The sequence below is a fragment of the Pseudomonas sp. TE9122 genome (assembly GCF_056278925.1).
Window position 1 is genome coordinate 3,492,501 of sequence record NZ_JBWBQI010000001.1, and the last position, 57,671, is coordinate 3,550,171.

Sequence of the window (57,671 nt, forward strand, 5' to 3'; positions counted from 1 at the left end):
AGGGTTACAAGGTGATCGCCAAATCCGGGGATGCCGTCGAGGAACCTGGCGATTATCCGTTCGGCCTGAACCCCGCCGGTTATACCAGCCGCAGCATGATCGTCATCTGCAAATAACTACTCGGCTCGTGGCAAAGCGAGCTGACGAGTGATTTGCTCATGACTCGAGCGCAACACCGTACGCTGCACGTCCGGTGTTTCCAGCATTCGCGCGACCACCAACGCACCCACACATTGCGACAGCACCGACCAGGCCAGACTCTCGCTTTCCAGTATCTCGGCCCAGCCCTGCTGAAGGCGGCAGATCCATTCTTCAGCCTGCTCACGCACCTGTACATCGGCACGGGCAATCTCCGCGCCCAATGTCGGCAGCGCGCAACCGGACTCTGGTTGCTCGACGTGGGCCATGCTCAGGTACTGCTTCAGACAACGCTCCAGCCGCTGCCGATCTGCACCGCCCTGGCCACCAAGGCGCTCAAGACTTTCACTCAACTCTCGCTCGACGATGGCAGCGAACAACGCATCCTTGGATGCAAAGTGGCTGTAGAACGCGGCGCCACTCAAACCGATGGCTTTCATCAGGCCATCCACGCCCACAGTGGAAAACCCCGATTTCTTTGCCGACAGCGCGCTGCTTTGCAGCAATCGTTCGCGGGTTTCCGATTTGTGTCCGGCCGAATAACGCATGTCATCTCCTGAAGTAGATCGCCTTGACGCTGCCCAAATCCTAGCATAACGTTCGTTAACTAAACGATCGTTAACCAAAAAGGGTTCACCCATGAATAACAAGAAGGTCGTGTTGGTTGTCGGGGCCGGCGATGCCACGGGCGGGGCGATTGCCAAGCGCTTTGCCAGTGAGGGATTTATAGCCTGTGTGACCCGGCGCAGCGCCGACAAATTGCAGCCTCTGGTTGACGCAATCATCGCTGAGGGCGGTGAGGCCCATGGTTTTGCCTGCGATGCGCGCAAGGAAGAAGACGTCATCGCCTTGATCGAAGACATCGAAACCCGCGTCGGCCCGATCGAGGCCTTTGTCTTCAACATCGGCGCCAACGTGCCCTGCAGCATTCTCGAAGAAACCGCGCGCAAATATTTCAAGATCTGGGAGATGGCCTGCTTCTCCGGCTTTCTCAATGCCCGTGAAGTGGCCAAGCGCATGGTGACTCGGCAGCGCGGTACGATTCTGTTCACTGGTGCCACGGCCGGGCTGCGCGGCGCCTCTGGATTTGCCGCTTTCGCTGGAGCCAAACATGGCATCCGCGCACTCGCGCAAAGCATGGCGAGAGAGTTGGGGCCGATGAACATTCATGTCGCCCACGTCGTGGTTGATGGTGCGATCGATACCGACTTCATCCGCAACAGCTTTCCCGAGAAATACGCGACCAAGGATCAGGACGGCATTCTCGATCCAGAGCACATCGCCGAAAACTATTGGTTTCTGCACAGTCAGCCACGGGATGCCTGGACTTTTGAGCTGGACCTGCGTCCTTGGAACGAACGCTGGTAAGCCCTCCCCCCTCATTACAACAATAAGAGAGCGATTTGATCATGACGAAAACCGTGGAATTCTATTTCGACCTCGGCAGCCCGACCACCTATCTGGCGCACACCCAGCTAGCGAAAATCTGCGCCGATACCCAGAGCGAACTGATCTACATCCCGATGCTGTTGGGTGGCGTGTTCAAAGCCACCGGCAACGCTTCGCCGGCAATGATTCCGGCCAAGGGCCGCTACATGTTTCAAGACCTCGATCGCTTCGCCAAACGCTACGGCGTACAGCTCAGATTCAATCCGCACTTTCCAATCAACACGCTGATACTGATGCGTGCCGTCACTGGCATGCAGATGCGCCAGCCGCAGCGTTTCGCCGAGTTCGTCGATTGCCTGTTCAAGGCGCTTTGGGTAGAAGGCCGTAACCTCAACGATCCGCAAACCGTTGCCGCCGTGCTGACTGAAAACGGCTTCGACCCCCAAGAGATAATGGCGCTGACCAATGATGAATCAGTAAAAGCCGCACTCAAGGAAAACACCGAAGCCGCCATCAAGCGCGGCGTTTTCGGTGCCCCAAGCATGTTCATTGGCGATCAGTTGTTCTTCGGTCAGGATCGACTCGACTTCCTGGAAGAGGCATTGCGCCAGGATTGAAGCCGAGACCCAAGGCACCGCGAGCGGTGCCTTGGGTAAATCGATCAAATGGCCACAGTGCGCTCGTTCAGCCAGCTCAGCGCCGCGCCATCCAGCAACGGGCTCAGACGCTCGCGTACTTCACTGTGATAAGCATTGAGCCACTGCTTTTCTTCCTGAGTCAGCAGGTCAGCAATCAGGCAGCGAGTATCGATCGGGCACAGCGTCAGGGTTTCGAACTTGAGGAAGTCGCCGAATTCGCTGCTGCCGGCCTCGCGGTTCATCGCCAGGTTCTCGATGCGCACGCCCCAGCGGCCCGGGCGATAAGTGCCGGGTTCGATCGACGTGATCATCCCCGGCTGCATCGCCGTCTGCGGTGCCGGTGCCGCTTGATAAGCGATCACTTGCGGACCTTCGTGAACGTTGAGGAAATAGCCCACGCCATGACCCGTGCCGTGGCCGTAGTCGACGTTGTCAGCCCAGATCGGCGCACGAGCGATGGCGTCGAGCAGCGGCGACAGAATGCCTTTCGGGAATCGTGCCCGCGATAGCGCAATCACGCCTTTCAACACGCGAGTGCAATCCTGTTTCTGCTCTTGGGTCGGCGTACCCACCGGGACCATGCGCGTGATGTCTGTGGTACCGCCGAGGTATTGACCACCGGAATCGATGAGCAACAGACCATCACCCTCGATCAGCGCATGCTCCTCTTCGGTAGCGTGATAGTGCGGCATCGCGCCATTGGCGTTGAACGCAGCAATCGTGTTGAAGCTCAGCGAAACGTAATCGGGACGCCGCTCACGGGCAGCGGTAAGTTTCTCGTCGATGGTCAGTTCGGTGATGCGCTCGCGTCCCCACGCTGACTCCAGCCAGGCAAAGAATTCGCACAACGCCGCGCCATCCTGCTCCATGGCTTTACGGATGTGCTGCGCGTCGGCTTCGCTTTTCTGCGACTTGGCCAGCGTGGTCGGGTTGAGGCCTTCGACCAGTTTCACGCCACTGTCCAGGTTATCCAACAACCCCGTGGTCACTCGCGCCGGATCGACCAGCAGGCTCGCGCCACTCGGCACAGCACGCAACGCATCGGCCACTTCGCTGTAGTCACGCAGCGTTACGCCATCCTGTTCGAGCACAGCGCGCAGGTCGGCATCGACCTTGCTCAGCGCCACAAACAGCGTGGCCTGTTGCTGATTGATCAAAGCGAACGAAACAAACACAGGATTGAAGGAGACATCTCCGCCGCGCAGGTTGAACAGCCAGGCGATGTCATCCAGGGTGGCGATGAAGTGCCAGTCGGCACCACGTTCTTGCAAGGTTTCGCGCAGTTTCGCCAGTTTCTCGCCACGACTGATAGTCGCTTGCGGCGGCAGATGCTGATAGATCGGCGCGTTCGGCAGGCTCGGGCGATCACGCCAGACTTCCTCTAACAGGTCGATATCGGTGCGCAGGCGAGCGCCGCGTGCCTCGAGCTTGCTGCTCAGTGTGCGCGCCGAAGCCACTGCCATTACCGCGCCGTCGACCGCAACCACGCCGCCCTCAGGGGTTTGTTCGGCCAGCCAGTCCAGCGGGCTCGGCTGCCCCGGTTGCAGTTTGACCAGTTCGATGCCGCTGCCGTTGAGCTCTTTCGTCGCCTGTTCCCAGTAACGACTGTCGGCCCACACACCGGCGAAATCAGCGGTGACGATCAGCGTACCGACCGAACCGTGGAAACCCGACAGCCATTGCCGGCCCTGCCAGTAACCCGGCAGGTATTCCGAAAGATGCGGGTCGGCGGACGGCACCAGCAGCGCATGGATGCCTTCGCGGCGCATCAGTTCACGGGTATGCGCCAGGCGCTGAGGCACCGATCCTTCGGTCAAGGTGTGGGAACTCATCATGTCTCCTGCTAATCGCGTCATCGTTATTGTTCGTAGCCTTCGCGGCCATGGAAAGCGTCTGCTGTTTAGAGCCCTGTCGCCCAGAATGCCGGAGCACTGGCGCAGGCGGTTGTGATCAGGTCAACGGCCTTGTCGACATCCTCGACTTTGGTAAACCGCCCGAGGCTCAAGCGAATGGTGCGCCCCGCCAGCCGCGCATCGTGCCCGAGCGCGAGCAGCACGTGGGACGGCGCATTGCTTGCGGAATTACACGCCGACGTCGCGGAAAACGCGATCGAATGGCTCAATGCGGCGCTGTTGAACTCGCCCTCGCTGAAGGTCAGGCTCAGGGTGTGCGGAATACGTTGCGAGGCACTGCCATTGAGGCGCACGCCTGGCAACTTCAAAAGCTGTTCGAGCAAGCGTTCGCGCAAAGCGATGATGGACTTTTTCTCTTCATCGAATGCGTCGGCGGCCAAAGCGAATGCAGCGCCCATCCCGGCAATCTGATGAGTCGCCAGGGTTCCGGAGCGTAGGCCACCCTCATGACCACCACCGTGAATCTGCGCCTGCAAACGTTGCTGCGCCTGCGGGCCGACATATAAGGCGCCGATGCCCTTGGGGCCGTAGAGTTTGTGTGCGGAAAACGACATCAGATCCACCGGCCAGCGGCTCAGGTCGATCGCGACTTTGCCGGCGCCTTGCGCAGCATCGACATGAAACAGGGCCTGCCGACCGCGCACCACCTCGCCAATTGCCTCGACATCATTGAGCGTGCCCAACTCGTTGTTGACCAGCATCAGCGAGACCAGAAAGGTGTCGTCACGCATCGCTTCGCTGACCGCTTGCGGCGTGATCAAGCCTTGGGCGTCCGGCACCAGATAGGTCACGGCAATGCCCGAGTCCTGCAATTGCCGCGCGGTGTCGAGAATGGCCTTGTGTTCGATCTGACTGGTAATGATGTGCCCGCCGGAAATGCCACGGGCCTGGGAGACGCCTTTGAGGGCGAGGTTGTTGGACTCGGTGGCACCGGAGGTCCAGACAATCTGCTCAGGCTGCGCGCCGACCAGATCGGCTACTTGCCGACGCGCCTGCTCGACCGTCTGCCGGGCCTGCTGGCCGAAAGCGTGGGAGCTGGACGCCGGGTTACCGAAGTTACCGTAAAAACCCAGACATTCGATCATCACCTGGATGACCCGATCGTCCACCGGGGTGGTGGCGGCGTAATCGAAATACAACGGACGTGTGTTCATAAAGGACTCGCAGAGCGTGTTCCGGTATCAGGAGGCTCGTATCTGCAAACGACAATGCACAGCCTCGTGAGCTGTGCATGGGGTTCGAGAGCGTCATCAATACCTGATCGGATGCCGTTAAAGAAGTGGGGCTTCATTTAAAAGTGCGTAGGAACGCTCCTGAAACCGAGCTTAACAGGCATCGGGCCGGCGTTTGAAGCAATGCGTCAGTGAAAGCTTTCCAGAAGTAACGGATACAACGAGATCACCAACAGCGCTGCCATGCCCCAATTGAACACGCGCAACCAGCGCGGATCTTTCAGCACATTGCGCAACAGCGTGCCGCACGCCGCCCACAGGCCGACACTGGGCAGGTTGATGATGGCGAAGACCGCCGCGATGATCACGACGTTATAGAAATAACCCTGCATCGGCGTGTACGTGCTGATGGCACCGATTGCCATGATCCACGCCTTGGGATTGACCCACTGGAACGCCGCGGCGCCCAGATAACTGATCGGTTTCGCCTCGCCGTCGACACTGTCGCCGACCGGGCCGGAGTGGGCGATTTTCCACGCCAGATACAACAAATACGCCGCGCCGACATACCGCAGCACCGTATACAGAATCGGGTAGGCCTGAAACACCGCGCCAAGGCCAAAGCCCACCGCTACCACCAATAGAAAGAAGCCGCAGCTGATGCCGAGCATGTGCGGAATGGTGCGGTTGAAACCGAAATTCACTCCGGAAGCCAGCAACATGGTGTTGTTCGGCCCCGGTGTGATCGAGGTGACAAGGGCAAACAGGGCAAAGGCCAACAGCAGATCAAGCGAGAGGTTCATCGAGGCAGTCCATCCAGGGTCATTCAGCTGTTGACCCTATCCCACACGGCCCGGCAAACCCACGGACAGTTAGGGAAAACTTCAAGCAGTACAGTTTGCTGTCAGCTTGGACGGCCGTGCAGCTGTATGGCACGTTCGGCGCTCATCTCACCCTGCTGATCGAAGCCGAAAGTCTTCTGCGGCTGGCCGAGCAATTGGGCTTTTTTGGCGTGGTATTCGTCGAACGACAAGCCGCTGCGGTTCAGGGCCTCCAGCGCCAGCTCGCGGGATTCTTCAGCGGTGTAAGGACGCAGCTCTGGCGAAACATGGCCAGCACAACCGGCGAGTACGGAAACAGCGAGCATCAGCGAAACAGTCAGTAAACGGTTCATGGGAGCGTCCTGGCGAGCAATGTGGGGTCGATGGAGAAAGGCTACGCCCGGGCACGCTCGCGCAGAAATCAACGCTCTCAATAGTGGCTATCAGGTTGGCACTAATACTGGCTGACCGGCAGACGGCAGTGCAGCGCGTCGTCGTGGCTGCGGGCAATGCTGCTGTGCACCTGGAACGAGTTGAAGGTCACGGTTTTCGCCCGATGCGTACGGATCAACTGCCAGAAATCCTCTTCGCCGCGTTCGAAACCGCGAAATGCCGCATCGCCCGCTTCGCGACTTTGCCACTGCAAAAAGCTCAACACGCGGCGGCCGTCGTCGCTGGCTTGCACGCTGGCGCTGAGAAATCCGTCGTAACGCAGAGCCAGACCCTCGGTCTGCGTGGCCAGAGCCGAGACCAGCGCCGCTTGCTGACGGGGTTCGATTTCGAATTCGATCAATTGGGTAAAGCTGCGATTGCTCATGGAAAGCCCCCACTCATGTTGAAGCGAGCCTTGCGACCCGAAGAGCTGCAGGGTAAAACCTCTAGTTAAGTCAAGGTCAAGAGCATTTTCAGCATGATCAGCAAAGACCAGGTGCACAAGCCTCTCACCGTGGGTGAGGTTGCGGCGCGCAGTGGCGTCGCGGTCACGGCGCTGCACTTTTATGAAGCCAAAGGTTTGATCAAGAGTGAACGCAATGCCGGCAACCAGCGCCGCTATCCGCGCGCCGTCCTGCGCCGGGTGGCGTTGATCAAAGTCGCGCAACGGCTGGGAATACCGCTGGCGGAAATCGGCGAAGCGCTGAAGATCCTGCCGCAGGATCGCGCGCCATCGGCGGCGGACTGGAAAATGCTGTCTGAACAATGGCAGCGCGAGCTCGACGAACGAATCAGGCAATTGACGCTGATGCGCGATCAGCTCACCGGGTGCATCGGCTGCGGCTGTCTGTCCATGGAAGCGTGTCCGTTACGCAATAAAGGCGACATGCTCGGTGACCGAGGCCCAGGCCCGCACTTTCGCGATGAATGATGATTGCTGCTCGTCGGCGGAAAATCTGTGCAGTAAGGACGGTTCTATAGTGATTGCTCCGGGTAAGTCCGGTGTAACCACATCTGTTGAAAACAAAAACAGGGAGAACGTCATGAGCGTCAAACCCATTCCCGAGGGGTATCACAGCATTACCCCGTATCTCGGCATCCAACAGGCTGCCGAGGCCATCGAGTTCTACAAGAAAGCCTTCAATGCCAGCGAAGTCATGCGCCTGACCATGCCCGACGGCAATATCGGCCACGCCGAACTGCGCATCGGCGACAGCGCGATCATGCTTGGCACCCCTTGTGATCAGGGGCCGTTGAGCAATCCGCAGCAGGCGGTGTCGATCGGCTTGCACCTGTATGTCACCGATGTCGACCAGTCCTTTCAACAAGCGCTGGATGCCGGGGCGCAAAGCGTCTCCGAGGTCAAAGACCAGTTTTATGGTGATCGCAGCGGCACGCTCAGAGATCCGTTCGGCCATCTGTGGTTTCTCGCCACGCACAAAGAGGATCTGAGCGAAGAGCAGATTCGCCAGCGGGCGATGGAGATGTTTAACCAAGGTTGAGGGTTTTTTACCTCGGATCAACCGGCAGAAATACACTGCCGATGTAATTGCGAAACATTTACTTTCATATCCGCTTTCGGGATTTTCTTCGCTCATCCGTCTTATAGGAATGCAGGCCGTTCGCGTAGGCAAAAGCCACGAACGGTCTCCCGGGGGAGTTCCGTGCTGCGAAGCCCGTAGCCCGGCCCCTTCCACCGCAATCAAGACGCGCAATCATGTCGAAGAAATCCCGTTCCAAACTGTGGTTCCTGGTGCATAGCTGGCTGGCGTTGCCGATCTGGTTCTTTGTGCTGATCGTCTGTGTCACCGGCACGCTGGCGGTGGTCAGCCAGGAGATTGTCTGGCTGGCCAACCCGCAAATGCGCGCCAGTCAACCGTCGGACGATGCGCCGCGACTTAGCTACGACCAGATTCTCGCCGCGATCAAACAGGCCGAGCCGCAAACCCTGGTGCAGAGCATCAATCGCCCGGACGAGTCGCACTTTGCCCTCGACGTCGAAGTCAGCTACCCCGACGGGCGCTCGTTGACGGTCTATGTCAATCCGTACACCGGGGTCATCCAGGGCACCGCGCCGGCCTTTGATTTCAAAGCGTTCACCCGCGCCCTGCATGGCTGGTGGCTGGTGCCGTTCACCAATGGCTACAGCTGGGGCTGGTATCTGGTGTCGCTGCTCGGCGTGCCGATGCTGGTGTCGCTGATTACCGGGCTGGTGGTGTACAAGCGCTTCTGGAAAGGTTTCCTGCGCCCGACACTGCGCGTGCGCCACGGCGCGCGGATTTTCTGGGGCGACTTTCATCGCCTGTGCGGCATCTGGTCGATCTGGTTCATCGCGGTGATTTCCATCACCGGCATCTGGTTCCTGATCAAGGCGATCCTGTTCGATAACCAGATTTCCATTTCCAGCGAACCGATCATTCCGGCGATGTCCCGCGAAAGTGTGCCGATCTCGGCCGCCGGCACCCCGCCGCCGCGCATCAGCCTGGACCGCGCCATCGAAATCGCCCAGCAGAAGATTCCGGGGCTGGAAGCCAGCTACGTCAACCTGCCGGGCAATGCCTACTCGCACATGAGCGTCAGCGGCCGTGGCTGGTATCCGCTGATGTATCAGACCGCGACTCTCAACCCGTACAACGGCGAAATGGCCTCCTCACGGTTGCTGTCCGATCGGTCCTCGCTGGAATTCGTCACCGAATCCATGCGCCCGCTGCACACCGGCGACTTCGGCGGCATCTGGATCAAATTGATCTGGTTCTTCTTCGGTCTGTTGCTGAGCATGATGATCCTCAGCGGCCTGCTGATCTGGACCAAGCGCACCGCGTTGGCCACCGCCAATGCGCTGAAACGCGAGGACAAGAAAAACCGCGTCACCGCCCAACCGGCGCTGCGCCGTGAACCTTCGGAGGCGAGCCTGTGAACAAAGCCATCTCGGTCACACCGCCCTCGCGCCTGTCGCGTTTCTGGCACAAGTGGCGTTTCCACATCAATGTCCTGCTGTTGCTGATCCCGCTGGGCTTCATGCCGAAATACTTTGCCGATGCCTCGCTGTTTCGCGGCGACAGTGGCCTGGGCCAACGGGAAATAGGCACGGTTCAGGTCGGCCCGTGGAGCCTGCGCCTAGCCGAACTGCGCGACGAGGCACCGCACCTGAGCGGTCCGGCCGGCTATATGAAGGATTTCACTGCCGCCGTTTGTGATACCTGCGTCGAACAGGTCAAGGCTACTTACCTGCGCATCGGCAAGCCGCGCAGTCTGCGCGCCGCTGGCACGATCTTCTTCGGTACGCCTTATCGCATGGGCACGCAAATGCCGATCCCGGCAAAGACCAAACCTGACGCCGAGCTGTGGATCACCATGGAAGGCTGGGACGGCAGCATGCACCAGGCCGCGATTCCCCTGAGCCAAGCCTCCCCCGCCACGGTTGCGTGGCTGAACAAACAAGGAGCCAAACCATGACTCGCTCACCCCTTCACACCCGTTTGCTCGCCAGCGCCGCGCTGCTGCTGAGCGCCGGTTTCAGCGCCAGCGCCCTGGCGCACAACCCGATGTGCGAATGCAAAGCCATCGATGCCGAACAGATCAAATGCACCGGCGGTTTCTCCGACGGCAGCGGTGCGCCGGGGGTGACCCTCGACGTGATCGGCTACGACGAAACCATTCTGGTGCCGGGCAAATTGGGTGATGACTCGACGCTGACGTTCAAGAAGCCCGGCAGTGAGTTCTATGTGCTGTTCGATGCCGGCCCAGGCCACGTTGTGGAAATCGACCAGGCGGATATCGAAGCCCCATGAGTAGCCCGACGACGCAAGTGGTACGCCCGGCCGGCGCCGGCCATGAAACCCTCAACGTGTTGCTGTTGTGCCTGCTGATCCTCGCGGTCGCCGGCTCGGTGGTGGCGTGGCGCGGGGTTTCCCATGAACCGGAGCCGGTCGCGAGCAACCAGTACGACGCCCGCCGCGATCTCAGCGCCGCTGAGCAAGGCATCTATGCCGACCTGCGCGTGACCCTCGACGAAATCCGTCTACTGCGCGAAGAGCAACAAGCCCTGCCGACGCCACAGGTGCTGGCCGAAGAAGGTTTCGCGCCGTTCGCGCAGGATGCCAGTTCGGTCAGCCGTGGCGGTCACGCATGGCAGATATTCGCCGATCGTGCCTATTTTGGTCGGAGTGCGACGCCTGATGTCGCCGGTTCGTTTCTGATGCGTGTCGGCACTGACGCCAACGCGGCGCCGGACATCTGGCTGAACCGCAGCGCCGACCTCGCGCCTGCGGAGGATCTGTCCGACGCGGCGCTGTCCGCCGCTGGCTGGAAACAGATCGTCGCGCAATTCGATGCCGGGGTTACCCGCGAACATCGCCATTGATTCCTCGCCTTTATCCGAGAGAAGACTGCTTGCCCATGTCCATTTCATCTCCTCGCCGTCCATTGTTACGCCTGTTTCTGCTTGGCCTGTGCGCCTGCCTGTTGAGCCCACTGGCCAGCGCCGAGCAAGGCAAACGCCTGCGCATAGGCATCACTCTGCATCCGTATTACAGCTACGTCGCCAACATCGTCGGCGACAAGGCCGAAGTGGTGCCGCTGATTCCTGCCGGCTTCAATCCGCACGCCTACGAGCCTCGAGCTGAAGACATCAAGCGCATCAGCGGGCTGGACGTGATCGTGCTCAATGGCGTCGGCCATGACGACTTCGCCGACCGGATGATCGCCGCCAGCGAAACGCCCAATGTCAAAACCATCGAAGCCAACGAGAATGTGCCGTTGCTGGCGGCCACCGGTGTCGCTGCGCGCGGCGCTGGCAAAGTGGTCAATCCGCACACGTTCCTGTCGATAAGCGCCTCCATCGCCCAGGTCAACAACATCGCCCGCGAGCTGGGCAAGATCGATCCGGACAACGCCAAGACCTACACCCAGAACGCGCGTGCCTATGGCAAACGCCTGCGGCAGATGCGCGCCGACGCTTTGGCCAAACTGACCCAGGCACCCAACGCCGAACTGCGCGTGGCCACGGTGCACGCGGCTTACGACTATCTGTTGCGTGAATTCGGTCTGGAAGTGACGGCCGTGGTCGAGCCCGCCCACGGCATCGAGCCAAGCCCGAGTCAGCTGAAAAAGACCATCGACCAGTTGCGTGAACTCGACGTCAAAGTGATCTTCTCGGAGATGGATTTCCCATCCAGCTACGTCGACACCATCCAGCGCGAATCCGGGGTGAAGCTGTACCCGCTGTCGCACATTTCCTACGGCGAATACACCGCCGACAAGTACGAAAAGGAAATGACCGGCAACCTCAACACCGTGGTTCGGGCGATTCAGGAGTCAGGGGCATGACGTCGAAAGAAACCCTGATCCCTGACAACACCAATAACCCGGTGGGAGCGAGCCTGCTCGCGAAGGCGCCGGATCAGGCAACATCTTCGTTGAATGACACACCGCATTCGCGAGCAGGCTCGCTCCCACAGGGGATAACCGGGCCGGCGCTGGAGTTTGCGGATATCAGCCTGACCTTGGGGCGCACGACGATTCTCGACAAGGTCACTTTCCAGGTGCAGCCCGGCAGCGTGCATGCGCTGGTCGGCCCCAATGGTGGTGGCAAGAGTTCGCTGATCAAGACCCTGCTCGGGCAGATGCCGCATCAGGGCCGGCTCAGCCTGCACTGGCACGGCGAGCCCGGCACCATTGGTTACGTTCCGCAGGCGCTGGAGTTCGATCGCGGCTTGCCGATGACCGTCGACGATTTCATGGCCGCCATGTGTCAACGCCGTCCGGCCTTTCTCGGTTTGAGCAAACACTACGCCGGTGCCATCGGCGAGGCACTGGAGCGCGTCGGCATGCAGGACAAGCGCAAGCGGCGCATGGGCGCGCTGTCCGGTGGTGAGCGGCAGCGGGTACTGCTCGCGCAGGGCTTGATCCCGGCACCGCAATTGCTGGTGCTCGACGAGCCGATGTCGGCCCTCGATGAGGCCGGGATCCAGGTGTTCGAACGTCTGCTCACTGACTGGCGCGCGGCGGGCATCACCGTGCTGTGGATCGAGCATGATCTGGAAGCGGTGGGTCGGCTGGCCGATCGGGTCACCGGTCTCAACCGCCGCGTGCTGTTCGATGCCACACCGCAACAGGCACTGACTCCGGAGCGTCTGCTGACGCTGTTTTCCACCCATCCACGGAGCGCGGTCTGATGAGTTACGAAGCCTTTCGTTTGATGGTCCAGGGTTGGGCGTCTTCCGGTTATCTGCCGGAAGCGCTGGCCTACGGTTTTGTCGTCAACGCCCTGCTCGCCGGCCTGCTGATCGGCCCCGTGCTCGGTGGGCTCGGCACGCTGGTGGTGGTCAAGCGCTTTGCATTCTTTTCCGAAGCAGTCGGCCATGCCGCGTTAACCGGTGTCGCCATCGGCATTCTGCTCGGCGAACCCTACACCGGCCCGTACGGCAGCCTGTTCGGCTACTGCCTGCTGTTCGGCATCCTGCTCAATTACCTGCGCAACCGCACCGGGCTGGCGCCGGATACGCTGATCGGCGTGTTTCTCTCGGTGTCGCTGGCACTGGGCGCGAGCCTGCTGCTGATTCTCGCCGGCAAGATCAACGTGCACATTCTGGAAAACGTGTTGTTCGGTTCGGTATTGACCGTCAACGGCAATGATCTGGCGGTGCTGGCGATCGTCGGTTCGCTGGTCATGGCCCTCGCCCTGCCGCTGTACAACCGCATCATGCTCGCCAGTTTCAATCCGCAACTGGCGGGCGGTGCGTGGCGTAGCGGTCAAGACCCTGGATTACCTGTTCGTGATTCTGGTGACCCTGATCACCGTCGCCGCCGTGAAGGTGATTGGCGCGATTCTGGTCGGTGCCTTGCTGGTGATTCCGGCGGCAGCGGCGCGCTTGCTTAGCCAGTCGCTCAAAGGATTTTTCTGGTGTTCGGTGCTGATCGCTACCGTCAGTACGCTGTGCGGGATTCTCGCGCCGATCGTCTTTGACCTGCCGATTCCGTCCGGCGCTGCGATCATTCTGGTCGCCGGCATCGCTTTCGCCCTCGCCGCCATCGCGCGCGGCGTCGTCCCCAGCCTGAAAGGGAATCTTGGATAAATGGCTTTTTCACTGCGTAACCTGACTCTGGCCATGGCCCTGTGTGGCGTGGTCTGCACCCCGCTGCTAGCTGCTGAAAGCGCGAAACCCTTGCGTGTTCTGGCCTCGTTACCGATCACCTTTGGATTGGGCGAAGCATTGCTCAAGGGCACCGACGTCAATCTCGAACGCGCAGCGCCGGCCAACCTGCCCGGCAGCCGCCAGAACGCGTATTTCACCGGCCGTGGCGCTCCGGCGCTAAGCAAACTGGCCAACGACGCGGACGCGGTAATCGGTCTGCGTTCGCTGTGGGCCGATGACCCGCTGTACCCGATCGCCCGGCGCAGCAATATTCGTATCGTCGAGGTCGACGCAGCGCGCCCGGTCGACGGCGCCCTGCCCGGCATCGCCGTACAGCCGGGCCTGCAGGTTGATGGCCTGAACAGTCAGCCATGGCTGGCGAGCAACAACATGGGGCGCATGGCCGATGTGATGGCCGCGGACCTGGTGCGCCTGGCACCGAGCGCCAAACCTGCGATCGAAGCCAACCTGGCGGCGTTGAAACAGCGTCTGCTGAAACTCAGCGCAGACACCGAAGGGCGTCTGGCCGAGGCGGACAACCTGAGTGTGATGAGCCTGAGCGATCACTTCGGCTATCTGATTGGCAGCCTCAACCTTGAACTGGCTGGACAGGACGCACGGCCTGATGCCGAGTGGACGCCAGATGAATTGAAGAAGCTGACAGCGACGCTCAAGGACAATGACGTGGCGGTGGTGCTGCACCATCGCCAGCCAGCGGAGCCGGTGAAAGCGGCGATTGCCGAATCCGGCAGCCGCCTGGTGGTGTTGAGTACCGATGCGGCGGATCCGCTGGCGGAGCTGGAGGGGAATGTGGATTTGTTGCTCAAGGGGTTGAGCGGAGCGTAGTTTCAGTAAGTCCGCGTAATCGTTCTTCGCGAGCAGGCTCGCTCCCACAGTTGAAATGCGATCCCCTGTGGGAGCGAGCCTGCTCGCGAAGAGGCCCGCACCCACAACGTCACTCTCCAGACATGAAAAAACCCGCTGACCCTCACTGGTCCAGCGGGTTTTTTATGCCCGGTCGCTTATTGCGCCGCGACTTGCGCATCCATCTTCTGGCGCAGGCTCAATGGGCGCATGTCGGTCCAGACTTCTTCGATATAGGCCAGGCATTCCTTTTTCAGGCCGCTCTTGCCCACGGTGCGCCAGCCTTGCGGCACAGCTTTGTAATCGGGCCAGATCGAGTATTGCTCTTCGTGGTTGACCACGACCTGAAAGAGGATGTCCTCGCGGTCGAATACTGACGTCATGCTGGTTCTCCATCGCTGTAAGGTCGGCTGCACAAAGAATGCAGCCGGGTATGTAGAAAGAACGTTCGCCGCGCGGAAAAATTTACAGCGCGGTGGTGGCAGCGGCCAATGCGCGACCGAAGATCTCGGCCACCCGATCGATTTCCGCTGCGCTGATCACCAGCGGCGGCAGGAAGCGCACGACCGCGCCATGGCGGCCGCCCAGTTCCAGAATCAGGCCACGCTTGAGGCATTCACGCTGGACCAGCGGCGCCAGACGCGCGAATGCCGGCGGATGACCGAGCGCGTCGGGCGCGCCGTTCGGGTCGACCAGTTCGACGCCGAGCATCAGGCCTCGACCACGGATATCGCCCAGTTGCGGGAAGTCGCGTTGCAGGATGTGCAGATGTTCGCTGAGCCGATCACCCATGGCAGCGGCGTGTTCACAGACCTTGTGCTCTACCAGATAACGCATCACCGCTGAACCGGCGGCCATGGCCATCTGATTGCCACGGAACGTGCCGGCATGGGCGCCCGGTTGCCAAGTGTCGAGCCAGTCGCGGTACACCACCACCGCCAAGGGCAGGCTGCCACCGATGGCTTTGGACAACACCACCACATCCGGAACGATGCCCGCATGTTCAAAGGCAAACATCTTGCCGGTGCGGGCGAACCCGCTCTGGATCTCATCAACGATCAGCGCCACCCCGGCCCTTTCGGTAATTCGGCGCAAGCCACGCAACCACTCGATATCGGCCGGAATCACCCCGCCCTCGCCCTGCACCGCTTCGACGATCACCGCCGCCGGCAATTGCACGCCAGCCTCGGGATCGTTGAGCAGGTTTTCCAGGTAGCTCAGATTGGCGTTGACGCCCGCCGCGCCGCCGAGGCCGAACGGGCAACGGTAGTCGTAGGGGAACGGCATGAACTGCACGCCATTGCTGAGCAAGGCACCCAGTGGTTTTTTCGGCCCCAGGCTGCCCATCAGGCTCAACGCACCCTGACTCATGCCGTGATAACCGCCGGAAAATGACAGCACGGTGCTGCGGCCAGTGGCCGTGCGCACCAGTTTCAATGCTGCTTCCACGGCGTCGGTGCCGGTCGGGCCGCAGAACTGGATTTTCGCCTGTGCCGCCAACTCCGTGGGCAGCAGTCCGAACAGGTCCTGGACGAATTGATCCTTGACCGGCGTAGTCAGGTCGAGGGTGTGCAGCGGCAACTCATCGGCCAGCACCTGCTGGATCGCCTCAATCACTACCGGATGGTTATGCCCCAGCGCCAACGTGCCGGCCCCAGCCAGGCAGTCGATGAAGATACGCCCTTCGACATCCTCGACATACAGGCCCTTGGCACGCTTGAGCGCCAGCGGAATACGCCGAGGATAGCTGCGCGCGTTGGACTCCTGACGACTCTGGCGCGCCAGTAACGGTGATTCGTTGAATTCGTATAACGTTTCTGCCGGCGCCGAGGCGACCCGGGCCGACGACGCTTCGATAAGACTGGTGGCGACTGACATCTCTCGACCCCTCAATTCGCTATGGATAGTGACCAGAACAGCACACCGACAGGTGCGCGTTCCGGTCGCGGGGCGCACTTGCAGGTTTTCCTGTTCTGGAAACGCTTCAGCGCGGTACGGATTTACACCCTTGATCGAGTTGTCAGGCCGGTGAGGACAAAGGTTTGTGCAGCGGCACGGTCTGCACGCCGGTGGAGAGGCCGGGTGGCGCTGCCTGTTGGTAACCCAGGTGCCGATAGAACGCCTCGGCGGTGCGGGTGCTGTTGAGGTGCACATGCTGCACACCACGAATGCGCAACCAACCCTCGAGATTGTGCATCAGCGCCCGGCCGACGCCGCGACGAAAGGATTCAGGCTGGACGTAACACAGCAGGATTTCGCCACTGACCCGGGCCATGCCGACACCGACCGGTTTGTCTTCGAACGAAGCGATACAGAGATAGAAGTGTGGGTCGGCGAGCCGGCTACCGATGAAATCGGCGGAGGAGCGGTTGAGCCAGTCGCTGACGAGAAGTGGATGGTTGCGGTGATCGAGAGCACATCCGATACGGATCGAGCGCTCGACAATACGGTTGATGATGCCGGTGTCGGCCAGAGTGGCCGAACGAACGCAGACGGGTGCTTCCATGGCGCAGTTCCCTCAATCCTTTGAGTCAAAGCTGGGTTGACCTTAGCCCCAACCCTGACGGATAGCGAACGCCGAGAAGTTACATTTGATGTGGAAGAACGTGATCATTTGTGGGAGCGAGCCTGCTCGCGAAAGCGTCAGGCCAGTCAACGTCGATGTTGAATGACTTACCGCATTCGCGAGCAGGCTCGCTCCCACAGGGGATCTGAGGTGAGATCAGAGGGCTTGCAACGGCATGGTCAGTTCGACCCGCAAGCCATCCGGGCGGCTGTCGAAATGCAGCGCACAATCACAGCGCTGAACAATCGCCTGGACAATCGCCAGCCCCAAGCCGCAACCGGTGCTCTGCCCGTTGCGCCAGAAGCGCTGGGTCAGATGCTGCAAATCATCCGGCGCAATGCCCGGACCATGGTCACGCACGACAAAACGCACGCGATTGCCGATGTTTTCCAGATGGACCTCGACCGCGCAATCTTCAGGCGTATGGCGCAAGGCGTTGTCGAGCAGGTTGCGCAGTGCAGCAATCGCCAGCACCGCAGGCATTTGCAGCGGCGCGGCGGACAGGTCGTCCGGCACGTGCAGTTTGATCCGCAGCCGCTCGCCGCCGGTGGCGTCCTGGATCGCCAGTCTGGCCACTTGCTCGGCGCTGCATTGCGAGCCGTCATCAAACGACAGACTGCCTTCGACCCGCGCCAGTAACAGCAATTGCTCAAGGGTGCGATGCAAGCGATCGGCGCCCTCCTCGGCGCGCGCGAGCGACTGATCGCGGGCGCTGCCGTCGGTCATGCGCGCCACTTGCAGGTGGGTCTTGATCGCCGTCAGCGGACTGCGCAGTTCATGCGCGGCGTCGCCGGTCAGACGACGTTCACGTTCGATGGTCTTGCCGATGCGTTGAAACAACTGATTCTGAGTTTCCAGCAACGGCTTCAATTCGCTGGGAAACGCCTGCAACTGCAATGGTTCAAGAGAGTCGGCATTGCGCCGCATCAGCGCCTCGCGCAGACGATTGAGCGGCGCCAGGCCCTGACCGATGCCCAGCCACAGCAGGCACAGGCAACCCAGCAAGGCCACACCGACCGGCACCGAAGCAGCGAGCAGAATCGACATGTTCAAGGCTTCGCGCTCGATCTGCCGATCCGCCGTAGTGATGCGCACATCGCCGCGGGCCAGGGTGAAACTGCGCCACGGGGCGCCGTCGATCATCTGATCGTGGAAGCCCATTTTCTCGGCTTCCAGCGCTTGCTCGGGGTTGTTGTGGCTTCGCGCGAGAATCTCGCCGCGCAATGAGCTGACCTGACAAGCCATGCCACCGGGAATATTCAGCTGTTCTGCGCTGAAATGGGTGCCCTCGCCCTTGCTCGGCAGCGTCGGCAATTGCTCGAGCAAACCGGCGACCATGCGCGCCGAGGCCACCAGACGCTGGTCGAGGGAAAACATCATCTGATTGCGCAGGTCGCTGAGCATCCACGCCGCCGCCAGCGCCCAGATCAGCGCGAACGCCGCGCCAAGCGTCAGGCTCAGGCGCAGTCGCAGACTCATCATTTGCCTTGCTCTGCGCCATCGGCAGGCCCGAGGCGATAGCCCAGACCGCGCACGGTTTCAACGATGCCTTTGCCAAGCTTGCTGCGCAGATGATGGATATGCACGTTCAGCGCGTTGCTTTCCAGTTCGTCGTTAAAGCCGTAGACGCTGTCCTTCAGTTGCTCGGTGGACAGCACCCGGCCGCGATTGTGCAGCAGCGCCTGCAACAGCGACTGCTCACGGCGCGACAGGTCCACCGGTTGCCCGGCCAGACGGGTTTCGCGGCTGCTCGGGTCGTAGGTTAGCGCGCCGTGCTCAATCAGATTGACACTGCGCCCGGCCACGCGGCGCAGCAGGGTTTGCAGGCGAGCGAACAGTTCGCGCAGGTCGAAAGGCTTGAGCAGATAGTCGTCGGCGCCGGCCTGCAGACCATCGACACGATCGGTCACCGAGTCACGGGCAGTTAGGATGAGAACCGGAATTTCCAGGCCGCTCTGCCGCAACTGTTGCAGCAACTTGAGGCCATCTTCGTCCGGCAGGCCGAGATCGAGCACCATCACATCGAATTCGGCGACCTTGAGCATCGCCCGCGCCTTGGACGCGGTGTTGACGTGCTCGACGGTCAGACCCTGAGCCGTGAGCCCGGCAACGATGCCGCTGGCAATCAGCTCATCGTCTTCGCAAACCAGTACGTGCATGGTGAATCCCACAGGAAAAAAGCGGATTAGGCAGTTGGCCGATTAAGCTGACATTATGGCGCCCAACGTCACTGCGACAAGGGCATGGCGGTTAATCATCGGTTAATCGCCGCTGCCCATTGTGCACCTCACTTGCACAGGGACAAGGCTTCTCCATGCGTCATTTTTTTGTTTTGTTTGCGTTACTGATCTCGGGCCTGGCCCAGGCTGGAAACAATCCTTTCGATACGAAACCGGACTTCTTGCCGGTCGACCAAGCGTTCGTGTTGACTTCCGAGCATCTGGATTCAGGCGAAACCCAGCTGTTCTGGCAGATCACCGACGGCTACTACCTGTATCAGAAACGCCTGAAATTCGATGGACTGGCCGCCGATCAGCAGCCGGTGTTGCCTGAAGGCGAATCCCACAGCGATGAGTTCTTCGGCGAGCAGCCGGTGTACCGCCAAGGGCTGGAAGTAAAAATCCCGGCGGCGGCCAGCGGTCAGATCAAAGTCAGCTATCAAGGTTGCGCCGATGCCGGTCTGTGTTATCCACCGCAAACCAGGGTGATCGATCTGGGTGGCAAAGCCGCAGCAACAACAGGCGCTGAAGCCCCGGATCAGGCTTTGGCCAGCAGTCTGCAACAACGGGCGCTGGGCTGGAGTCTGCTGGTGTTTTTCGGACTTGGCCTGCTGTTGGCGTTTACCCCGTGTTCGCTGCCGATGCTGCCGATTCTCGCCGGGATGATCGTCGGCAGTGGCGCCACACCACGGCGCGGGTTTGCCTTGGCCAGCAGCTACGTGATCTGCATGGCACTGGTCTATGCGGCGATGGGCGTGATTGCTGCGCTGCTCGGTGCAAACCTGCAGGCGTGGTTGCAGAATCCTTGGTTGCTCGGCGCATTTGCCGCCATTTTCGTGGTGCTGGCATTGCCGATGTTCGGCTTCTTCGAACTGCAACTGCCGGTGGCCCTGCGTGATCGCCTTGAACATGCGTCGCGCAGCCGCAGCGGCGGCAGCCTGATCGGCGCCGGCGTGCTGGGCGCATTGTCCGGTCTGTTGGTCGGGCCGTGCATGACCGCGCCACTGGCCGGCGCGCTGCTGTACATCGCGCAGAGCGGTAACGCGTTGCACGGCGGTCTGATTCTGTTTGCACTGGGCATCGGCATCGGTGTGCCGCTGTTGCTGCTGGTCACTGTGGGCAACCGTTTCCTGCCGAAACCCGGCGCGTGGATGAATCTGCTCAAGGGCATATTCGGCTTCCTCTTTCTTGCCACTGCATTGTTGATGCTGCGCCCGGTACTGGACCCGTCGTTGTGGCTGGGGCTGTGCGGCGCTCTGCTGTTGATCGCCGCTTACAGCGCTTGGAAACAATCCGAAGGTTTTGGCCGCGTCGCACAGATGTTTGGCGCGCTGTCCCTGTTGCTCGGTTTGTGGGGCAGCTTGTTGGTGATCGGTGCGGCGGGTGGCAGCGATGATCCGTATCAGCCATTGCAGGTCTACAGCGCCGGCCCTGTCGCCAGCGCAGCGCCGACGGGCCACGATGCCTTCAGCACAATCAAGGAACCGGCCGTCCTGCAACGCGAACTCGACGCGGCCAAGGCCCAGGGTCAGTGGGTGCTGCTCGATTACTACGCCGACTGGTGCGTGTCGTGCAAGGTCATGGAGAAGAAGGTGTTCGGTGAAGCCAAGGTCATGCAGGCCCTGAGCGATGTGCGCCTGCTGCGCCTGGATGTGACCGCCGATAACGCCGCCAGCCGCGAGCTGCTCAGCCGTTATAAAGTGCCGGGGCCGCCGACGTTCATCTGGATCGGCGCCGACGGTGAAGAACGCCGCAGCCAGCGCATCACCGGCGAGGTCGATGCCGAGACCTTCCTGCAACGCTGGTCCACCACCCGAGACGCCAACTGATGCTGACGTTCACCCTCGGCACTTTCGCCATCGCGCTCAATCACCTGCTGCTGATCAGTGCTCTGGCACTGGCGACGTTTGTCGGCTGGCGAGTGGCCAAGCGCGGCGGCGAGAACCCCGAGTCGGCGCTGTTCAGCCTGTTCTTGCTGGGCATGCTTGCGGCGCGCATTGCGTTTGTCGCGCTGTATTGGTCGCACTATCGCAATGACCCGTGGCAGATCATCGATCTGCGTGACGGCGGTTTCCTCGCCTGGCCCGGGGTCATCGTGCTGTTGCTGGCGGCGTTGTATCGCGGCTGGCGCCGGCCTGCTTTGCGCCGTCCGCTGGGCTTCGGCGTGGTCAGTGGCGTGGCGTTATGGCTGCTTGCCACCCTGTCGCTGAATATCTACGAACAGGGCACCCGGCTGCCGGATATTGCCCTGCGCAACGCCGCCGGGGAAAAGATCAAGCTCAGCGACTATCAGGGTGGCCCGCTGGTGATCAACCTGTGGGCGACCTGGTGCCCGCCATGCCGGCGAGAAATGCCAGTACTGGAGAATGCTCAGCAACAGCGCCCGGATCTGACGTTTCTGTTCGTCAATCAAGCCGAAAGCATGCAAAGCGTGGCCACGTTCCTGGAAACCCAGGGCCTGAGCCTGAACAACGTGCTGTTCGACCGCGGCGGCCGTCTCGGTCAGGCCGTGGGTTCCATGGCGTTACCGACTACGCTGTTCTATAGCCCGGACGGTCGCTTGCTGACCAGCCATCTCGGTGAACTGTCGAACGCCAGCCTGGCCCGCGCTCTGGAAACCTTCGACACTTCACCTTCAAGCCCGAATCAGGCCGTTGCCCCGGCCAACTCTGCAAGGAAACTGCCATGCCCCGCCTCCGCCACCTGCTGACGCTGACCCTGGGCACTGCCCTGCTGCACTTGCCGTCGGTGCAGGCCGCTGAAGAACTACCCGCAGCGATCAAAAAAATCGAAGCCAAGGGCGCGAAAATCGTCGGCCAGTTCGACGCCCCTGATGGCCTGCGCGGGTACGCCGCGCAATACCAGAATCGCGGCATGGCGCTGTACCTGACCCCGGACGGCAAGCACGTCGTGGTGGGTAATCTGTACGACGCCGACGGCAAGGACCTGAGTAGCGAGCCGCTGCAGAAACTGGTCTACGCACCGATGTCCAAGGAAGTCTGGGCCAAGTTCGAGGCGAGCAACTGGATTCAGGACGGCAACAAGGATGCACCGCGCACGGTGTACCTGTTCAGCGATCCGAACTGCCCGTACTGCAACATGTTCTGGGAACAGGCGCGACCATGGGTCAAGGCCGGCAAAGTGCAGCTGCGCCACATCATGGTCGGCATCATTCGCGAAGACAGCCCGGGCAAATCAGCCGCGCTGCTGGCGGCGAAAGACCCGGCCAAAGCCCTGCAAGATCATGAGAGCGCCGGTAAGGGCAGCGCCCTCAAGGCGTTGAAAGACATTCCGGTCGCCGTGCAGAGCAAACTCGCGGCGAACATGCAGTTGATGGAAGACCTCGAACTGCAAGCCACCCCGGCGATTTTCTATATGGACGACAAAGGCGAGTTGCAACAACAGCAAGGCGCGCCATCGCCGGACAAGCTGGTGAAGATTCTCGGGCCGAAATAGTCTTCACAACCACTGACCGGTGCGGGTCTATCAGTACTCACACCGCTCGATAATGTCCTGCAAGTGCTCGGTGTTTCCCTGTTCCGTGAGAAAGCTTGTCACCTCAGCGCACCACGCTTGGTCTGAAGGAATACCGGCCCAAGCGTGCGTCCCTGCCCAATGCCAGGGACGGTCGTCAAACGTATTGATCAGCGCCTGATTGAATGTGTGAACGTTGAACTTGGGATGTCTCGCGTTCTGCAACATCAACGAACCGAACACGCGCTGTTGCGTTGCTTCGCATGGTTTGACTTGCTGGGCTTTGGTCGAGCTCAGGACAATGAAATCAGGTTTGACACCTTCATCGAGCGCGGCCTGCAGTCTGTAATGTCCATCGATGATCACGTAAGAACACAGTCCGCCCACATACCAGAGCAGGATCGGCGGCAAGCTGCCCTCCCTGGCTTTTTTGCGCCACCATTTGAGGCGACCTGCAAAAGGGTCCACCGTGTGCAGACCGATCAAGTGTCCCAAATCCCAATCAAGCCAATGCACGGTGTGCGGTTGCACGTTGTCGAGAATGCCCTCGCCGCGCGCGTACCAGTTGGGCAGATGGCTGGACGCCTCGGCCGGGGTGGAAAAATACCAGCCATCCGGACCGGCAACGGGTTTGTATCGGCTAACTGCTGGCAATAAAGGGCGCGCCACCCAGTGGCCGGGATAGAGAAAGTCCGCCTGATTGTTCATCAACTGGTTTATGAAATAGCGACACCAGCGCGGGAAGCGCTCTTGGACGGGTAATTCAAAGTGCTCCTGAACGTCAGCCGAAACGATGGGGGGCACGGATGGCGATTCCAGTTGAACGGGCCGCGGATTGCGAACCAGCCAAGCACCGTAATATGAGGTGGCAATGGTCGCCCAGAAGAGTGGGCTTTCATTGAGCATCAACTTCATCCGCCCGTTGTTACCACTTTGCAGATGAAGCGGCGGTTTGCTTGATTTCGGTCGGTTGAACCTCAATACTCAACCCAACCCACTTGTCCTCAAGATCCCTGAGGTCACGCCACCAGAACTGTTGCACGTCATTCCCTTATCAAATGCTTTTATAGATGAGTTTCACACTCGTGACTGCATGGTGACCTGAGAGGCCCCTTCGCGAGCAGGCTCGCTCCCACAATGGAATGCGATTAACTGTGGGAGCGAGCCTGCTCGCGAATGAAGCTCACTCGGTGTGTCAGTTGCGCTCGCGGAGAAACGCCAGCAGCGCCTCAGTGACAAACCCGGGATTCTCCAGATTGGAGATATGCCCCGCCTCCGGCACCAGCACACACGGGCAATCAATCAACTCAGCCATTTCCCGGGCTTCCGAGGGTGGCCGTGGTTTGTCCTGATCACCGCACAGCACCAGCGTCGTCGCCGGGTTCAGCTCGCCCAAGCGTGGCAACAGGTCGTTGCGGCCAAACGTGATGCGCCCCATCGGCACGATGCTTTCGCGCAGACGCTCGGGCGAGTAGCTCTTCAATTTCGCGCGGAAGTCCTGATACAGCGCCGACTGCGGGTCGATGCCCGGGCGGAAGAAGATCGGTACGACGATGTCGAGCAATTGTTCGGAGATAGTGCCGCTGTCTTCGATCTGCTTGAACAACGAGAAGTAATATTGCCGGGTCGGTTCCGGCTCGACGCCGACGTAGGTGTCCATCAGCACCAGACCGTTGAGACGTTGCGGTGCGGACAGTGCCAAACGCGCGCCCCACATGCCGCCGACGGATAGTCCGACGAGGGTGACGCGGTCGATGTCCAGGTGATCGAGCAAGGCCTGCGCCTGTCGGGCGATGTCGTCCAGCGATGTCGTGCCTTCAGGTAACTTGCCGGAATCGCCATGGCCCCACAGATCCAGGGCGATGACGCGATAATGCGGGGTCAGCGCGGCGATCTGCGGCGCCCACATCGCTTGATCCCAGAGATAACTGCCAGCCAGCAACACGGCGGGGCCGGTGCCTTGATCAATGTAGTGCAGTGCTTGTCCGTCAACCGTGAAAAAGGGCATCGACCACCTCCGCGAGAAAGAACAGAACCGGCAGACTGAGCTGCCGGTTAATGATCGTCAAGGATGGAAATGTACGGCAATGTACAGACGCCATTCGCGAGCAGGCTCGCTCCCACAGGGGTTTTGTAAACACCACAGATCCTGTGTGGGAGCGAGCCTGCTCGCGATGGGGCCAGTACAGACACTAGAGAACTACAGCCCCTCCAGCTCCGCCATCAGATCATTCAACCGGTCAACCTTCTCCTCTGTAATGTCGCTGGCCGCCAGCCCATCGATGTACTCGGCCAGTTCCTCCACCGTGCTGCATTCGAACATCGCGCGCAGCGGCACATTGCGTTGCAGGGCTTTCTGTACCCGCGAAGCGATCTGCGTAGCCAGCAACGAATGCCCGCCCAGTTCGAAGAAGTTGTCGCGCACGCCGACCTTTTCCACTTTCAGCACCTCAGCCCAGATATCAGCCAGGGTCTGCTCCAGCTCGTTGCGCGGGGCCAGATAATCCTCGCTCTGCAACTGACCGATCTCCAAGGCCGGCAAGGCTTTGCGGTCGAGTTTGCCGTTGGCATTGAGCGGCATCTGCTCCAGCCATAGCCAGTGCAGCGGCACCATGTATTCGGGGAGTTCGGCACGCAGGCGCTGCTTGATCCGCTCCAGGCGTTCGCCCGGGTTGAGCGCTGCGTCGGCCGCGACCAGATAACCGACCAGATGCTTGCCGTTGACGCCCTCCTGCACACCAACCGCAGCGTCACGCACTTCCGGTTGTTCATGCAGGCGCGCTTCGATTTCACCGAGTTCGATGCGGTAACCGCGAATCTTCACTTGATGATCGACGCGGCCGACGTATTCCAGCACGCCGTCCGCGCGGCGCCGCGCCAGGTCACCGGTGCGGTACAAGCGCTCGCCCGGCGCGCCGAACGGGTTCGGCACAAACACCGGCGCGGTGCGCAGCGGATCGCTGACGTAACCGCGACCGACACCAGTGCCGGCAACACATAACTCACCCACCGCGCCCAAAGGCACCAGATCCAGCGCGCCATCGACCAGGTACAGCAAGTTATTGTCGGTCGGCGTGCCGATCGGCAAGTAACTGCCGCGCGTCGAGGCCATGTCGACACAGAAGAACGCCACGTCGTCGGAACATTCCGCCGGGCCGTAAGCATTGACCAGACCAATATCCGGGTAACGCAGCAGCCATTGATGCGCCAGTTCCGGCGGCATCGCTTCACCGGTCGGCAGCATCCAGCGCAAGCCGTCGAGGCTCAGACGCTCGGAGCCGAGCATGCCCTGAATCAGCGACGGCACACTTTCGAGCACGGTGATGCCCTGCGCCTGCACATGCGCCAGCAGACCTTGCGGATCGTGGGCAATCGCGTTCGGCACGATGTCGACCCGCGCGCCGAACAATGGTGCGGCGAGGAACTGCCAGACGGAAATGTCGAAGCTTTGCGAGGCGGTCTGCGCAATCACATCGGCCTCGATCAAGTCGAGGTACGGACGTTTGCTCAACTGGTTGTTGAGCATGCCGCGTTGCTCGACCATCACGCCTTTTGGCAGCCCGGTCGAACCCGAGGTGTAAATCACATAGGCGAGATTATCCGGGCCACTGTGGATGCCCGGATTGTGCGCCGCTGCCGCCGACGCCTGCACCTCTTCCCACACCAGCAGGCGCGGACGATTCGAACAGCCAAACTCCTCGAGCAAGGTCTGCGCCTGTTCACGGCAAGCGGCGCTGCACACCAGCAACGGCGTGCGGCTCAGCTCAATGATGCGACTCAGACGCTGGCTCGGCAGGCCCGGATCCAGCGGCAGATAACCAGCGCCGGCCTTGAAGCTGCCGATGATCATGCCGAGCAGGTCGAGATTACGCTCGGCGAGCAGCGCCACCGGTTGATCCATGCGCACACCGGCAGCGACCAGGGCATGGCCGAGGCGGTTGGCGTTGTGATTCAGTTCGGCATAGCTCAAATGCTGATCGAGGCAACTGGCGGCGATGCGCTGCGGATGCGCCGCGACCTGCGCTTCGAACAACGCCACGTAGCTTTGCTCCAGCGGATAGTCGTGGCCGCTCTGGTTGCAACCGTGCAGGAGGAAATCGCGTTCTTCGTCGCCTAGCAGCGGCAAATCGGCCATGTCGCCATGGAAGCCGTCGACCAGCGCCAGCAGCAGGCGCTTGAACTCACTGAGCATGCGCTCGACCGTCGATTCGTCGAAGTAACGCTGGTCATAGGACAGGTGCAAGCCAAGGTCATCGCCCGGGTAGCACACCGCGGTCAGCGGGAAGTTGGTATGGGTGCGACCGGAATCCGAGGTCGCATTCAGGCTCTGTGCACGATCCAGCACCGAGACTTCCACCGGGGCGTTTTCGAAGACGAAGAGGCTGTCGAACAGCGGCTGGCCTTTGGGCAATTCGCTCTGTTCCTGGATATTCACCAGCGGCAGATATTCGTACTCGCGCAGTTGCATGTTGCTGTCGAGCAAAGCGCTGAGCCACTGGCGCACGCTGCTGCGCTGATCGTCCGCAGGCATCTTCACCCGCAGGGCAATGCTGTTGATGAACAGGCCGACGGTGCGCTGCATTTCCGGCATCTCCACCGGACGCCCGGCCACGGTGACGCCGAAGAGCACGTCGCGATCGCCGCTCAGACGCCGCAAAACCAGAGCCCATGCAGCCTGGGCGAAGGTGTTGACGGTCAGTTGATGTGCCTGCGCCAGTTCCCGCAGCCGTGCACCGTCCTCGACATTGAGGCGGGTGTAACGGTCGCCGACGATCATGCCGCCGCTTTCACCAGCGTGTTCGCGCAGGAACGGGCGGTCGCTCGGGATCGGCGTGGTGCGCTCGAAGCCTTGCAGATTATGCCGCCACCAATGCCGCGCCTCGGCCAGGTTCTGGCGTTGCAGCCAGCCGATGTAATCGCGATAACGCGGCGGCACGCTCAACTGCGCTTCGCGACCTTCACCGAGGGCGGTATAGATCTCGAAAAAGTCGTTCATCAGCAGCGAACGGCACCAGGCGTCGATGAGGATGTGGTGGTTGCTCATCATGAACCAGTAACGCGCCGCGCCGACCTTGATCAGGCGCAGGTGAAACGGCGCCTGATTGAGCAGATCGAAGCCGGCCTCGCGCTCGCTTTTCAGCAGCGCTTGCAGTTTCGGTTCCTGCCCGGGTTCGGCGACGGCGCTCCAGTCCAGATACTCGATCGGCGTGCGACCCGGGGTGTGAATCACTTGCAGCATGTCTTCGCCAACGTTCCAGCAGAACGAGGCGCGCAACGCTTCGTGACGGGCGACCACCGCTTGCCAGGCCTGGGCGAAACGCTCGGGATCGAGCTCGCTGTTGATGCGATAACGATCCTGCATGTAGTACAGACCGGTGCCCGGTTCCAGCAGGGTATGCAGGAGCATGCCTTCCTGCATCGGCGTCAGCGGATAGACATCTTCGATGTGCGCGGCCGGTACCGGCAGCGCATCGAGTTGCGCCTGAGTCAGTCTGGCCAGCGGGAAGTCCGATGGCGTCAGGCCGCCGGCGCCCTCTTGCAGACAATGGGCGATCAGGCTTTGCAACTCACCGAGATAGGCATCGGCCAGATCGTTAATGGTTTGCGCTTCGTAACGCTCGGCACTGAAAGTCCAGCGCAGCAGCAATTCACCACCGTAAATCTGACTGTCGACACTCAGCTCGTTGGGCAACGGCGCCTGCGGATCGTGGGCGGCACCGACCGCTTCATCCAGCGGACGGAACAGCGCATCGCTGCCGAAGCTCTGGTCGAACTGGCCGAGGTAGTTAAAGGTGATCGGCGCCTGTGGCAGCGCGGCCATGCTCTGGCGGCAGCCGTCATCGGCCAGATAACGCAACACGCCATAACCGAGACCTTTGTGCGGCACGGCGCGCAATTGTTCTTTAATCGCCTTGATCGAAGCGCCCTGCCCGGCGGCCTCTTCGACATTGTGCGGAGTCAGGCGCAGCGGATAAGCGCTGGTGAACCAACCGACGGTGCGGGTCAGATCGATCTCGTCGAACAGGGTTTCGCGACCGTGTCCTTCCAGTTGAATCAGTGCCGAGGGCTGGCCGCTCCAGCGGCACAGCACACGGGCCAGCGCGGTCAGCAGCAGGTCGTTGACCTGGGTGCGGTAAGCGCTCGGTGCCTGTTGCAGCAACTGTCGGGTGCGCTCGGAATCGAGGCGCACGCTGACGGTTTGCGCATGGCGATTCTGCCTGCCGCCCTGCGGCTTTTCGCAAGGCAGATCAGCGCTCGGCCCGGCCAGTTGCGCCTGCCACCAGCTCAATTCCTCACGCAGCGATTCGCTGCCGGCGTAGGCCTGCAAACGCGCGGCCCAGTCCTTGAAGGCGCTGGTTTTCGCCGGCAGTTTCAGCGGCTGCGCAGCGTCGAGCTGGCGATACGCTGTTTGCAGATCATCCAGCAACACGCGCCAGGAAACACCGTCGACCACCAAGTGGTGGATGGCGATGAACAGGCGTTGCTGAACATCCGCTACATCGACCAGCACTGCGCGCAGCAACGGGCCGTTGTGCAGATGCAGACTGCGTTGCGCGTCGGCGAACAGGGCTTCGCACCGGTCCAGCGACTCGACGCTGAACTGCCAGAGCAGATCATCACTCGACAGCACTTGATGCGTCGCTTGCCATGCATCATCGGTTTCAGTGAAACGCAGACGCAGCGCATCGTGCTGTTCGATCACTGCCAGCAAGGCTTGCTGCAATCGTTGCGGCTCGAGGCGCACAGTCGGTTCCAGCAACAGCGCCTGATTCCAGTGCTGACGCTGGGGAATGTCCGTATCGAAGAACCAGTGCTGAATCGGTGTCAGGCGCGATTCGCCATCCACCAGGCCTTGCTCGGCCGTCACTTGCTGGGTGCGACTGGCAACGGCGGCGAGGGTCTGCACGGTCTGGTGCTGGAACAGGTCGCGCGGACTGAAATGAATGCCCTGCTGACGCGCGCGGCTGACCACTTGAATCGACAGAATCGAGTCGCCGCCGAGTTCGAAGAAGTTGTCGTTGAGGCCGACCTGCCTGACGTTAAGCACATCGCACCAGATCTGCGCCAGGGTCTGTTCCAGCTCGTTGCTTGGCGCGACATAGTCCTGACGATTGAGCTCCAGATCCGGCGCCGGCAAGGCGCGGCGGTCGAGTTTGCCGTTGGCGGTCAGCGGCATGCTCGCCAGCAGCAGCAGGTGAGTCGGCACCATGTAATCCGGCAGTTGCGCCTTGAGGTGCGACTTGAGCGCTTCGCGCAGTTCAGCCTGTTGCGCTTCGCCGTGTCCGGCGACCTCCGTAACGAGGTAACCCACCAACTGCTTGCCACTCGGCGCATCCAGCGCCAGCACCACTGCTTCGCGGATCGAAGGGTGATCGAGCAGACGCGTTTCGATTTCGCCCAGTTCGATGCGGAAACCACGGATTTTTACTTGATGGTCGATCCGGCCCAGATACTCGACCAGACCATCGGCACGCTGGCGCACCAGGTCGCCGGTGCGGTACATGCGTCCGCCATCAGCGGCAAACGGGTCAGCGACGAAACGCTCGGCGCTGATGCCTGGGCGGTCGTGATAGGCCTGAGCCAGACCGGCGCCGCCGACAAACAATTCACCGGTCGCACCTTGCGGCACCAAGGCCAGATCGGCGTCGAGAATGTACGCAACCCGCGCGCCGATCACGCTACCGATTGGCACACTGCCGGCGCCCTCTTCCAGCACCTGCGGCGCCAGACTGGCGAGCGGCATGACCACGGTTTCGGTCGGGCCGTAAGCATTGAAAAACTGCGCCGGTTGGAATGCCGCGCGAATGCGCTGCAGATGCTCGCCGGTCAGCGCCTCACCGCCGGTGATGATCATGCGCACCGGCAGGACTTCATTTTGGGTCGCGAGGAACTGCGCCAACTGGCTGCCGTAGCTCGGCGTGAAACCGAGGACGTTGATTCGATGCGTGCGAATCAAGCCGCAGATTTCTTCCGCGTCCCACTGCCCTTGCGCCCGCAGTACCACCTGCGCACCGCTGAGCAGCGGCACCAGTAGACGTTCGGTGGCAGCGTCGAAGTTGATCGAATAGAAATGCAGTTCACAGTCGTCCGGGCGCATGCCGAAGCGTTCGATCACGGCCTGGCAGTGCATGGCGATTTCACCGTGGGAGACCACCACGCCTTTCGGTTTGCCGGTCGAGCCGGAGGTGTAAATCAGATAAGCCTGATGTTGCGGCAGGCTGATAAACGGCAACTCGCTGGCCGGGTAGTCGGCCAACCCGGCGCTGTCATCTTCCAGACACCAGCGCGCCACGCTTGGCGGCAACTCACCGAGGGCTTCGAACATCGCCCGATCGCTGAGCAGCAGGCCGACGCGACTGTCTTCGATCATGTAATGCAGGCGGTCGAGCGGGTATTCCGGATCCAGCGGCACATAGGCGCCGCCCGCCTTGAGAATCGCCAGCAGGCCGATGACCATTTCCAGCGAACGCTCCAGCGCCAGACCGACCCGCACTTGCGGGCCGACCCCGCGTTCACGCAGCGCCCAGGCCAGACGATTGGCACGGGCATCGAGCTCGGCGTAGCTCAGGGTCTGCCCAGCGAAAGTCAGTGCTGGTGCGTCTTTGCGCGCCAGTGCCTGTTCGGCGAACAGATGATGGATGCACTGATCGAGACGATGCTCGCCCGGCTCGATGCCGAGGCTGTCGAGCAGCTGCTGTTGCTCGGTGTTGTCGAGCAGCGGCAGTTCACTGAGCCGTTGCTGCGGATCAGCGATCAACGCTTCAAGCAGGTTGCGCCAGTGCCTGGCCATGCGCGCGATGGTCGGCTCGTCGAACAGATCGGTGCTGTAAGTCAGGCAGCAGCCGAGGCGATGGTCGAGGTCGGTGACTTCCAGATTGAGATCGAACTTGGTCGCCCGCGCATCGTTGGCCAGGTACTCGACAGTCATCCCAGCGAGCGTGCGGCTCTGCTGGAATTCCCAGCGCTGCACGTTGCACATCACCTGGAACAGCGGGTTGTAAGCCGCGCTGCGTGGCGGCTGCAAGGCTTCGACCAGATGATCGAACGGCAGATCCTGATGGGACTGGCCTTCGATCACGGTGTGGCGCACCTGCTCGAACAGTTCGCCGACCGACATCTGCCCGTCGAGCCGGCAACGCAGCACCTGGGTGTTGAGAAACGCCCCGATCAGCCCTTCGCTTTCCGGGCGAATGCGGTTGGCCACCGGCGCGCCGATGCGCAGGTCGGTCTGGCCGCTATAGCGGTAGAGCAACGTGGCGAGCGCGGCGGTCATGGTCATGAACAACGTCAGACCGTTTTGCGCATTGAATGCCCGCACCCGCGCGGCGAGATCGTCGCTCAGATCGAAACGGAACAGCTCGCCCTGATGGCTCTGTACCGGCGGACGCGGACGGTCGCCGGGCAATTCCAGAAGCGGATGCTCACGGCCGAGTTGCGCGGTCCAGTAATCGAGCTGACGCTGACGCTCGCCGGATTCCAGCCAGTTACGCTGCCATACGCTGTAGTCGAGGTATTGCACCGGCAACGGTTCGAGCGGTGATTCGCGCTCGTCGACGAACGCTTCGTACAGCGCGCTGAGTTCACGGGCAAAGATGTCCATCGCCCAGCCTTCGGTGACGATGTGGTGCAGGGTCAGGACGAAGTAATGCTCATGTTCGGCAGTCTTGACCAGGCAGGCACGCAGCAACGGACCAGTTTCCAGATCAAACGGCTGGTGCGCTTCTGCATCGGCCAGTTGCTGGACTTGTAGCTCCCGGACTTCTGCCGGCAGGCTGGAGAAATCCTTCCAGCCCATGCGCACGCCGGTCTCGGCATGCACCTGTTGGCGGGCAACGCCGTCAACGCTGGGGAACGTAGTACGCAGGGTTTCATGGCGCAGGATCAGCGCCTGCAACGCCGCCTCGAAATGCTCGACATGCAGCACGCCGCGCAAGCGTGCCATGCCGCCGACGTTGTACGCCGGGCTTTCCGGTTCCATCTGCCAGAGGAACCACATGCGCTGCTGCGAATAGGACAACGGCACCGCTTGGCTGCGGTCGACTTTGCTGATCGGCAGCTGTGGGTTGGTGCGGCCGCTGACCTGGATCAGGCGAATCTGTTCGGCGTAATCGCCCAGTTCGCTGTGCTCGAACAAGGTGCGCAGCGGCAGTTCGACGTCACAGGCCTGACGTGTGCGCGAAATGATTTGCGTGGCCAGTAGCGAGTGACCGCCGAGGGCGAAGAAATCATCACGCAGGCCAACCTGCTTCAGACCCAGCACTTCGCGCCAGATCGCGGCGATTTGTTGCTCCAGTTCGCTGACCGGCTCGATATGTTCACGCACCTGCCATTGCGGCTCGGGCAAGGCGCGGCGGTCGAGTTTGCCGCTGGGGCTCAGCGGCATCGCATCAAGGCGCAGCAATTGTGCGGGCACCATGTATTCCGGCAGCTCGGCAGCGAGGGCAGCTTTCAGCCGAAGAATTTGCTCATCGGCATTTTCCTGCGCATCGGTCGCCGTGAAGTAGCCGATCAGTTGCGCGCCGGCAGCGGTTTCCCGCACCAGCACCACGGCTTGGGCGACGCCATTTTGCGCCAGCAGTCGCGCCTGGATTTCTTCCGGTTCGACGCGAAAGCCACGCAGTTTGACCTGCTGATCGAGACGGCCGAGGTATTCGATCACGCCATCCGAGGACCAGCGCGCACGGTCGCCGGTGCGGTACAAACGGGCACCCTGCTCGCCCAGTGGATCGACGACAAAACGCTCGGCGGTCAACGTCGGACGACCCAGGTAACCGCGAGCCAGACCAATACCGCTGATGCACAGCTCACCCGCCACACCCGCCGGCACTGGATTGAGATCGGCATCAAGGATGCGGCAGACCACATTGCCCAGCGGCCGGCCAATCGGCGAGCGCTCACCATCGGCAGTTGTGCAGTGCCAATGAGTGACGTTGATTGCGGTTTCAGTCGGCCCGTAACGGTTATGCAATTGCACCGCTGGCAATTGCGCCAGTACCCGGTTGCGCAGCTCGGCGGGCAAGGCTTCACCGCCGGAAAACACCCGGCGCAGGCTGGTGCACTCGGCACTCAGCGGCTCGTCGATGAACAGCGCCAGCAGCGGCGGGACGAAGTGCAGCGTGGTCACGCCGTATTGCTGGACCCGTTGCGCGATGCGATGCGGGTCGCGGTGCTCGCCGGGGGCGGCAAGCAGCAGCCGCGCGCCGCTGATCAGCGGCCAGAAGCATTCCCACACCGAGACGTCGAAACTGATTGGCGCTTTTTGCATCAGCACGTCGGTTTCGTCGAGGCGGTAAGTGTCCTGCATCCATTGCAGGCGCTCGGCCAGCGCGGCGTGAGTGTTGCCGACGCCTTTCGGTTGCCCGGTGGAACCCGAGGTGTAAATCACGTAGGCGAGGTTGTCGCCTTGCAGATGCAGGCCCGGTGCCTGGCTCGGCCATTTATCCAGGTGCAGCGCATCCATGGCGATCACGCTGACGCCATCGCTGGCCGGCAGACGCTCGAGCAATTGCGTCTGGGTCAGGAGCAGTTCGACGCCGCTGTCGCGGAGCATGTATGCAAGTCGTTCGGCCGGATAATCCGGATCAAGCGGCACATAGGCGCCGCCAGCCTTGATGATCGCCAGCAGGCCGATCAGCAGTTGCGGCGATCGCTCGGCGGCAATGGCCACGCACACGTCAGGGCCGACGCCCTTGTCGCGCAGGTAATGGGCGAGCCGGTTGGCTTGCGCGTGCAGCTCGGCGAAATCCAGAGTACCGCCGTCCCACAGCAGTGCGGTGCGTTGCGGGCTTTTGCGCAGTTGTTGCTCGAGCAGTTCCGGCAGCCATTGTTGCGCCGGGGTGCACGGAGCGACGCTCCAGTCTTTCTGCTGATTCTGCTCGCTGGCGGTCAGCAAGCGCAGATCGCCAATGGCCTGCTGAGGCCGTTCGCAGACCTCGCTGAGCAGATTGTGGAAATGCTCGGCCAGGCGCTCGATGGTCGCGGCGTCGAACAGTTCGCTGGCGTAGTCGAACGCCAAGCTCAGACGACCGTTGCGATCCTCTTCGCTGTGCAATTGCAGATCGAACTTGGCCTCGCGGCTGTGCCACGGCAGTTCTTCGGCGAGCAGACCGGGCAGGCGCTTGAGTGCACTGAGGTCGCGCTGCTGATGGTTGAACATGACCTGGAACAGTCCCTGTTCGCGGGCCTGCGGGAACGCTTCGAGCAGTTGTTCGAACGGCAGATCCTGATGGGCCTGGGCGCCGAGTGCGGCCTGGCGGGTCTGGTTCAGCAACTCGGCAAATGTCAGGCGTGAATCGATCTGCGCACGCAACACCTGCGTATTGATGAAGAAGCCGATCAGGCTTTGGGTTTCCAGGCGCGGACGGTTGGCGTTGGGCACGCCGATGCGAATGTCGCGCTGACCACTGTAGCGGTGCAGCAAACTTTGCAACGCAGCGAGCAGAAGCATGAACGGCGTGGCTTCGTGAGCCTGCGCGGTCTGGCGGATCGCCTCGCTGAGTTCGGTACTCAAGCGCACGCTGTGGCGCGCGGCGCTGTGGTTGTGTCTGGCCGAGCGCGGGTGATCGGTGGCCAGTTCCAGTGGCGGATGTTCTTCGCCCAGTTGCGCTTGCCAGTACGCCAGTTGCCGCTCGCCCTCGCCTTGCGCCAGCCATTGCCGCTGCCAGTTGCCGTAATCGGCGTATTGCGTGGGCAGCGCTGCCAGTGTCGCCGGCGTCCCTTGGGTTGCCGCCGCGTAGAGACGCGAGAATTCGTCGAGCAGGATATTCAGCGACCAGCCGTCAGCGATGATGTGGTGCAGGGTCACCAGCAGTTGATGTTCTTCGTCATCGAGACGCACCAGTGTCACCGCCAGCAACGGGCCTTTTTCCAGATCGAACCGGGTGCGCGCCTCGTCTTCGCGAATCTGCTCGGCACGGGCTTCACGCTCGGACATTGGCAGGTCGCTGATGTCGATCAGTTGCAGGTTGAATTCGGCATCAGCGAGCACTTGCTGCAATGCCACGCCGTCACGCTCGAAGAAACGTGTGCGCAGTGATTCATGGCGTTCGATCAGTTGCTGGAAACTTTTGCGCACGGCGTCTTCGTCGAGTTCGCCACGCAGGCGCAGACCACCGGGAATGTTGTAGGCGCTGCTCTGTGGATCGAGTTGCCAAGTGATCCACAGACGATTTTGTGCCAGCGACTGCGGCATCGGCTCACTGCGCGGCAACGTGCTGATTGCACCTTGGGCGCTGCCGCCAGTCTGTTGCTGCTGCGCCACGGCGGCGGCGAAGGCGGACAAGGTTGGCGCTTCGAACAGCAGGCGCAGGCTCAGCTCCACATCGAGTGCTTCGCGAACCCGCGCAACCACTTGCGTGGCGGCGATCGAGTTGCCGCCGAGCAGAAAGAAATGGTCGTCGCCACTGACCTGCTTGACGTTGAGTTGCTCGGCCCAGATTTGCCCGATCAACGCTTCAAGGTCCGAAGTGCTGCTGGTCGCGTTTTCCGTTGCCGCTGTAATCGAAGGGAACAGCGCGTAACTGTCGAGACTGCCATCAGCCAGACGATTGCGGCACGCCGAGCGCTGCAGTTTGCCACTGGAGGTTTTCGGCAACGCGCCCGGATTGAGCAGCACCACCACGCTTGGCGCCTCCTGACAGGCCTCGGCCACGGCTTGGCGAATGGCTTTGATCAGCGCATCTGGCGCAAGGATTTTCTGCACGCTGCGGCTGATTTCCGCAGCGACGCCGATGCCCTCTTCGCCGTTGTGAGTGACCGCAAACGCCGCCACACGCCCCTTGCGCACCACTTCGACTTCGCGCTCGACAGTCTGCTCGATGTCCTGCGGATACAGGTTATGGCCACGGACGATGAGCATGTCTTTCAGGCGCCCGGTCACGAACAGTTCGCCGTCACGGATAAAACCCAGGTCGCCGGTGCGCAACCAGGTGCGGCCGGCGTGCTGCACGAAGGTCTTGGCGCTGGCTTCGGGGTTGCGCCAGTAACCGTGGGCGATGCTCGGGCCGGCGGCCCAGACTTCACCGACGGCATTGTCGGTCAGTTCCTCGAGCGTGTTGGGATCGACAATCAGCACCGCGTGCTCAGGCTGACTGATGCCGCAGCTCATGATCGCGCTGCCGTCGCCCGGCTCGGCGCGGTTTTGCGCCAGCGCCTGATCGTCCACGCGCAGTGCCGGGATGCCGGTGCCGCGCGGCGTGCCGGCGACAAACAGGGTCGCCTCGGCCAGACCGTACGAAGCCATGAAGCTGTTTTCGCTGAAACCGCAAGCAGCGAACTTTTCCGCGAAGCGTTCAAGGGTGTCGAGGCGAATCGGCTCGGAGCCAGAATAGGCCACGCGCCATCGACTGAGATCGAGGCGCTCAAGGGCCGACTCGCTGACCCGCTCACTGCACAAACGGTAGGCGAAATCCGGGCCGCCGCTGATGGTGCCGCCGTATTCGGCAATCGCTTCCAGCCAGCGCAACGGCCGGCCGAGGAAGTACGCCGGCGACATCAGAATGCACGGTACGCCGCTGAAAATCGGTTGCAGCAGACCACCGATCAGCCCCATGTCGTGGTACAGCGGCAACCAACTGACGATGACGTCGTCCGGGTTGATGTCGATGCCGAAACCGTGACGGATCAGCAGTTCATTGGCGACCAGATTGCCATGGCTGACCTGCACGCCCTTGGGCAGCGCGGTGGAGCCGGAGGTGTATTGCAGGAAGGCGATGTGCTCGGGCGGCAGGGGCGGCTCAACCCACTGTTCGGCCAGTGCGCTGTCCAGAGTGTCTACGCACAACAGCGGCGGCGCGCCGTCTATTTGCTGCAAGGCATCGCGCAGATCGGCGCTGGTCAGCAACAGCCTGGGCTCGGCGTCGGCGATGATCGACAGCAATCGCTCCTGATGATGACGACGCGCGGATTCCGGCGGATAGGCCGGTACCGCAATCACACCGGCATACAGGCAGCCGAAAAACGCCGCGACATAGTCCGCGCCGCTGGGAAACAGCAGTACCGCACGCTCACCGAATCCAGCCTGAGCCTGCAACGCAGCGGCGATGGTGCGCGCGCGTTGATCCAGTTCGCGATAGCTGAGCACCACGGTCTGCTCCGGGTTTTCGGCGAGAAAACGCAAGGCCAGTCGGTCCGGCGTCAGGACTGCGCGACGCTTGAGGGCTTGGACCAGGGTGCTGGGGAGTTCGAACGCGTCGGTCATGAGGTTTCCTGCCTGAATTCGGCTTGCAAGTGGAATCGGGTGGCTGCGTCACACCTGTCGAGAGGCGTGCGGGGCGCGGTCTGTGCCGACCGCGCAAGGCATCGGAATGCGCTGAGGCCGGGGATCTGCACCCGGGCCATTCACCAATGAGAACGGATGGAGTGGGGAAATAATTAGTCGGCAGGCACGACGTCCAGCGGGGCCAGGGTGCGGCGGCGTGTCGCAGTTCGCAAAACACATCGACTTACAGCACTACTTCTCTTTCTCATTTGACAATCATTATCATTCAACATAATTTGTCGCTCGATGTGTAGGACGGCGCCGTCCCCCGAGGCCCTCCCACTAACCTATTGGCAGCAAGGTGATTTCCATGACGGAACAAGTATCCACAAGCAGGTGCGATTCACCGCTACTTCAGGCATTCGTCGACAATCGACTGATTCTGGTCAAGATTGCAGCCCGTATTACCGGTTGCAGGTCTCGTGCCGAAGACGTGGTTCAGGATGCGTTTTTCCGACTGCAATCGGCCCCGCCGATCACGTCGTCGATCAAGGCTCAGCTGAGCTACCTGTTCCAGATCGTGCGCAACCTCGCCATCGATCACTACCGCAAGCAGGCGCTCGAACAGAAATACTCAGGCCCGGAAGAGGAAGGCTTGAACGTGGTGATTCAGGGCGCTTCGCCGGAAACTTCGCACATCAACTTCTCGACTCTGGAACACATCGCCGATGCGCTGACCGAGCTGCCCAGCCGCACCCGCTATGCCTTCGAGATGTACCGTCTGCACGGCGTGCCGCAGAAAGACATCGCCAAGGAACTGGGCGTATCGCCCACCCTGGTCAACTTCATGATTCGTGATGCTTTGGTGCACTGCCGCAAGGTCTCGGGCAGTCGGCGGGATGCGGTGATTGCGGGTCGTCGCTGAGACCGCGTCGTCTGACCAAAAAAGATCGCAGCCTTCGGCAGCTCCTACATGAGAATGCATTCCTCTGTAGGAGCTGCCGAAGGCTGCGATCTTTTGCTTGATGCGATATCAGGCCAATGGGCACCGATCAAAAAACCGCTCCCGCCCCAGAATCATCAGCGCCGCGCGCTTGTGCGGAAAATCGAATTCCTTCTCGCAGTGAAAGCATTGGTTGTGCATATGCCCGATCATCTTCGCGTTGTCGGCACGTGGCTCGGCGACCACGCGCTGGGTGCGTGGATCATCGAGAAACAGGTAATGCACCAGCGCCGATAACCAGCTCGCCACTTTGTGCGGGCCGCGATGACTTTCCTCGCCGACCAGCATGTGAATGCCACGGTCGTAATCGCCGGCATCGTAGAACGGCGCGATGCGATCTTCCTTGGCCCAGTAGGCTTCGAAGTAAGCGAAAGGCTGGTCATCGAAACAGCCAATCAGCGTCAGCGTGTGCGGATCGGCCTCGAGCTTGCCGAGGTATTCGCGATGCTGCTCAAGGCTGCCCTCCTCCTGCCAGAAACTCGCCACGCGCGGGCTGTTCTGCCAGCGATTGAAGCGCGACAGATCTTCCTCGATTTCCAGCGTTCGCAAGGAAATCCACGCGCCGAGACGTGCATCAAAACGCCGATAGACTTCACCGCGCGGCTTCACCGGTCGCAGCGGATGGCGCTTGCCCTGGCTGATGACCATTTGCTGCGGATAGCTGCCGGTCAGTGACGTGCCCAGCCACGGCTGCGGCAGTTGCCAGAACAGCGTGCGCTCGCAGCGATATTCGCCGGCGACTGCGGTGTTGATCAGCAAACCACTGCGCAAGGCTTCGGTCGGTGGCTGATCGAGTTGCCAGATCAACTGCTGACACGCCGGGTCACGGGCGAACAGCCAATAACAGGCTGCCCACAAGGCGTGGCCGGGCGGCAGAGCGAAACGCTCGTCGAGCTGGATCGGGCCATTGGCCTCGCGGTCCAGGCGCAGCCGAATCAGCGGTTGCCCGTCCAGGCTCAGGCTCAGCCGGCTCTCGGTAGCATCAGCGATCAATCGACTGCCCGAGGGCAACGCCAGGGCAGTCAGGTCATTCAGATTGGACATGGGTCGGGCTCACGTAATCGTCGACAGTTCAACGAAGTGACGTGAGCCGGGAGGGGAAATTTAAGCGCGAGAGGCAATTAGCGCTTCAGTGATGAGGCGCCGGCATCACGGCAATCCTGTAGGGCTCGAAAATCCTCAGCAATTCGCCGTTGTCGCGCAAACGCTGCAACAGGTTGCCGAAGGCTTCGCCGGTGATAGGAGCGCTTGGCCGCAGAATCGCGTAATGGTGATAGATCTGATCGGTACGCTGCGACGCCAACAGCTCATCGCGGACCTTCTCGTTGCGCAGCAGGTAATCGAACAGATAGGAACGGGTGACCAGGGCAATGTCGGCGCGCCCGCGCAGGACCATCAGCAGGTTGCTGTCGTGGGAATAGGTCAGCGTCGCGTTGTAGTTTTTCGCGAGATATTTCGGGTCGGCGTTGAAGTCGGCGAATTCGTAGTGATAACCGCTGAACAGCGCCAGACGTTTGCCCGACAGGCTCGAGAAATAGTTTTGCTGGCGGCCGTCTTCGCGTTGCGCGACGAAAATCTCGGCGTCTTCCAGGCCCATGTCGACGTCGTCGTGGGGAATGTCCTTCCAGCCCCACTCGGGGTTCTCGAAGATCGCCATATCGATGCGGCCCTGCTTGAAATCACCGAAGCGGCGCGGGATCGACGTCGGCACCAGAACAAATTGATAGTCGCTCTGCGAGCGGTTCAGCGCCTCGACCAATTGCGGCAACAGGCCGGTGTCGGCGCCGTTTTCCGGGCGAATCGTATAAGGCGGGAAATGCGCGGCGCCGACCCGGACCAATTGCGCTGACTGAGCGGGCAATACCCATAACGCAGCCAGCGCAGCGAGCAGCAGCCCGGCGGCTGTCCGAATTGGCGAAGACTTCAAAACACCCCACTCCCCGAAAAAAATAGCGATCAATGCATTCAAGCTAGGCGGTTTCGCCGACTTAGCCAGTTTCCCGGCCGGTCCGACAACCGTTCAACGCGCTTCGAGGACCAGAATCAACGCTTCATCGGCGAGTTGATCGAGGCTCAAACTGCCGCCGGCACGGAACCAGGTGGTGGTCCAGGACAGTGCGCCGGTAAGGAAACGTCGGGTAATAAAAACGTCACCGCGAATAAAGCCCGCGTCCTTGGCCTCGCCCAGAACCTGCAACCAGATGTCTTCATAAACATCACGCAAAGCGAGGACTTTAGCCTGGCCGTCTTCGGACAATGAGCGCCATTCGTATACCAGCACGGCCATCGCTTCGCCACTGCCGCCCATGATCGACTGCAACTCGCAACGAATCAGTGCCAGCACCCTTTCGCGCACATCGCTCGCCTCGGCCAAGGCTGCGCGCATCAACGCGGTGTTGTAGCGGATGGTTTCCTCCATCACCGCGCGGAGAATTTCATCCTTGCTTTTGAAGTGATGAAAAATGCTTCCCGACTGAATGCCCACAGCACTGGCCAGATCACGCACTGTGGTGCGCTCATAGCCTTTGTTGCGAAACAGGTGAGCCGCCACTTGCAGCAATTTGCCACGGGCGCTGTCCGGGTCGGTCAACTGGCCTTGGTCGACCAGTTCGCGCATGACCCGCAGGGCTTTTTGCTCGTCCACCCGTTCTCTCCTACAGTCGATCAGTGTGTTGCCCCCTGTAACCGCAGGGTTGCGCGCAATTTAAGCCGCGCGCGGGCACCAAGCAAGCGCTTGGGCAGAAGAATGTTTCGCCTGTTTACAAACCAAGCGCTTGCTTGGTAGCCTCCAGGCACTTCTGTCGCAGGTCCCTGAGTCGGAGATAAAAATGCCAACCACCGTGCGAATCGGCTGCGCCAGTGCTTTTTGGGGCGACACCTCCACCGCTGCCGCCCAGCTTGTCACCAGCGGAAACCTGGATTATCTGGTGTTCGATTATCTGGCCGAGATCACCATGTCGCTCATGGCCGGCGCGCGACTGAAAGACCCGCAGGCCGGGTTCGCGGGTGACTTCGTTGAAGTGCTGGCGCCGCTGCTGACGCACCTGGCCGAACAGAAGATCCGCGTGATCAGCAATGCCGGCGGGGTCAATCCGCAGGCTTGCGCGGCGGCCCTGCAAGCGGCCTGCGACCAGGCTGGGGTCCAGCTGAAGATTGCCGTGTTGCTCGGCGACGACTTGCAAGGACAGCTCAAAAACCCCGCCGATATCCGCGAAATGTTCAGCGGCGCGCCGCTTCCGCGCATGTGCGTGTCGACCAACGCCTACCTCGGCGCGCCGGGGATTGTCGAAGCGTTGCGCCTGGGTGCCGACATCGTCATTACCGGCCGGGTGGTCGACAGCGCCGTGGTCAGTGCGGCGCTGGTTCACGAATTCGGCTGGTCGTGGCATGACTACGACAAACTCGCCCAGGCCGCGCTGGCCGGGCACATCATCGAATGCGGCGCGCAGTGCACGGGCGGTAATTTCACCGACTGGCGCGAGGTACCGGATTACGAGCACATCGGTTTTCCGATCGTCGAGGTCAGCGCCGATAGCCAGTTCCTCGTCAGCAAACCCGAAGGCTCCGGCGGACTGGTCACGCCATTGACGGTCGGCGAGCAGATGCTCTACGAAATCGGCGATCCGCAGGCCTATCTGTTACCCGACGTGATCTGCGATTTCACTCAGGTCAAACTTCAGCAACAAGGCAAAAACGTCGTGCACGTGCACGGTGCCAAAGGCCTGCCGCCTACCGACAAATACAAGGTCAGCGCCACGTACCCGGACGGTTTTCGCTGCACCGCCAGTTGCCTGATGGCCGGCATCGACGCAGTAGACAAGGCGCGGCGGGTCAGTCAGGCAATCATCGACAAGACCGCCGAGATGTTCAGCCTGCGCGGCTGGGCGCCGTACAGCGAAACCCATGTCGAACTGCTCGGCAGCGAAGCCACCTACGGCCCCCACGGCCAGCGCCGCGACAGCCGTGAAGTGGTGATCAAAATCGCCGTGCGCCATCCTGACAAACGCGCGCTGGTGCTGTTTTCCAAAGAGATCGCCCAGGCCGCGACCGGCATGGCGCCGGGTTTGACCGGCATCGTCGGCGGTCGTCCGACCGTATACCCCCTCATCCGTCTGTTCTCTTTCCTCATCGATAAAAGCGCCTGCACCCTGCAAGTCGACATCGCGGGTGAGCGCCATCCGTGCGCCCTGCCCGACCCGGTGGCTCTGGACAGTGCAAATTTGCCGATCGCCCATCAGCCACCCAGACCCCAGGGCCGCGCCGATGCCAGTGTGCCGCTGGTGAAACTGGCGGTGGCGCGCTCCGGTGACAAGGGCAACCACAGCAATATCGGCGTGATGCCGCGCCATCCCGATTACCTGCCGTGGATCGCCGAAGCGCTGACCCCTTCGGTGGTGGTCGACTGGATGCGTCACGTCCTCGATCCGCTTCTCGGGCGTGTCGAACGCTGGTATCTGCCCGGCACCCACAGCCTCAACTTTTTTTTGGAAAACGCCCTCGGCGGTGGCGGTGTCGCCAGTCTGCGCATCGACCCGCAAGGCAAAGCCTTCGCCCAGCAACTATTGGAAATCCAGATCCCGGTGCCGCAGAGCATCGCCGAACAGCTCGACTAGAGGATGGTGTGCATGGCTTACGCGTCGATTTTCCGCGCCGATCTGTTCAGCGGCCAGAACCTGATTGTCACCGGTGGCGGCAGCGGCATCGGTCGCTGCACCGCCCATGAACTGGCGGCCCTCGGCGCCAATGTGCTGCTGGTCGGGCGCAAGCCGGAAAAGCTGGAAAAAGTCGCCGCCGAAATCACCGAGGACGGTGGCCGCGCGCACTGGAAGGCCTGCGATATCCGCGATGAAGAAGCGGTCAAGCAACTGGTCAAAGAGCTGATCGCCGAACACGGGCCGATCCACGGCCTGGTCAACAACGCCGGCGGCCAATACCCGTCGCCCTTGGCTTCGATCAATCAGAAGGGCTTTGAAACGGTGCTGCGGACCAATCTGGTCGGCGGATTTCTGATGGCCCGCGAAGTGTTCAACCAGTCGATGAGCAAACATGGCGGCAGCATCGTCAACATGCTCGCTGACATGTGGGGCGGCATGCCCGGCATGGGCCACTCGGGGGCAGCGCGTTCGGGCATGGACAATTTCACCAAGACCGCCGCGTTCGAGTGGGGTTACGCCGGGGTCCGGGTCAACGCGGTGGCGCCGGGCTGGATTGCGTCCAGCGGCATGGACACTTACGAAGGCGCATTCAAAGCGGTGATTCCGACCCTGCGCGAGCATGTGCCGCTCAAGCGTATCGGCACCGAATCGGAAGTCAGTGCGGCGATCGTGTTTCTGCTCAGCCCGGCGGCGGCATTCATCAGCGGCACCACAGTGAAAATCGACGGCGCCGCCAGCCTCGGCAGTCGCGCCTGGCCGCTGCACAAGGCCAGCCACAGCGAATCATTCAATGGTTTCCACCGCGCGTATTTACCAGAAGTGTTGCGTCCCGACGTGCTCAAGGACAAGGAATAAGCCATGGCGCAGATTCAGTCGCAACTCGATCCGCACAGCGAAGCGTTCGCGCGCAACCGCGCGGCCATGCTCGCCGCCATCGAGCAGGTGCAGCAGCTTGAACAGAACCTGTTGAACAAGGCCGCCGAAGCCAAAGAAAAATTCAGCAAACGCGGGCAACTGTTGCCCCGCGAGCGCTTGAACCTGTTGCTCGACCCCGGCGCGCCGTTTCTCGAACTGGCCAGCCTCGCCGGCTACAAGTTGCACGACGACAAGGACGGCAGTTCGGCCGGTGGCGGGCTGATTGCCGGCATCGGTTATGTCTGCGGCATCCGCGCGATGGTGGTCGCCAACAACAGCGCGATCAAGGGTGGCACGATCTCGCCGAGCGGCCTGAAAAAATCCCTGCGCCTGCAACAGATTGCTCGGGAAAACAAACTGCCGATGATCACCCTCGCCGAAAGCGGCGGTGCCAATCTCAACTACGCGGCGGAGATTTTTGTCGAAGGTGCGCGCAGTTTCGCCAATCAGGCGCGCATGTCAGCGATGGGTTTACCGCAGATCACCGTGGTGCACGGCTCGGCCACCGCAGGCGGCGCCTATCAACCGGGGTTGTCGGATTACGTGGTGGTGGTGCGCGGCAAGGCCAAGCTGTTTCTCGCCGGCCCACCGTTGCTCAAAGCGGCGACCGGCGAAGTGGCCAGCGATGAAGAACTCGGTGGCGCCGAAATGCACGCGCAAGTCGCCGGCACTGCCGAATATCTCGCTGAAAACGACGCTGACGGCATACGCCAGGTCCGCGACATCATGCGCATGCTGCCATGGAACGAGCAGTTGCCGTGGCTGCCGGAGCCGCAATTCAAAGAACCGCACTACCCCATCGACGAACTGCTCGGGCTGATCCCGGACGATGCAAAAAAGCCCTACGACGTGCGCGAAATCATCGCGCGGATTGCTGACGAGTCGGACTTTCTCGAATTCAAAGGCGAGTTCGATCAGCAAACCCTTTGCGGCCAACTGAAAATCCAGGGCCGCGCCTGCGGCTTCATCGGCAACAACGGCCCGATCACCCCGCAAGGTGCGAGCAAGGCGGCGCAGTTCATCCAGTTGTGCGACCAGAGCCAGACGCCGCTGCTGTTTTTCCACAACACCACGGGTTTCATGGTCGGCACCGAATCGGAACAGCAAGGGGTGATCAAGCACGGCTCGAAACTGATTCAAGCGGTGGCCAACGCACGGGTGCCTAAACTGACCATCGTCGTCGGCGGTTCCTACGGCGCCGGCAACTACGCCATGTGCGGGCGCGGGCTCGATCCGCGCTTCATCTTCGCCTGGCCTAACAGCCGCACGGCAGTGATGGGCGGCGCACAGGCCGGCAAGGTCTTGCGCATCGTTACCGAAGCCAAACAGCTCAAGGACGGCATCGAGCCCGATCCGAAAATGCTCGACATGCTCGAACAGATGACAGCGCAGAAACTCGACAGCCAGTCCACCGCACTGTACGGCAGCGCCAACCTGTGGGACGACGGCCTGATCGACCCGCGCGACACCCGCACCCTGCTTGGCTACTTGCTGGATATTTGCCACGAAGCCGACAGGCGCACGCTGCAACCCAACAGCTTCGGCGTCAGCCGCTTCTGACCGCCACGGATCCTACGGAGAACAACAACAATGATCTTCACCCCGGAACACGAAGCCCTGCGCCGCACCGTCCGCCAGTTCGTCACGCACGAGATCAACCCGCACGTCGAAGAGTGGGAAAAGGCCGGGCGCTTTCCCATCCACGAAATTTTCCGCAAGGCCGGCGACTTGGGCCTGCTGGGCATTTCCAAGCCGGAAAAATTCGGCGGCATGGGCCTCGACTACAGCTATTCGATCGTCGCCGCCGAAGAGTGCGGCACCATTCATTGCGGCGGGATTCCGATGTCGATCGGCGTGCAGACCGATATGTGCACACCCGCCCTCGCCCGCTTCGGCTCCGATGAACTGCGCGAAGAGTTCCTCCGCCCGGCCATCACCGGCGAACAGGTTGGTTGCATCGGCGTTTCCGAAGTCGGCGCCGGCTCCGATGTCGCCGGGCTGAAAACCACGGCACGCAAGGACGGCGATGACTACGTGATCAACGGCAGCAAGATGTGGATCACCAACTCGCCGAGCGCCGATTTCATCTGCCTGCTGGCCAACACCTCGGACGACAAGCCGCACATCAACAAGTCGCTGATCATGGTGCCGATGAACACCCCGGGGATCAGCCTCAGTTCGCACCTGGACAAGCTCGGCATGCGCAGCTCGGAAACCGCGCAGGTGTTCTTCGACAACGTGCGCGTGCCGCAGCGCAATCGCATCGGCCATGAAGGCGCCGGGTTCATGATGCAGATGCTGCAGTTCCAGGAAGAACGCCTGTTCGGCGCGGCGAACATGATCAAGGGCCTGGAATATTGCATCGACAGCACCATCGAGTACTGCAAGGAGCGCAAGACCTTCGGCAACGCGCTGATCGACAACCAGGTGATCCACTTCCGCCTCGCCGAATTGCAGACCGAAATCGAATGCCTGCGCGCCCTGGTCTATCAGGCCACCGAGCAATACATCAAAGGTCAGGACGTAACGCGCCTGGCGTCGATGGCCAAGCTAAAGGCCGGACGCCTCGGCCGTGAAGTCAGCGACAGCTGCCTGCAATATTGGGGCGGCATGGGCTTCATGTGGGACAACCCGGTGGCCCGTGCTTATCGCGATGTGCGTCTGGTATCGATTGGCGGCGGCGCCGACGAAATCATGCTGGGGATCATCTGCAAACTGATGGGCATCCTGCCGGGGAAAAAGAAATGAGCAACCTGCCCGATTGCCAGGCGCTGTTGCTGGAGCTGCATGGTGGCGTGCTGCACATCACCCTCAACCGCCCGGACAGCCGCAACGCGATGAGCCTGCAAATGGTCGCCGAACTGCGCGCGGTGCTGGCGGCGGTGCGTGATGACCGCACAGTGCGGGCCTTGGTGCTCAGCGGTGCCGGCGGGCATTTTTGCGCCGGTGGCGACATCAAGGACATGGCCAGTGCCCGGGCTCAGGGCGCGGACGCTTACCGCGAGTTGAACCGGGCGTTTGGCGCGCTGCTGGAACAAGCCCAACATGCGCCGCAAGTGCTGATCACTGTGCTGCAAGGCGCCGTGCTCGGCGGCGGCTTCGGCCTGGCTTGCGTCAGCGATATTGCGATCAGCGATCACAAGGCGCAGTTCGGCTTGCCGGAAACCAGCCTCGGCCTGATCCCAGCGCAAATCGCACCGTTTGTGGTGCAACGGATCGGCTTGACCGAAACCCGCCGACTGGCGCTGACGGCGGCGCGTTTCGATGGCGCTGAGGCACAGCGTCTGGGCTTGGTACATTTCGTCGAACAAGATGCCCAGGCGCTGGCAGAACGGCTGGACGAGGTGTTGCAACAGGTACTGCGCTGCGCGCCGGAAGCGAATGCGATGACGAAAAAATTGTTGCTGGCGAGTGCCGGACAGCCGTCGAGTGCATTGCTCGATGAGGCGGCGCAGTGGTTCAGCGCGGCGGTGACCGGAGACGAGGGAATCGAGGGGACCATGGCATTTATGCAGAAACGTAACCCTCGGTGGGTCAGCTAAAAGCTTCGCGAGCAGGCTCGCTCCCACAGGTCGAAATGCATTCCAAATGTGGGAGCGAGCCTGCTCGCGAAGAGGCCCGCACCTTCGCCGCCCAAAACTCAGGAGCCCCCGAGTTCGCAGTTGAAATGCGCTCCAAATGTGGGAGCGAGCCTGCTCGCGAAGAGGCCCGCACCTTCGCCGCCCAAAACTCAGGAGCGCCCGAATTCGCGGTTGAAATGCGTTCCAAATGTGGGAGCGAGCCTGCTCGCGAAGAGGCCATCCCATTCACCGCTATCATTTCAGGAACCCCACCATGCCTACCCTCCACAAAATCCTGATCGCCAACCGCGGTGAAATCGCCTGCCGCATCCAGCGCACGGCCCAGGCGCTGGGCTATCGCACCGTCGCCGTGTTCAGCGACGCCGACGCCGATGCGCTACACGTGCAAATGGCCGACCAAGCCGTACATATCGGCCCGGCGCCGGTGCAGCAGTCCTACCTCAACATTGCGGCGATCATCGACGCCGCCCGCCGCAGCGGCGCCGATGCAATTCACCCCGGCTACGGCTTCCTCTCGGAAAACGCCGATTTCGCCCGCGCCTGCGCCGAAGCCGGGCTGATTTTCATCGGCCCCAGCGTCAAAGCCATCGAACTGATGGGCAGCAAACGCCTGTCGAAAATTGCCATGCTTGAGGCCGGGGTTCCATGCATTGCCGGCTATCAAGGCGCAGCGCAGGACGACGCGACCCTATTGGCCGAAGCCGCGCGGATCGGTTATCCGCTGATGATCAAGGCCAGCGCCGGTGGCGGCGGACGCGGCATGCGTCTGGTGCACGAGGCCAGCGAACTGGCGGCGCAACTGCGTACCGCGCGGTCCGAAGCAATGAACGGTTTCGGTAGCGACGAGTTGATTCTCGAGCAGGCCTTGATCGACCCGCGCCACGTCGAAGTGCAACTGTTCGGCGACCAGCACGGGCATCTGGTCTATCTCGGCGAACGCGATTGCTCGATCCAGCGCCGCCATCAGAAAGTCATCGAAGAAGCGCCGTGCCCGGTGATGACCGCCGAGCTGCGCCAGGCCATGGGCGAAGCAGCACTCAAGGCCGGGCGCGCGGTGGATTACGTCGGCGCCGGCACCGTGGAGTTCCTGCTCGACGCGCGCGGGCAATTCTACTTTCTGGAAATGAACACCCGTCTGCAGGTCGAACATCCAGTGACGGAATTGATCACCGGCCTCGATCTGGTCGCGTGGCAGTTGCTGGTTGCCGAGGGCCAGCCGCTGCCGCTGACCCAGGAGCAGATCCGTCTCGACGGTCACGCCATGGAAGTGCGCCTCTACGCTGAAGATCCCGCTGCGGATTTTCTCCCGCAAACCGGCCGAATTGCCGCATGGCAACCGGCGTCGGGCCACGGTGCACGGATCGATCACGGTCTGCTTGAAGGCCAGTCGGTCAGCCCGTTCTACGACCCGATGCTGGGCAAACTGATCGCCCACGGTGCAACCCGCGAAGAGGCGCGGCGCAAGCTGTTGCGTGCGGTGCAGGACACCGTGCTGCTCGGTGTGCAAAGCAATCAACGTTTGCTCGAGGGCCTGTTGCAACATCCGCAGTTCATCAGCGGCGATTTCAGCACCGCTTTCATCCAGCACCATTTTTCCAGCCATGCCAGCCTCAACACTTATGTGCCGACGACGGAGCAACTGGCGATTGCTGTGGTGTTGTTCTATCAGGCCAGCGCCCTGCCCCATCGCGCCCCGCTGAACGGCTGGCGCAACAACGCCAGCGTGCCGCTGCACTATCGACTCGGCAGTGACGAGCAGGACTGGACGCTGTCGGTGCTGGCGCGCAAATCCGGCGAATGTGTCGTGCAACTGGGCGAACGCACGCTGGAGTTGAAAATCATCAAGCACACCGCGCAATCGGTAACCATGGAAATCGACGGCCTGCGCCAACGCCACGCCTATCGTCTGCACGATCGGCAGCTATGGCTGTTCACCCATCCAGGCAGCCTGCGCCTGGAGGATCGAACTCATGCGCCGATCGACAGTCAGACCAGCGTGGCTTCCGGCACCCTCAAAGCGCCGATGGACGGCGCCATTGTCGACGTGCTGGTCAGCGAAGGCAGTACGGTCAGCAAGGGTCAATTGCTGGTGGTGCTGGAGGCAATGAAAATGGAGCATCCGCTGAAGGCCGGCATCGATGGCGTGCTCAAACGGGTGCAAGTGAAGGTCGGCGATCAGGTAAAAAATCGTCAGGTTCTGTTGCAGGTCGAGTAGTCGCCCAGGCACAAGCGCGGGGTTTGACTACGCTCTGATAAATCAGAACGCGGAAATCAGGAACCCTGCGATGCCCCATTGGCTGGTCATAGATCTGGAAGCCACCACAGACGAGGGTGGCTGGCCGGTCACGGAGATGGAAATAATCGAGATCGGTGCGACCCTGGTCGACCGCGCCGGGCGCGAGCAGGATCACTTCCAGCGCTTCGTCAAACCGACCCGCCGGCCATTGCTGACGCCGTTCTGTCGGGAGCTGACGCACATCAGCCAGGCCAATATCGATTCGGCGCAACCGCTGAGCGACGTCTGGCCAGCCTTTGAGCGCTGGCTGGCGCAGCATCAGGCTCGCCTTGAAGGCTGGGCCAGTTGGGGCGGCTACGATCGCCAGCAGTTGCTCCAGGAGTGGCAGCGCCTGAACATCGACAGCGGCCTGAGCAAAGTCCCGCACATGAACCTCAAACAGCGCTTCGCCAAGGCCCGGCGCCTGGAACGACCGCTGGGGCTCAACGGCGCGTTGCAACTGGCGGGCATGCAGTTCAACGGCCAACAACATCGCGCGCTGGAAGATGCCCGCAATACTGCACGGTTATTGCCGCTGGTCCTGCCGCTTTAGACGCGTGACGGCGCGAAAAGCCTTGTGCATACTGGCCGCCCCCTTTTAAGCCCTTTTCGAGGAATCCGCCCATGTTTAAAGTCAACGAGTACTTCGACGGCACCGTCAAGTCGATCGCCTTTGGCACCGCTGAAGGTCCGGCGACCATTGGCGTCATGGCCCCGGGCGAATACGAATTCGGCACCAGCCAGCGCGAGATCATGCATGTGGTTTCCGGCGCGCTGAGCGTAAAACTGCCAGACAGCAGCGACTGGGAAACCTTCGCCGCCGGCAGCCAGTTCAACGTCCCGGCCAACAGCAAGTTTCAGCTGAAAGTCGAAGTGGATACCGCTTACCTGTGCGAATACCGCGGCTGATCCCGACGGTTTCACAGCGCAAAAAAATGCCCGCGTCCAAAAGACCCGGGCATTTTTCGTTTCAGCGACAACCTATTCGAGGATTTCCACCGGCATGCCGACTTCCAGGCGGCCGTTGCCGTCGTTGACCAGATTCTGCCCGAACATCGCGCCATCGGCGGTTGAGCGATGTTTCTGTAACGTCGCGAACGGCTCGCGATCGGCGCTGCGCTCACCGGTTTGCGGGTCGACAGTGGTCATGATGCAACGCGCGCACGGCTTGACCACGCGGAATTCGATGTCGCCAATGCGAATACGCTTCCAGTTGTCCTCGGCGTAAGGCGCGCTGCCTTCGATGACCAGATTCGGACGGAAGCGCAGCATCTCCAGCTCTCGCCCTACCGTTTCCGAGAGGGCCAGCCGCGAGGCTTCGCCGATCAGCAGCAACGGATAACCGTCGGCGAACGCCACTTGATCGTCATCCTTGCCGAAACCCGACTGCGTGGTGCGCGCCCGCTCGAGTGGCATTTGCACCAGACGTGTCGGCTTGCCGAGGAAGTCACTGACAAAACGCGCGGCTTGATCACCGGCGTCCGGCACCCGCAGGGTGTCACGCCAGATCGTCACACCGCGCAGCTCGGCGTCGGCCGCGGGCAGCGCGACTTCGATAGAACCCTGCTCGGGAGCGCTCAGAGTCAGACCGCCGCCGGCATTCCATAACGCCGACAACTGACTCATCTTCGCTTCGGCACGCTGGGTCAGAAAGCGCCCGCTGGCCTCGTCCACCAGCATCCAGCGTCGGTCGCCCACAAGCCCGAGCTTGTCCAGCTCGATGCTTTGCAGGATTTCGCCCTTGCCGGATTTCAACGGGTAACGATAAAGCGCGCTCAGACGCAGCATGGCCAGCTCCCTTGGAGGAAAAACGCCACCCTATACGAGCTTCAATACCGAATCAAAGCCGTCATTAATGTAAATACACTTCTGTGGGAGCGAGCCTGCTCGCGAAGAGGCCGGCACATTCACCATCAATGTGTCCGACCCTGCGCTTTCGCGAGCAGGCTCGCTCCCACAGGAAGCAAGAGGTGCGTGTTTCAGGCCGGCACAGCGTCGAGCATCAGACGCTGGCGCACCACATCAACCAATTTGTCCGGCTGGAATTTGGAGAGGAAGTTGTCGCAACCAACCTTCTTCACCATCGAGTCGTTGAAACTGCCGGACAGCGAGGTGTGCAACACGACGTACAAGCCACGCAGGCGAGGGTCGTTGCGAATTTCCGTGGTCAGGCGATAGCCGTCCATTTCCGGCATTTCCGCATCGGTGAAGATCATCAGCAGTTTATCGGTCATGTGCACGCCGGTATCGGCCCAGGCCTTGAGCATGTTCAAGGCTTTCAAACCGTCGCTGGCGATGTGCATTTTCACCCCGAGCTGGCCGAGGGTGTCGCGCAATTGCGAAAGCGCTACGTTGGAATCATCCACCAGCAACACTTCGCGGCCACGGGCGCGCTCGAGTACCGGATCGTCGAGTTTCTCGCGCGAGACCTTGGCGTTGTACGGGACGATTTCAGCGAGGACTTTCTCGACGTCGATGATCTCCACCAGTTGATCGTCGACCTTGCTGATCGCGGTCAGATAATGCTGGCGGCCAGCACTGGTCGGCGGCGGCAGAATGGCTTCCCAGTTCATGTTGACGATGCGGTCGACACCGCCAACGAGGAAGGCCTGCACCGAACGGTTGTATTCGGTGACGATGATCGTGCTGTTCGGACCCGGCACCAGTGGGCGCATGCCGATTGCCTGAGACAGGTCGATCACCGGCAAGGTCTGTCCGCGCAGATTGACCACGCCGCAGACGAAGGGATGACGCTGCGGCATCAGGGTCAGCTTGGGCAGCTGCAGCACTTCCTGAACCTTGAACACGTTGATCGCGAACAGCTGGCGTCCGGCCAGGCGAAACATGAGGATTTCCAGGCGATTCTCACCCACCAGTTGCGTGCGTTGGTCTACCGTGTCGAGAATGCCGGCCATCAATGACTCCTGGGCTTGTTCTGATGAATTCACTATGGGGGTTTATCGGCTGCATTCAGCTAATCTTGATTGCTGTAAAGCGCGCCGCTAAAAATGCCACAAACGGCCATTGATGTCACACTGACATCATGCTTTACTGGCAATCGTGATTTCATCTGCTAGATTCATTGCGGCGCGACCTCGGTTTGCACGTTAGGTTCCCGCGCCTAAGGGATTCCCCTAGGATCAATCAGGCCCAACCTGATATTCGCCATTTCCAATAGCCATTACTGTGACGCCATTCTCATTGCATGAACGGAGTCAGGCTATTGTGTGCGATCGCAATTCAGTGGCAACCCACCCTCTGGAACCCCTCGGTCCGTGCACCTGCACCGCCGGGCGCGATCTGCCGACGATTCACGATCGTCGCCACACACGGCCATCCGTCAACCAACACGACGTGGTGGAGATGAACATGCCAATCGACCGTAAAGACTGGGCGCAACGCTTCCCCGAATTTCTGGTCGAGGCCGAAACGCTTCTCGCCAAGTCCGAAGAATGCCTGAGCCATCTGCAACTGATCAGCAATGACAAGGATGCCATCGACTGCATGCTCGGCACTCTGCTGAAGCTGGCCGGCCGGGCCGAAGCACTGGCGCTGGAAGCGATCTCCGAGTTTTCCTTGCACATCTACAGCCTGCTCAATTTGCAGCAGGATCACGTAGATCTGCACGAGCAGGCCCTCGATGCGTTACGTGACTGCCTGACCTTGATGGCGTGGCAGCTCGAGCTGGTCGATCCCAGGACCGGACAGCTGACCCTGGATAAAAGCGAACAGACTGATCTGCTCGAGGCCTTCGCGGCACAAATGGGCCAAACCTCGTTCGAGCCCAAGAGGGTGAGCAAACGTTTGCTCTCTTCATCCTTTACCGCGCGCCAGGCTTGAGCCGGTAAGTCGCGATATTGTCGTAAATGAATACTTCGTGCCTGAAAGCGACAATCCGGGGCAAATAATCAGCCCGACCAACGGCTAATTTTCAGGTGCTGCCATCAGGGTTTTCCCTGTGCCCACCGAGCGACACTTCCAGGCAAATCGAAGTGGCCCAAATACAACAACTCCAGCTTTTTCCAATATGGAACTTGCGTCCACGATCCGATATTTCCTGACTGAATAGACATATATAGCAACCGCGACCAACGGTATGTTAAGTGGTATTATGCCGCCAGTTAGTTGCCTGCCGGTTAATGGCATACTGACTTCAGTGTTACCTTTTCGATGTTATTGCCGGTCAATGATCGCTTAATGAATGCGGTTTGAATCAATAACATAAATGACAGTATTTCCACACAGAGATCCGCCAGTCACCGGTCGGTCTGCCCGCAGCGAACATCCATTGGCTCCATCCGTTATGTACGCCAGTCTCAAGTCACTCATTACATGGCCACCTTCTCGGGAAAACGCCCGGCGCTTCACACTTGTCCTGTGTGTTCTGGCGACCTTGGGCAGTCTGCTGGCGTATGTTGTTTCCGCACGCCTTCCTTTGGGATTGCTGGCGCTCGACATCGCCGCCACCGCGTGCGTCTGGGTGCAATATCGCTTGTCACGCAAATCGATCAAGTTTCAACCACAAGAGCTGGCTGATCGACTGTTGCAAGTTCAGGAAAACGAGCGCCATCGCCTCAGCCGGGAATTGCACGACGATATCGGCCAGTTGCTCACCGCCGCCAAACTGCAAAGTGACTGGCTCAAACGCCGCCTGCCGGAGGATCTGCAGGAACAATGCAAGGTGCTCTGCGACACACTGGATGAAACCCTTACCAAGGTGCGTGACGTCTCGGCGATTCTCAATCCACGTCAATTGACCAGTCTGGGCCTCGAAGCCAGCCTGCGTGCGCACTTGCTCAAGACACTGGCCAACACGCCGGTTAACTGGAGTCTCGATTGCCAGCAACGGCTCAACGGCATCCCCGAAGAAATGGCCGTCGCGGCGTTTCGCATTGCCCAGGAAGCCGTGACCAACATCCTGCGCCACGCACAGGCAAAAAACCTGTTGATTCGGGTACAGCGATTGCCGCAAGGTCTGACGCTGTTGATCAGTGATGACGGCCTGGGTTTTGCCCCGGCGGCCGACCCGGCCAGAGAAGGTCAACGCGGCATGGCCGGAATGGCCGAGCGTATCGAACAGTTGGGCGGCACATTGAGCGTTATCAGCGAGCCGGGCAAAGGCACTCGAATCGAAGCACTATTCCCGTGGGCGCCTCGGGCACTCGAACGGGCCAGTACGAATAAGGTTATGCGTTGACTTGTAACTTACTTCTGGTGGATGACCACTCGCTGATCAGAGCCGGCGTGCGTGCTCTGGTTCTGGATATTCCCGGTTACGCGGTAGTCGGCGAAGCCAGTGATGGTTCGCAATTGCTCGAAATGGTCGAGCAACTGAGCCCCGACATCGTATTGCTGGACATCTCGATGCGGGAAACCGGTGGCCTGGAAGCGCTGCAACGCCTCAAGCGTGTGCGGCCGCAGAGCAAAGTGCTGATTCTGTCGATGCACACCGACCCGGCGCTGATCATGCAGGCGCTGGAGTCCGGTGCCCATGGCTACCTGCTCAAGGACACCACGGCCACCGAGCTCGAGCACGCGCTGGAAGCCCTCCGCAACAACGAACGCTATCTCAGCCCGGCCATCGCTCACACCGTGATCAATCAGGCACTGACCCGCAACCAGAAAAGCCAGCCGGACATCGCCGATTCGCACAATCTGACCGCGCGCCAGCTGGAAATCCTTCGCCTGATCGTGCGCGGCAAATCGACCCGGGAAATCGCCAATGGCCTGGGCTTGAGCGTCAAGACCGTGGAAACCCACCGCGCACAGATCATGAAACGCCTGCAGATCTATGACGTGGCGGGCCTGGTGCTGTTCGCCGTGCGCGAGCAGATCATCAGTCTTGATGACTGACTGGCGTCAGTTGACTCAATAGCGGCGAGTCCTTTGGCAAGTGCACCTGCAACGCTGCGGGTTTCGCAACAAAACGCAGACTGTCACCTTCCAGTGGCTCGCCGTCGAGATTGATGCTCAGCCCTTCGGCGACCTTGATCTCGACCCACGGCAATCGCGCCCGCACGAACATGTTGTCGAGGCCGAAGCCCTCGCTCAGCAGATTCTTCAGCGTGCCGACCAGTTCTTGCGGTGCCGGCAGGATACTGATGTCCAGCAAACCATCATCGACCTGTGCCTCGGGGCACAGCACATGGCCGCCACCCGCCTGCCGCCCGTTACCGATGCCCAGCGCCAGCAGCTCACCCTGCCAATGGAAATCCGGGCCTTGCAACTCGCCGTAAGCGGCATGCAGTTCGCTGAACCGGGTCAGGCCGGTAAACAGATACGCGGCGCCGCCCAAGACCTTCTTCAGATCTTCCGAAGTATTGGCGGTCACCTGGCTGCCGAATCCGCCGGTCGCCATGTTCAGGAAAATCTGCCCGCCCACTTCGCCCAGATCGATATCCGAGGGCTGAACATCCAGTAGCTCAAGGGCTTCGGCAGGCTCCAGGGAAATACCGGCGGCGCGGGAGAAATCGTTGGCGGTTCCCAGCGGCAGCAACACAAGACTGGCTTTTTGCGGATGCTGAGCCAGCGCCTCGGCAATATCGCGCAACGTGCCATCACCGCCACCGGCGATGATTTTGCTGTAGCCGGCCGCCAACGCTTCCTCGACCAGACGCTGGGCGTCGCCGGCCTCCCAGGTCACTCGCACAGCCAGTTCCCAGCCTTGCTCACGCTTGGCTTCGACGGCAGCGCGGACATCCTCGTTGAGTGCCTGTTTGCCATGCAAGATCAGCAGTGCCCGGCGTTCACTCATAACGTCACTCCAAGAATTGAAATCGATTGAAACATCTTGACCACTGTGCGCCTTAAAAAAGCCACCGAGCTGGCAATTAATTCTTCGTCCAACTGCTGGCGTCCTACACAGCGGTATTTTTTCTTACGAAACAAGAGGAATCGGCTTAATTGACCCCGTCCGACCATTGGGTCACCGTGTGCCAGCAGCATCAACCTTCAACCCATTAACACAAGGATGTGCCGGTAATGAACGGATACCCCCCGATTTATTTCCATGAATCGAGCAATGGCAAAACCAGCAAGCGTGCAGTTGATACGATCGGCGAGAACTTCCATGCACAACCATGAAACCAAGGCACCGGTGAGCCCGGTCGCCGCTCTCGCCGAAAGTCGTGCCAGCAAGAAACCAGACTTCTGTAACAGCGCCAAGACCCCTGGAGAGTTTGATATGGAACCCCGAGTCAGCGAGCTGGAGACTCACTTCAAATACATGCGCCGCGATATGGACGAAGTGCTCAATGATGTCCGGACGATCAAACACCGCCT

48 protein-coding genes and 1 pseudogene (2 of these 49 cut by a window edge) are annotated in these 57,671 nt (G+C 61.1%); 29 read left to right on the top strand and 20 right to left on the bottom strand.

The genetic code is table 11. The features are described 5' to 3' along the window. Positions 1-116, top strand: the end of a protein-coding gene (locus tag ACZ9BE_RS15655; RefSeq protein WP_056788609.1) for a hypothetical protein. The gene continues 166 nt to the left of window position 1, outside the view; only the last 116 of its 282 coding nucleotides appear in the window; its start codon lies beyond the left edge, outside the window; the stop codon is at positions 114-116. Here ACZ9BE_RS15655 and ACZ9BE_RS15660 read toward each other — a convergent pair whose 3' ends face one another. Beyond that, positions 117-686 carry a TetR/AcrR family transcriptional regulator gene (locus tag ACZ9BE_RS15660; protein WP_476249668.1) on the bottom strand — a complete coding sequence of 190 codons (570 nt, stop codon included), beginning with the start codon at positions 684-686 and terminating at the stop codon, positions 117-119. Between the two features lie 91 nt (positions 687-777). On the opposite strand from ACZ9BE_RS15660, the gene ACZ9BE_RS15665 reads away from it, so the two are divergent. After that, positions 778-1,506 carry an SDR family oxidoreductase gene (locus ACZ9BE_RS15665; protein ID WP_041478480.1) on the top strand — a complete coding sequence of 243 codons (729 nt, stop codon included), beginning with the start codon at positions 778-780 and terminating at the stop codon, positions 1,504-1,506. Positions 1,507-1,547: 41 nt separating this feature from the next. After that, complete coding sequence (locus ACZ9BE_RS15670; RefSeq protein ID WP_122507880.1) at positions 1,548-2,144, top strand: 2-hydroxychromene-2-carboxylate isomerase; 597 nt, start codon at positions 1,548-1,550, stop codon at positions 2,142-2,144. Positions 2,145-2,188: 44 nt separating this feature from the next. Here the strand turns inward: ACZ9BE_RS15670 and ACZ9BE_RS15675 are convergent, their stop codons facing one another. From ACZ9BE_RS15675 to ACZ9BE_RS15695, 5 genes are all read right to left on the bottom strand, one after another. Further along, positions 2,189-3,997, bottom strand: coding sequence for an aminopeptidase P family protein (locus tag ACZ9BE_RS15675; RefSeq protein WP_476249669.1), 1,809 nt, complete (start codon positions 3,995-3,997; stop codon positions 2,189-2,191). A 68-nt stretch (positions 3,998-4,065) separates the two neighbouring features. Next, positions 4,066-5,232 (bottom strand): aminotransferase class V-fold PLP-dependent enzyme, encoded by a 1,167-nt coding sequence (locus ACZ9BE_RS15680; protein ID WP_476249670.1) that lies wholly within the window; start codon positions 5,230-5,232, stop codon positions 4,066-4,068. Between the two features lie 206 nt (positions 5,233-5,438). Further along, the gene (locus ACZ9BE_RS15685; protein ID WP_041478477.1) at positions 5,439-6,053 is read right to left on the bottom strand and encodes a LysE family translocator; all 615 of its coding nucleotides are present in this window, start codon (positions 6,051-6,053) and stop codon (positions 5,439-5,441) included. A gap of 101 nt (positions 6,054-6,154) precedes the next feature. Next, complete coding sequence (locus ACZ9BE_RS15690; RefSeq protein ID WP_016770723.1) at positions 6,155-6,424, bottom strand: hypothetical protein; 270 nt, start codon at positions 6,422-6,424, stop codon at positions 6,155-6,157. A gap of 101 nt (positions 6,425-6,525) precedes the next feature. Then, the gene (locus tag ACZ9BE_RS15695) at positions 6,526-6,888 is read right to left on the bottom strand and encodes an antibiotic biosynthesis monooxygenase (RefSeq protein ID WP_236168533.1); all 363 of its coding nucleotides are present in this window, start codon (positions 6,886-6,888) and stop codon (positions 6,526-6,528) included. Between the two features lie 93 nt (positions 6,889-6,981). Here ACZ9BE_RS15695 and soxR point away from each other — a divergent pair, with 93 nt between their 5' ends. From soxR to ACZ9BE_RS15745, 10 genes and pseudogenes are all read left to right on the top strand, one after another. Continuing rightward, positions 6,982-7,434, top strand: a complete 453-nt coding sequence (soxR, locus tag ACZ9BE_RS15700; protein ID WP_056788635.1) for a redox-sensitive transcriptional activator SoxR — start codon at positions 6,982-6,984, stop codon at positions 7,432-7,434. A 112-nt stretch (positions 7,435-7,546) separates the two neighbouring features. Further along, positions 7,547-8,005, top strand: a complete 459-nt coding sequence (locus ACZ9BE_RS15705; RefSeq protein ID WP_056788589.1) for a VOC family protein — start codon at positions 7,547-7,549, stop codon at positions 8,003-8,005. A 215-nt stretch (positions 8,006-8,220) separates the two neighbouring features. Then, entirely contained in the window at positions 8,221-9,420 is a 1,200-nt protein-coding gene (locus ACZ9BE_RS15710; RefSeq protein WP_016770800.1) for a PepSY-associated TM helix domain-containing protein, read from the top strand. Then, complete coding sequence (locus tag ACZ9BE_RS15715; protein WP_016770801.1) at positions 9,417-9,959, top strand: hypothetical protein; 543 nt, start codon at positions 9,417-9,419, stop codon at positions 9,957-9,959. Before ACZ9BE_RS15710 ends, ACZ9BE_RS15715 begins: the two co-directional genes overlap by 4 nt. Beyond that, complete coding sequence (locus ACZ9BE_RS15720; protein ID WP_101155631.1) at positions 9,956-10,294, top strand: hypothetical protein; 339 nt, start codon at positions 9,956-9,958, stop codon at positions 10,292-10,294. The genes ACZ9BE_RS15715 and ACZ9BE_RS15720 overlap by 4 nt, the downstream gene beginning before the upstream one ends. Beyond that, a complete protein-coding gene (locus tag ACZ9BE_RS15725) occupies positions 10,291-10,866 on the top strand; it encodes a DUF6162 family protein (protein WP_150638857.1) in 576 nt (191 codons plus the stop codon). Before ACZ9BE_RS15720 ends, ACZ9BE_RS15725 begins: the two co-directional genes overlap by 4 nt. A 35-nt stretch (positions 10,867-10,901) precedes the next feature. Beyond that, a complete protein-coding gene (locus tag ACZ9BE_RS15730; protein ID WP_056788579.1) occupies positions 10,902-11,831 on the top strand; it encodes a metal ABC transporter substrate-binding protein in 930 nt (309 codons plus the stop codon). Then, complete coding sequence (locus tag ACZ9BE_RS15735) at positions 11,828-12,679, top strand: metal ABC transporter ATP-binding protein (protein WP_056788577.1); 852 nt, start codon at positions 11,828-11,830, stop codon at positions 12,677-12,679. Before ACZ9BE_RS15730 ends, ACZ9BE_RS15735 begins: the two co-directional genes overlap by 4 nt. Further along, positions 12,679-13,579, top strand: a pseudogene (locus ACZ9BE_RS15740) (metal ABC transporter permease). The gene ACZ9BE_RS15735 and the pseudogene ACZ9BE_RS15740 overlap by 1 nt, the downstream one beginning before the upstream one ends. Beyond that, on the top strand, positions 13,580-14,485 hold the full coding sequence (locus ACZ9BE_RS15745; protein WP_476249671.1) for a metal ABC transporter substrate-binding protein: 906 nt from the start codon (positions 13,580-13,582) through the stop codon (positions 14,483-14,485). It abuts the pseudogene before it with no gap. Between the two features lie 176 nt (positions 14,486-14,661). Here ACZ9BE_RS15745 and ACZ9BE_RS15750 read toward each other — a convergent pair whose 3' ends face one another. The 5 genes from ACZ9BE_RS15750 to ACZ9BE_RS15770 form a co-directional block, all read right to left on the bottom strand. Beyond that, complete coding sequence (locus ACZ9BE_RS15750; RefSeq protein WP_016770808.1) at positions 14,662-14,886, bottom strand: MbtH family protein; 225 nt, start codon at positions 14,884-14,886, stop codon at positions 14,662-14,664. Positions 14,887-14,968: 82 nt separating this feature from the next. After that, the gene (locus ACZ9BE_RS15755) at positions 14,969-16,381 is read right to left on the bottom strand and encodes a diaminobutyrate--2-oxoglutarate transaminase (RefSeq protein WP_476249672.1); all 1,413 of its coding nucleotides are present in this window, start codon (positions 16,379-16,381) and stop codon (positions 14,969-14,971) included. 142 nt (positions 16,382-16,523) lie between these two features. Then, positions 16,524-17,009, bottom strand: coding sequence for a GNAT family N-acetyltransferase (locus ACZ9BE_RS15760; RefSeq protein WP_460161124.1), 486 nt, complete (start codon positions 17,007-17,009; stop codon positions 16,524-16,526). Positions 17,010-17,225: 216 nt separating this feature from the next. Then, positions 17,226-18,551, bottom strand: a complete 1,326-nt coding sequence (locus tag ACZ9BE_RS15765) for an ATP-binding protein (protein WP_252886582.1) — start codon at positions 18,549-18,551, stop codon at positions 17,226-17,228. Further along, positions 18,548-19,228 (bottom strand): response regulator, encoded by a 681-nt coding sequence (locus tag ACZ9BE_RS15770; RefSeq protein ID WP_039759813.1) that lies wholly within the window; start codon positions 19,226-19,228, stop codon positions 18,548-18,550. The genes ACZ9BE_RS15765 and ACZ9BE_RS15770 overlap by 4 nt, the downstream gene beginning before the upstream one ends. 155 nt (positions 19,229-19,383) lie before the next feature. Here ACZ9BE_RS15770 and dsbD point away from each other — a divergent pair, with 155 nt between their 5' ends. From dsbD to dsbG, 3 genes are read left to right on the top strand one after another with little or no spacing between them, the layout of a single operon-like run. Then, positions 19,384-21,117, top strand: a complete 1,734-nt coding sequence (dsbD, locus tag ACZ9BE_RS15775) for a protein-disulfide reductase DsbD (RefSeq protein WP_476249673.1) — start codon at positions 19,384-19,386, stop codon at positions 21,115-21,117. Further along, a complete protein-coding gene (locus ACZ9BE_RS15780) occupies positions 21,117-21,998 on the top strand; it encodes a TlpA disulfide reductase family protein (protein ID WP_056788560.1) in 882 nt (293 codons plus the stop codon). Before dsbD ends, ACZ9BE_RS15780 begins: the two co-directional genes overlap by 1 nt. After that, complete coding sequence (gene dsbG, locus ACZ9BE_RS15785; RefSeq protein WP_110601469.1) at positions 21,974-22,744, top strand: thiol:disulfide interchange protein DsbG; 771 nt, start codon at positions 21,974-21,976, stop codon at positions 22,742-22,744. Before ACZ9BE_RS15780 ends, dsbG begins: the two co-directional genes overlap by 25 nt. Before the next feature lie 30 nt (positions 22,745-22,774). On the opposite strand, the gene ACZ9BE_RS15790 is transcribed toward dsbG, so the two are convergent. The 3 genes from ACZ9BE_RS15790 to ACZ9BE_RS15800 all read right to left on the bottom strand — a co-directional run bounded on the left by ACZ9BE_RS15790 (position 22,775) and on the right by ACZ9BE_RS15800 (position 37,961). Continuing rightward, entirely contained in the window at positions 22,775-23,668 is an 894-nt protein-coding gene (locus ACZ9BE_RS15790; RefSeq protein WP_052392168.1) for a ParB/Srx family N-terminal domain-containing protein, read from the bottom strand. 289 nt (positions 23,669-23,957) lie between these two features. Then, entirely contained in the window at positions 23,958-24,770 is an 813-nt protein-coding gene (locus ACZ9BE_RS15795) for an alpha/beta fold hydrolase (RefSeq protein WP_476249674.1), read from the bottom strand. A gap of 192 nt (positions 24,771-24,962) precedes the next feature. Further along, positions 24,963-37,961 (bottom strand): non-ribosomal peptide synthetase, encoded by a 12,999-nt coding sequence (locus ACZ9BE_RS15800; RefSeq protein WP_476249675.1) that lies wholly within the window; start codon positions 37,959-37,961, stop codon positions 24,963-24,965. A 370-nt stretch (positions 37,962-38,331) separates the two neighbouring features. Between ACZ9BE_RS15800 and ACZ9BE_RS15805 the strand changes: the two genes are divergently transcribed. Next, complete coding sequence (locus ACZ9BE_RS15805; RefSeq protein ID WP_008088195.1) at positions 38,332-38,886, top strand: RNA polymerase factor sigma-70; 555 nt, start codon at positions 38,332-38,334, stop codon at positions 38,884-38,886. Positions 38,887-38,994: 108 nt separating this feature from the next. Here the strand turns inward: ACZ9BE_RS15805 and ACZ9BE_RS15810 are convergent, their stop codons facing one another. The 3 genes from ACZ9BE_RS15810 to ACZ9BE_RS15820 form a co-directional block, all read right to left on the bottom strand. Further along, the gene (locus tag ACZ9BE_RS15810; protein ID WP_476249676.1) at positions 38,995-40,008 is read right to left on the bottom strand and encodes a GNAT family N-acetyltransferase; all 1,014 of its coding nucleotides are present in this window, start codon (positions 40,006-40,008) and stop codon (positions 38,995-38,997) included. Positions 40,009-40,093: 85 nt separating this feature from the next. Continuing rightward, on the bottom strand, positions 40,094-40,891 hold the full coding sequence (locus tag ACZ9BE_RS15815; RefSeq protein WP_041478456.1) for a substrate-binding periplasmic protein: 798 nt from the start codon (positions 40,889-40,891) through the stop codon (positions 40,094-40,096). 93 nt (positions 40,892-40,984) lie between these two features. Next, positions 40,985-41,608: a TetR/AcrR family transcriptional regulator gene (locus ACZ9BE_RS15820; RefSeq protein WP_041478455.1), complete on the bottom strand. Its 624-nt coding sequence runs from the start codon at positions 41,606-41,608 to the stop codon at positions 40,985-40,987. A gap of 184 nt (positions 41,609-41,792) precedes the next feature. Between ACZ9BE_RS15820 and ACZ9BE_RS15825 the strand changes: the two genes are divergently transcribed. The 8 genes from ACZ9BE_RS15825 (at position 41,793) to ppnP (ending at position 51,299) form a co-directional block, all read left to right on the top strand. Next, positions 41,793-43,577, top strand: a complete 1,785-nt coding sequence (locus ACZ9BE_RS15825; RefSeq protein WP_476249677.1) for an acyclic terpene utilization AtuA family protein — start codon at positions 41,793-41,795, stop codon at positions 43,575-43,577. Positions 43,578-43,589: 12 nt separating this feature from the next. Further along, complete coding sequence (locus ACZ9BE_RS15830; protein WP_073472477.1) at positions 43,590-44,474, top strand: SDR family oxidoreductase; 885 nt, start codon at positions 43,590-43,592, stop codon at positions 44,472-44,474. 3 nt (positions 44,475-44,477) lie between these two features. Beyond that, on the top strand, positions 44,478-46,094 hold the full coding sequence (atuC, locus tag ACZ9BE_RS15835; RefSeq protein ID WP_476249678.1) for a geranyl-CoA carboxylase subunit beta: 1,617 nt from the start codon (positions 44,478-44,480) through the stop codon (positions 46,092-46,094). A 30-nt stretch (positions 46,095-46,124) separates the two neighbouring features. Next, entirely contained in the window at positions 46,125-47,282 is a 1,158-nt protein-coding gene (gene atuD, locus ACZ9BE_RS15840; RefSeq protein ID WP_476249679.1) for a citronellyl-CoA dehydrogenase, read from the top strand. Further along, complete coding sequence (locus ACZ9BE_RS15845) at positions 47,279-48,076, top strand: enoyl-CoA hydratase/isomerase family protein (protein ID WP_476249680.1); 798 nt, start codon at positions 47,279-47,281, stop codon at positions 48,074-48,076. Before atuD ends, ACZ9BE_RS15845 begins: the two co-directional genes overlap by 4 nt. A gap of 292 nt (positions 48,077-48,368) precedes the next feature. Continuing rightward, positions 48,369-50,330 carry an acetyl/propionyl/methylcrotonyl-CoA carboxylase subunit alpha gene (locus ACZ9BE_RS15850; RefSeq protein WP_476249681.1) on the top strand — a complete coding sequence of 654 codons (1,962 nt, stop codon included), beginning with the start codon at positions 48,369-48,371 and terminating at the stop codon, positions 50,328-50,330. Positions 50,331-50,400: 70 nt separating this feature from the next. Then, a complete protein-coding gene (locus ACZ9BE_RS15855; protein ID WP_150637787.1) occupies positions 50,401-50,943 on the top strand; it encodes a 3'-5' exonuclease in 543 nt (180 codons plus the stop codon). Between the two features lie 71 nt (positions 50,944-51,014). Beyond that, complete coding sequence (gene ppnP / locus ACZ9BE_RS15860) at positions 51,015-51,299, top strand: pyrimidine/purine nucleoside phosphorylase (RefSeq protein WP_024013687.1); 285 nt, start codon at positions 51,015-51,017, stop codon at positions 51,297-51,299. Positions 51,300-51,371: 72 nt separating this feature from the next. On the opposite strand, the gene ACZ9BE_RS15865 is transcribed toward ppnP, so the two are convergent. Together ACZ9BE_RS15865 and ACZ9BE_RS15870 are read right to left on the bottom strand one after the other, a co-directional pair. Next, positions 51,372-52,178, bottom strand: coding sequence for an MOSC domain-containing protein (locus tag ACZ9BE_RS15865; protein WP_252882440.1), 807 nt, complete (start codon positions 52,176-52,178; stop codon positions 51,372-51,374). 191 nt (positions 52,179-52,369) lie between these two features. After that, positions 52,370-53,305 (bottom strand): chemotaxis protein CheV, encoded by a 936-nt coding sequence (locus ACZ9BE_RS15870; protein WP_016770829.1) that lies wholly within the window; start codon positions 53,303-53,305, stop codon positions 52,370-52,372. Positions 53,306-53,759: 454 nt separating this feature from the next. On the opposite strand from ACZ9BE_RS15870, the gene ACZ9BE_RS15875 reads away from it, so the two are divergent. The 3 genes from ACZ9BE_RS15875 to ACZ9BE_RS15885 all read left to right on the top strand — a co-directional run bounded on the left by ACZ9BE_RS15875 (position 53,760) and on the right by ACZ9BE_RS15885 (position 56,243). After that, a complete protein-coding gene (locus ACZ9BE_RS15875; protein WP_150637816.1) occupies positions 53,760-54,230 on the top strand; it encodes a hypothetical protein in 471 nt (156 codons plus the stop codon). 463 nt (positions 54,231-54,693) lie between these two features. Further along, positions 54,694-55,587 (top strand): sensor histidine kinase, encoded by an 894-nt coding sequence (locus ACZ9BE_RS15880; RefSeq protein WP_024013690.1) that lies wholly within the window; start codon positions 54,694-54,696, stop codon positions 55,585-55,587. After that, positions 55,584-56,243 (top strand): response regulator, encoded by a 660-nt coding sequence (locus ACZ9BE_RS15885; RefSeq protein WP_056788523.1) that lies wholly within the window; start codon positions 55,584-55,586, stop codon positions 56,241-56,243. Before ACZ9BE_RS15880 ends, ACZ9BE_RS15885 begins: the two co-directional genes overlap by 4 nt. Here the strand turns inward: ACZ9BE_RS15885 and yegS are convergent. Beyond that, positions 56,227-57,144 (bottom strand): lipid kinase YegS, encoded by a 918-nt coding sequence (yegS, locus tag ACZ9BE_RS15890; RefSeq protein ID WP_041478444.1) that lies wholly within the window; start codon positions 57,142-57,144, stop codon positions 56,227-56,229. The genes ACZ9BE_RS15885 and yegS overlap by 17 nt on opposite strands. Before the next feature lie 315 nt (positions 57,145-57,459). On the opposite strand from yegS, the gene ACZ9BE_RS15895 reads away from it, so the two are divergent. Further along, on the top strand, positions 57,460-57,671 hold the 5' portion of the coding sequence (locus tag ACZ9BE_RS15895) for a hypothetical protein (RefSeq protein WP_172834003.1). Its footprint extends 97 nt past the window's final position; 212 of the gene's 309 nt are visible here — the first part of the coding sequence; the start codon lies at positions 57,460-57,462; its stop codon lies beyond the right edge, outside the window.

Coding starts and splice junctions, on each gene's coding strand:
- ACZ9BE_RS15660 (WP_476249668.1), bottom strand. CDS start 686: ATGCGTTATTCGGCCGGACACAAATCGGAAACCCGCGAACGATTGCTG.
- ACZ9BE_RS15665 (WP_041478480.1), top strand. CDS start 778: ATGAATAACAAGAAGGTCGTGTTGGTTGTCGGGGCCGGCGATGCCACG.
- ACZ9BE_RS15670 (WP_122507880.1), top strand. CDS start 1,548: ATGACGAAAACCGTGGAATTCTATTTCGACCTCGGCAGCCCGACCACC.
- ACZ9BE_RS15675 (WP_476249669.1), bottom strand. CDS start 3,997: ATGAGTTCCCACACCTTGACCGAAGGATCGGTGCCTCAGCGCCTGGCG.
- ACZ9BE_RS15680 (WP_476249670.1), bottom strand. CDS start 5,232: ATGAACACACGTCCGTTGTATTTCGATTACGCCGCCACCACCCCGGTG.
- ACZ9BE_RS15685 (WP_041478477.1), bottom strand. CDS start 6,053: ATGAACCTCTCGCTTGATCTGCTGTTGGCCTTTGCCCTGTTTGCCCTT.
- ACZ9BE_RS15690 (WP_016770723.1), bottom strand. CDS start 6,424: ATGAACCGTTTACTGACTGTTTCGCTGATGCTCGCTGTTTCCGTACTC.
- ACZ9BE_RS15695 (WP_236168533.1), bottom strand. CDS start 6,888: ATGAGCAATCGCAGCTTTACCCAATTGATCGAATTCGAAATCGAACCC.
- soxR (WP_056788635.1), top strand. CDS start 6,982: ATGATCAGCAAAGACCAGGTGCACAAGCCTCTCACCGTGGGTGAGGTT.
- ACZ9BE_RS15705 (WP_056788589.1), top strand. CDS start 7,547: ATGAGCGTCAAACCCATTCCCGAGGGGTATCACAGCATTACCCCGTAT.
- ACZ9BE_RS15710 (WP_016770800.1), top strand. CDS start 8,221: ATGTCGAAGAAATCCCGTTCCAAACTGTGGTTCCTGGTGCATAGCTGG.
- ACZ9BE_RS15720 (WP_101155631.1), top strand. CDS start 9,956: ATGACTCGCTCACCCCTTCACACCCGTTTGCTCGCCAGCGCCGCGCTG.
- ACZ9BE_RS15725 (WP_150638857.1), top strand. CDS start 10,291: ATGAGTAGCCCGACGACGCAAGTGGTACGCCCGGCCGGCGCCGGCCAT.
- ACZ9BE_RS15730 (WP_056788579.1), top strand. CDS start 10,902: ATGTCCATTTCATCTCCTCGCCGTCCATTGTTACGCCTGTTTCTGCTT.
- ACZ9BE_RS15735 (WP_056788577.1), top strand. CDS start 11,828: ATGACGTCGAAAGAAACCCTGATCCCTGACAACACCAATAACCCGGTG.
- ACZ9BE_RS15745 (WP_476249671.1), top strand. CDS start 13,580: ATGGCTTTTTCACTGCGTAACCTGACTCTGGCCATGGCCCTGTGTGGC.
- ACZ9BE_RS15750 (WP_016770808.1), bottom strand. CDS start 14,886: ATGACGTCAGTATTCGACCGCGAGGACATCCTCTTTCAGGTCGTGGTC.
- ACZ9BE_RS15755 (WP_476249672.1), bottom strand. CDS start 16,381: ATGTCAGTCGCCACCAGTCTTATCGAAGCGTCGTCGGCCCGGGTCGCC.
- ACZ9BE_RS15760 (WP_460161124.1), bottom strand. CDS start 17,009: ATGGAAGCACCCGTCTGCGTTCGTTCGGCCACTCTGGCCGACACCGGC.
- ACZ9BE_RS15765 (WP_252886582.1), bottom strand. CDS start 18,551: ATGATGAGTCTGCGACTGCGCCTGAGCCTGACGCTTGGCGCGGCGTTC.
- ACZ9BE_RS15770 (WP_039759813.1), bottom strand. CDS start 19,228: ATGCACGTACTGGTTTGCGAAGACGATGAGCTGATTGCCAGCGGCATC.
- dsbD (WP_476249673.1), top strand. CDS start 19,384: ATGCGTCATTTTTTTGTTTTGTTTGCGTTACTGATCTCGGGCCTGGCC.
- ACZ9BE_RS15780 (WP_056788560.1), top strand. CDS start 21,117: ATGCTGACGTTCACCCTCGGCACTTTCGCCATCGCGCTCAATCACCTG.
- dsbG (WP_110601469.1), top strand. CDS start 21,974: ATGCCCCGCCTCCGCCACCTGCTGACGCTGACCCTGGGCACTGCCCTG.
- ACZ9BE_RS15790 (WP_052392168.1), bottom strand. CDS start 23,668: ATGCTCAATGAAAGCCCACTCTTCTGGGCGACCATTGCCACCTCATAT.
- ACZ9BE_RS15795 (WP_476249674.1), bottom strand. CDS start 24,770: ATGCCCTTTTTCACGGTTGACGGACAAGCACTGCACTACATTGATCAA.
- ACZ9BE_RS15800 (WP_476249675.1), bottom strand. CDS start 37,961: ATGACCGACGCGTTCGAACTCCCCAGCACCCTGGTCCAAGCCCTCAAG.
- ACZ9BE_RS15805 (WP_008088195.1), top strand. CDS start 38,332: ATGACGGAACAAGTATCCACAAGCAGGTGCGATTCACCGCTACTTCAG.
- ACZ9BE_RS15810 (WP_476249676.1), bottom strand. CDS start 40,008: ATGTCCAATCTGAATGACCTGACTGCCCTGGCGTTGCCCTCGGGCAGT.
- ACZ9BE_RS15825 (WP_476249677.1), top strand. CDS start 41,793: ATGCCAACCACCGTGCGAATCGGCTGCGCCAGTGCTTTTTGGGGCGAC.
- ACZ9BE_RS15830 (WP_073472477.1), top strand. CDS start 43,590: ATGGCTTACGCGTCGATTTTCCGCGCCGATCTGTTCAGCGGCCAGAAC.
- atuC (WP_476249678.1), top strand. CDS start 44,478: ATGGCGCAGATTCAGTCGCAACTCGATCCGCACAGCGAAGCGTTCGCG.
- atuD (WP_476249679.1), top strand. CDS start 46,125: ATGATCTTCACCCCGGAACACGAAGCCCTGCGCCGCACCGTCCGCCAG.
- ACZ9BE_RS15845 (WP_476249680.1), top strand. CDS start 47,279: ATGAGCAACCTGCCCGATTGCCAGGCGCTGTTGCTGGAGCTGCATGGT.
- ACZ9BE_RS15850 (WP_476249681.1), top strand. CDS start 48,369: ATGCCTACCCTCCACAAAATCCTGATCGCCAACCGCGGTGAAATCGCC.
- ACZ9BE_RS15855 (WP_150637787.1), top strand. CDS start 50,401: ATGCCCCATTGGCTGGTCATAGATCTGGAAGCCACCACAGACGAGGGT.
- ppnP (WP_024013687.1), top strand. CDS start 51,015: ATGTTTAAAGTCAACGAGTACTTCGACGGCACCGTCAAGTCGATCGCC.
- ACZ9BE_RS15865 (WP_252882440.1), bottom strand. CDS start 52,178: ATGCTGCGTCTGAGCGCGCTTTATCGTTACCCGTTGAAATCCGGCAAG.
- ACZ9BE_RS15870 (WP_016770829.1), bottom strand. CDS start 53,305: ATGGCCGGCATTCTCGACACGGTAGACCAACGCACGCAACTGGTGGGT.
- ACZ9BE_RS15875 (WP_150637816.1), top strand. CDS start 53,760: ATGCCAATCGACCGTAAAGACTGGGCGCAACGCTTCCCCGAATTTCTG.
- ACZ9BE_RS15880 (WP_024013690.1), top strand. CDS start 54,694: ATGTACGCCAGTCTCAAGTCACTCATTACATGGCCACCTTCTCGGGAA.
- yegS (WP_041478444.1), bottom strand. CDS start 57,144: ATGAGTGAACGCCGGGCACTGCTGATCTTGCATGGCAAACAGGCACTC.